At 64.6% G+C, this 57,671-nt stretch carries 45 protein-coding genes and 1 tRNA gene (2 of these 46 cut by a window edge); 27 read left to right on the top strand and 19 right to left on the bottom strand.

The window, feature by feature from the left end:
* On the bottom strand, window positions 1–1,563 hold the 5' portion of the coding sequence (locus DDZ17_RS11965; protein ID WP_116367115.1) for an alpha/beta fold hydrolase. It extends 153 nt beyond the left edge of the window; only the first 1,563 of its 1,716 coding nucleotides appear in the window; its start codon is at window positions 1,561–1,563; its stop codon lies beyond the left edge, outside the window.
* Between the two features lie 96 nt (window positions 1,564–1,659).
* Between DDZ17_RS11965 and DDZ17_RS11960 the strand changes: the two genes are divergently transcribed.
* The 5 genes from DDZ17_RS11960 (at window position 1,660) to DDZ17_RS11940 (ending at window position 4,472) form a co-directional block, all read left to right on the top strand.
* Window positions 1,660–2,169, top strand: coding sequence for a thermonuclease family protein (locus tag DDZ17_RS11960; protein ID WP_116367113.1), 510 nt, complete (start codon window positions 1,660–1,662; stop codon window positions 2,167–2,169).
* 26 nt (window positions 2,170–2,195) lie between these two features.
* Window positions 2,196–2,507: a DUF4156 domain-containing protein gene (locus tag DDZ17_RS11955; protein ID WP_157976604.1), complete on the top strand. Its 312-nt coding sequence runs from the start codon at window positions 2,196–2,198 to the stop codon at window positions 2,505–2,507.
* Between the two features lie 107 nt (window positions 2,508–2,614).
* Window positions 2,615–3,061 carry an NfeD family protein gene (locus DDZ17_RS11950; protein WP_157976603.1) on the top strand — a complete coding sequence of 149 codons (447 nt, stop codon included), beginning with the start codon at window positions 2,615–2,617 and terminating at the stop codon, window positions 3,059–3,061.
* Between the two features lie 9 nt (window positions 3,062–3,070).
* Entirely contained in the window at window positions 3,071–4,105 is a 1,035-nt protein-coding gene (locus tag DDZ17_RS11945) for an SPFH domain-containing protein (protein ID WP_116367107.1), read from the top strand.
* Entirely contained in the window at window positions 4,098–4,472 is a 375-nt protein-coding gene (locus tag DDZ17_RS11940; protein ID WP_157976602.1) for a HigA family addiction module antitoxin, read from the top strand. Before DDZ17_RS11945 ends, DDZ17_RS11940 begins: the two co-directional genes overlap by 8 nt.
* Before the next feature lie 38 nt (window positions 4,473–4,510).
* On the opposite strand, the gene DDZ17_RS22425 is transcribed toward DDZ17_RS11940, so the two are convergent.
* Window positions 4,511–4,723: a hypothetical protein gene (locus DDZ17_RS22425; protein WP_157976601.1), complete on the bottom strand. Its 213-nt coding sequence runs from the start codon at window positions 4,721–4,723 to the stop codon at window positions 4,511–4,513.
* A 101-nt stretch (window positions 4,724–4,824) separates the two neighbouring features.
* Between DDZ17_RS22425 and DDZ17_RS11935 the strand changes: the two genes are divergently transcribed.
* The 9 genes from DDZ17_RS11935 to DDZ17_RS11895 all read left to right on the top strand — a co-directional run bounded on the left by DDZ17_RS11935 (window position 4,825) and on the right by DDZ17_RS11895 (window position 18,573).
* The gene (locus tag DDZ17_RS11935; RefSeq protein ID WP_116367103.1) at window positions 4,825–6,552 is read left to right on the top strand and encodes an alpha/beta hydrolase-fold protein; all 1,728 of its coding nucleotides are present in this window, start codon (window positions 4,825–4,827) and stop codon (window positions 6,550–6,552) included.
* A gap of 71 nt (window positions 6,553–6,623) precedes the next feature.
* Window positions 6,624–9,632, top strand: a complete 3,009-nt coding sequence (locus tag DDZ17_RS11930) for a TonB-dependent receptor domain-containing protein (protein WP_116367101.1) — start codon at window positions 6,624–6,626, stop codon at window positions 9,630–9,632.
* An 83-nt stretch (window positions 9,633–9,715) separates the two neighbouring features.
* Window positions 9,716–11,152: a M20/M25/M40 family metallo-hydrolase gene (locus DDZ17_RS11925; RefSeq protein WP_116367099.1), complete on the top strand. Its 1,437-nt coding sequence runs from the start codon at window positions 9,716–9,718 to the stop codon at window positions 11,150–11,152.
* Window positions 11,153–11,156: 4 nt separating this feature from the next.
* The gene (locus tag DDZ17_RS11920; protein WP_116367097.1) at window positions 11,157–12,464 is read left to right on the top strand and encodes a M24 family metallopeptidase; all 1,308 of its coding nucleotides are present in this window, start codon (window positions 11,157–11,159) and stop codon (window positions 12,462–12,464) included.
* A gap of 40 nt (window positions 12,465–12,504) precedes the next feature.
* Window positions 12,505–13,890, top strand: a complete 1,386-nt coding sequence (locus DDZ17_RS11915; RefSeq protein ID WP_116367095.1) for a M24 family metallopeptidase — start codon at window positions 12,505–12,507, stop codon at window positions 13,888–13,890.
* A 23-nt stretch (window positions 13,891–13,913) separates the two neighbouring features.
* Window positions 13,914–15,296 (top strand): M24 family metallopeptidase, encoded by a 1,383-nt coding sequence (locus DDZ17_RS11910; protein ID WP_206613533.1) that lies wholly within the window; start codon window positions 13,914–13,916, stop codon window positions 15,294–15,296.
* Window positions 15,297–15,337: 41 nt separating this feature from the next.
* Window positions 15,338–16,672: a M24 family metallopeptidase gene (locus tag DDZ17_RS11905; protein WP_116367093.1), complete on the top strand. Its 1,335-nt coding sequence runs from the start codon at window positions 15,338–15,340 to the stop codon at window positions 16,670–16,672.
* 85 nt (window positions 16,673–16,757) lie between these two features.
* A complete protein-coding gene (locus DDZ17_RS11900; RefSeq protein WP_116367091.1) occupies window positions 16,758–17,249 on the top strand; it encodes a MarR family winged helix-turn-helix transcriptional regulator in 492 nt (163 codons plus the stop codon).
* Window positions 17,250–17,253: 4 nt separating this feature from the next.
* Window positions 17,254–18,573 carry a M20/M25/M40 family metallo-hydrolase gene (locus DDZ17_RS11895; RefSeq protein ID WP_116367089.1) on the top strand — a complete coding sequence of 440 codons (1,320 nt, stop codon included), beginning with the start codon at window positions 17,254–17,256 and terminating at the stop codon, window positions 18,571–18,573.
* A 110-nt stretch (window positions 18,574–18,683) separates the two neighbouring features.
* Here the strand turns inward: DDZ17_RS11895 and DDZ17_RS11890 are convergent, their stop codons facing one another.
* The 4 genes from DDZ17_RS11890 to DDZ17_RS11875 all read right to left on the bottom strand — a co-directional run bounded on the left by DDZ17_RS11890 (window position 18,684) and on the right by DDZ17_RS11875 (window position 23,489).
* Window positions 18,684–20,861, bottom strand: a complete 2,178-nt coding sequence (locus DDZ17_RS11890; protein ID WP_241505864.1) for a vWA domain-containing protein — start codon at window positions 20,859–20,861, stop codon at window positions 18,684–18,686.
* Window positions 20,858–21,403 (bottom strand): RNA polymerase sigma factor, encoded by a 546-nt coding sequence (locus tag DDZ17_RS11885; RefSeq protein ID WP_116367087.1) that lies wholly within the window; start codon window positions 21,401–21,403, stop codon window positions 20,858–20,860. The genes DDZ17_RS11890 and DDZ17_RS11885 overlap by 4 nt, the downstream gene beginning before the upstream one ends.
* 82 nt (window positions 21,404–21,485) lie before the next feature.
* Window positions 21,486–22,352, bottom strand: coding sequence for a hypothetical protein (locus DDZ17_RS11880; RefSeq protein ID WP_116367085.1), 867 nt, complete (start codon window positions 22,350–22,352; stop codon window positions 21,486–21,488).
* An 87-nt stretch (window positions 22,353–22,439) separates the two neighbouring features.
* Window positions 22,440–23,489, bottom strand: coding sequence for a cysteine synthase A (locus DDZ17_RS11875; protein WP_116367083.1), 1,050 nt, complete (start codon window positions 23,487–23,489; stop codon window positions 22,440–22,442).
* Between the two features lie 445 nt (window positions 23,490–23,934).
* Between DDZ17_RS11875 and DDZ17_RS11870 the strand changes: the two genes are divergently transcribed.
* On the top strand, window positions 23,935–26,187 hold the full coding sequence (locus DDZ17_RS11870) for a TonB-dependent receptor (RefSeq protein ID WP_170150206.1): 2,253 nt from the start codon (window positions 23,935–23,937) through the stop codon (window positions 26,185–26,187).
* Window positions 26,188–26,413: 226 nt separating this feature from the next.
* The gene (locus DDZ17_RS11865) at window positions 26,414–27,586 is read left to right on the top strand and encodes a dipeptidase (RefSeq protein ID WP_241505863.1); all 1,173 of its coding nucleotides are present in this window, start codon (window positions 26,414–26,416) and stop codon (window positions 27,584–27,586) included.
* A 117-nt stretch (window positions 27,587–27,703) separates the two neighbouring features.
* On the opposite strand, the gene DDZ17_RS11860 is transcribed toward DDZ17_RS11865, so the two are convergent.
* Entirely contained in the window at window positions 27,704–30,037 is a 2,334-nt protein-coding gene (locus tag DDZ17_RS11860) for a DUF6351 family protein (RefSeq protein ID WP_116367079.1), read from the bottom strand.
* Between the two features lie 295 nt (window positions 30,038–30,332).
* On the opposite strand from DDZ17_RS11860, the gene DDZ17_RS11855 reads away from it, so the two are divergent.
* Window positions 30,333–32,498, top strand: a complete 2,166-nt coding sequence (locus tag DDZ17_RS11855; protein ID WP_116367077.1) for a PQQ-dependent dehydrogenase, methanol/ethanol family — start codon at window positions 30,333–30,335, stop codon at window positions 32,496–32,498.
* Window positions 32,499–32,513: 15 nt separating this feature from the next.
* Here the strand turns inward: DDZ17_RS11855 and DDZ17_RS11850 are convergent, their stop codons facing one another.
* The gene (locus DDZ17_RS11850; protein ID WP_206613532.1) at window positions 32,514–34,316 is read right to left on the bottom strand and encodes a DUF885 domain-containing protein; all 1,803 of its coding nucleotides are present in this window, start codon (window positions 34,314–34,316) and stop codon (window positions 32,514–32,516) included.
* Window positions 34,317–34,533: 217 nt separating this feature from the next.
* Between DDZ17_RS11850 and DDZ17_RS11845 the strand changes: the two genes are divergently transcribed.
* Window positions 34,534–37,035 (top strand): TonB-dependent receptor, encoded by a 2,502-nt coding sequence (locus DDZ17_RS11845; RefSeq protein WP_170150205.1) that lies wholly within the window; start codon window positions 34,534–34,536, stop codon window positions 37,033–37,035.
* 127 nt (window positions 37,036–37,162) lie between these two features.
* Window positions 37,163–38,668, top strand: a complete 1,506-nt coding sequence (locus DDZ17_RS11840) for a CehA/McbA family metallohydrolase (protein WP_116367071.1) — start codon at window positions 37,163–37,165, stop codon at window positions 38,666–38,668.
* Here DDZ17_RS11840 and DDZ17_RS11835 read toward each other — a convergent pair.
* On the bottom strand, window positions 38,665–39,285 hold the full coding sequence (locus tag DDZ17_RS11835) for a DUF4136 domain-containing protein (RefSeq protein WP_116367068.1): 621 nt from the start codon (window positions 39,283–39,285) through the stop codon (window positions 38,665–38,667). The genes DDZ17_RS11840 and DDZ17_RS11835 overlap by 4 nt on opposite strands.
* A 212-nt stretch (window positions 39,286–39,497) precedes the next feature.
* Here DDZ17_RS11835 and DDZ17_RS11830 point away from each other — a divergent pair, with 212 nt between their 5' ends.
* The 4 genes from DDZ17_RS11830 (at window position 39,498) to DDZ17_RS11815 (ending at window position 45,318) form a co-directional block, all read left to right on the top strand.
* Window positions 39,498–40,364 carry a DMT family transporter gene (locus tag DDZ17_RS11830; protein ID WP_116367066.1) on the top strand — a complete coding sequence of 289 codons (867 nt, stop codon included), beginning with the start codon at window positions 39,498–39,500 and terminating at the stop codon, window positions 40,362–40,364.
* Between the two features lie 152 nt (window positions 40,365–40,516).
* Window positions 40,517–41,752 carry an NADH:flavin oxidoreductase gene (locus DDZ17_RS11825; protein WP_116367064.1) on the top strand — a complete coding sequence of 412 codons (1,236 nt, stop codon included), beginning with the start codon at window positions 40,517–40,519 and terminating at the stop codon, window positions 41,750–41,752.
* 34 nt (window positions 41,753–41,786) lie between these two features.
* Window positions 41,787–42,644 (top strand): TIGR03619 family F420-dependent LLM class oxidoreductase, encoded by an 858-nt coding sequence (locus DDZ17_RS11820; protein ID WP_116367062.1) that lies wholly within the window; start codon window positions 41,787–41,789, stop codon window positions 42,642–42,644.
* A gap of 172 nt (window positions 42,645–42,816) precedes the next feature.
* Entirely contained in the window at window positions 42,817–45,318 is a 2,502-nt protein-coding gene (locus tag DDZ17_RS11815) for a sensor domain-containing protein (protein ID WP_116367060.1), read from the top strand.
* A 34-nt stretch (window positions 45,319–45,352) separates the two neighbouring features.
* Here the strand turns inward: DDZ17_RS11815 and DDZ17_RS11810 are convergent, their stop codons facing one another.
* The 7 genes from DDZ17_RS11810 to DDZ17_RS11780 all read right to left on the bottom strand — a co-directional run bounded on the left by DDZ17_RS11810 (window position 45,353) and on the right by DDZ17_RS11780 (window position 50,969).
* Window positions 45,353–46,186: a TauD/TfdA dioxygenase family protein gene (locus DDZ17_RS11810; protein WP_116367057.1), complete on the bottom strand. Its 834-nt coding sequence runs from the start codon at window positions 46,184–46,186 to the stop codon at window positions 45,353–45,355.
* 40 nt (window positions 46,187–46,226) lie between these two features.
* Window positions 46,227–46,781 carry a GNAT family N-acetyltransferase gene (locus DDZ17_RS11805; RefSeq protein ID WP_206613531.1) on the bottom strand — a complete coding sequence of 185 codons (555 nt, stop codon included), beginning with the start codon at window positions 46,779–46,781 and terminating at the stop codon, window positions 46,227–46,229.
* A gap of 113 nt (window positions 46,782–46,894) precedes the next feature.
* Window positions 46,895–48,148 carry a cytochrome b/b6 domain-containing protein gene (locus DDZ17_RS11800; protein WP_116367053.1) on the bottom strand — a complete coding sequence of 418 codons (1,254 nt, stop codon included), beginning with the start codon at window positions 48,146–48,148 and terminating at the stop codon, window positions 46,895–46,897.
* Window positions 48,149–48,167: 19 nt separating this feature from the next.
* Window positions 48,168–48,758: a YceI family protein gene (locus DDZ17_RS11795; RefSeq protein ID WP_116367051.1), complete on the bottom strand. Its 591-nt coding sequence runs from the start codon at window positions 48,756–48,758 to the stop codon at window positions 48,168–48,170.
* A 241-nt stretch (window positions 48,759–48,999) separates the two neighbouring features.
* A tRNA-Arg gene (locus DDZ17_RS11790) sits at window positions 49,000–49,076 on the bottom strand.
* Window positions 49,077–49,337: 261 nt separating this feature from the next.
* Entirely contained in the window at window positions 49,338–50,345 is a 1,008-nt protein-coding gene (locus tag DDZ17_RS11785) for a zinc-dependent alcohol dehydrogenase family protein (RefSeq protein WP_116367048.1), read from the bottom strand.
* 75 nt (window positions 50,346–50,420) lie between these two features.
* Window positions 50,421–50,969: a DUF2058 domain-containing protein gene (locus DDZ17_RS11780; protein ID WP_116367046.1), complete on the bottom strand. Its 549-nt coding sequence runs from the start codon at window positions 50,967–50,969 to the stop codon at window positions 50,421–50,423.
* A gap of 281 nt (window positions 50,970–51,250) precedes the next feature.
* On the opposite strand from DDZ17_RS11780, the gene DDZ17_RS11775 reads away from it, so the two are divergent.
* Window positions 51,251–51,796 (top strand): glycine zipper 2TM domain-containing protein, encoded by a 546-nt coding sequence (locus DDZ17_RS11775; protein WP_116367044.1) that lies wholly within the window; start codon window positions 51,251–51,253, stop codon window positions 51,794–51,796.
* 137 nt (window positions 51,797–51,933) lie between these two features.
* Here the strand turns inward: DDZ17_RS11775 and DDZ17_RS11770 are convergent, their stop codons facing one another.
* From DDZ17_RS11770 to DDZ17_RS11760, 3 genes are all read right to left on the bottom strand, one after another.
* A complete protein-coding gene (locus DDZ17_RS11770; protein ID WP_170150204.1) occupies window positions 51,934–52,557 on the bottom strand; it encodes a DUF4136 domain-containing protein in 624 nt (207 codons plus the stop codon).
* 144 nt (window positions 52,558–52,701) lie between these two features.
* Entirely contained in the window at window positions 52,702–53,730 is a 1,029-nt protein-coding gene (locus DDZ17_RS11765; protein ID WP_116367042.1) for a DUF3080 family protein, read from the bottom strand.
* Between the two features lie 110 nt (window positions 53,731–53,840).
* Window positions 53,841–54,464, bottom strand: coding sequence for a glutathione S-transferase family protein (locus DDZ17_RS11760; RefSeq protein WP_116367040.1), 624 nt, complete (start codon window positions 54,462–54,464; stop codon window positions 53,841–53,843).
* A gap of 134 nt (window positions 54,465–54,598) precedes the next feature.
* Between DDZ17_RS11760 and DDZ17_RS11755 the strand changes: the two genes are divergently transcribed.
* The 3 genes from DDZ17_RS11755 to DDZ17_RS11745 all read left to right on the top strand — a co-directional run.
* A complete protein-coding gene (locus DDZ17_RS11755; protein WP_116367038.1) occupies window positions 54,599–55,021 on the top strand; it encodes a c-type cytochrome in 423 nt (140 codons plus the stop codon).
* 233 nt (window positions 55,022–55,254) lie between these two features.
* Window positions 55,255–56,427, top strand: a complete 1,173-nt coding sequence (locus DDZ17_RS11750) for an efflux RND transporter periplasmic adaptor subunit (RefSeq protein WP_157976600.1) — start codon at window positions 55,255–55,257, stop codon at window positions 56,425–56,427.
* A 3-nt stretch (window positions 56,428–56,430) separates the two neighbouring features.
* Window positions 56,431–57,671, top strand: partial view of an efflux RND transporter permease subunit gene (locus tag DDZ17_RS11745; protein ID WP_116367034.1) — the 5' end (the start) only. The gene runs 1,897 nt beyond the window's last position; the window shows 1,241 of its 3,138 coding nt (coding positions 1–1,241); the start codon lies at window positions 56,431–56,433; the stop codon falls past the right edge of the window.

Here is a 57,671-nt window from a genome sequence, read left to right as displayed (position 1 = left end):
CATGCCTTCGATGACGCTGCCAAAGGGGGCAAAGCCGCTGCTGTCGAGGCGGCTGTTGTCCGCGGTGTTGATGTAAACCTGGGTGCTGCGGGTGTCCGGCCCGGTCATGGCGAAGGCCACGGTGCCACGCTGGTTGCTGGTGTTTACCGGGTCGTCGGTGAGGTGGCGGTTTTTCCAAATGGCCTGTATGGCCGGTGTGCCGTGCACGCCGAACTGGGCGATAAAGCCCGGCACCACGCGATTGATGTGCACGCCATCGTAGTAGCCGTTGCGCACCAGCTGGTAGAAGCGATCGGCGCCCTTCGGCGCCAGCGCCCGTTCCACCTGGATGCGAAACAGGCCCTCGGTAGTTTCGAAGCGGGCGACAAACTGCGCCGGGGCCTGCTGCTGCCAGGCGGGTGCGTCGGGGGCGCTCAGGTGTGGACTGATCTGCTTGGCGTGGTTGTTGCGCGCGCCCTGTTCTTCGCCAACGGCGGTCTGTGTCAGAAAGCGTGCCAGATAGGGCCCCCAGATACTGGGCAGGGAGTGGGTGCCGTGGCCGCGGGTGAGGGGGGTGATGTCGAGGGTGACGGCCTCGCCACGGGGAACCTCGGCAATGTGCGCTTCCAGCAGGCCCAGTTCCGGCGGGTTTACCTGATCGTCGGCGGAGTTTATGGCCAGCAGCGGCGCGCTGATCTTGCCGAGGTGGGGCGCCGGGTTGTAAAAGCGCGAGGCGTCGAAGGCGTAGGTCAGGTTGTTGGCGTCCATGCTGGCGCTGTAGCGCTCCACCAGTGCCTCCAGCTTGGCTTCGGCGGCCTCCCGGGTGGGGGCCTCTCGCTGGTACTGCAGGGGGCTTGAGACCATAAAGATAAGCGGGTACATGGCCTCGCGCAGGCCGGCGGGCTGCTCCTGGTAAAAGCCGCCGTTGTAGTGAGGGTCGTTCTTCACCGCGTCGATAATCATCTTGCGCTGCATGCGGTTGCGCCCGGCAATCTCCACCGGCAGGCTCGCTAGGGGCAGCAGTGCGTCCATGAAGTCGGGGTAGGTGTAGCCCCACACCCAGCTCAGCATGCCGCCCATCGAGGTGCCGGTGACCAGGCGCAGGTGGTTCACACCAAGGTGCTCGGTGAGCAGCCGGTACTGGGCGCGCACCATGTCATCGTAGGTGTAGTTGGGAAAGTCCGCCGCCTGGCCGTCGCTGGGCCGGCTGGACTGGCCGTGGCCGATGGCGTCGGTGAGGATGATGTAATAGCGCGAGGCGTCCAGCAGTTCGCCCTCGCCAAACAGAACGCCGGCGTAGCGCTCGCTCAAAAAGCCGGCGCCGCTGCCGGTGGTGCCGTGCATGATCAGCACCGCGTTGGTAACCCGGCCCTTGCCATCGCGACGGGGCTGGCCGAGGGTGGTGTAGTGCTGGCGCAGGTCGCCCACCTTGCCATCGTCGTAGCGAAAGTCGCGCAGGGTGAGGTCGCCTTGCTGGGGTGTTGGCCACGCTGCCGGCGCGGCCTGGGCGAGGGCGGCCCACAGCCACAGGGCGCAGCAGGCGGTGACAGACAGGGCAAGGCGGGGCGGGCGCAAGATCGGCATGGGGGCTCCTGTGCAGGGCGGCTGGAATACCGGATACTGACGCAATCGGGCGGCCCTGTCATGGTGGGCCGCCAGCATCAGGGAGGATGAACCGGCATGCACCGCCTACGCTACCTGCTGCCAGGCGCGATCGCGCTGCTCGCTGCCTGTGCCACCAGCCCCGAGGCGCCGGCACCCGCGCCACCTGCCAATTTGCAGGTTGGCGTAAGCCGGGTGGTGGAAGGCGACACCCTGGTGGTGGTGGACAGCGACAACCAGCGCCACCTTGTCCGCCTGCGCGGGGTGGACGCACCGCAGCCGAGCCAGCCCTTTGGCGAGGGCGCCCGCCGCTGCCTCGAGGAGTTGGTGGGTGGGCGCAGCGTGCGCTTGAGCGCAGATATGCGCAGCCGGGAACAGACCCTGGTCAGCGAGGTCTATCTGGCATCCCGGCCAGTCAGTCAACTGCTCATCCAGCGCGGCTGCGCCTGGTGGGACACCCGCAGCGCCCCCTACGACCTGGAGCTCGGCCGCCTGGAAAGTGCCGCTCGCCGGGCCCGCCGCGGCCTGTGGGTGGACACAAACCCCGTGCCGCCGTGGGAATGGCAGGCGGGGTCTGGCCGTCCATAAGCACCGTTATTATCAGGAGTTCTATCATGCGTTTCATTCTTGCCGCCGCTCTGCTTTTGCCCCTGGCGGCCTGCACCTGGGTCGACCTCAGTAAAGAGGGCAAAACCGTCACCGTGGTATCCAAGGTGCCAACGTCCTGCAAGCGCCTGGGCAGCACCACCTCGGCCACCCGGTCCTCGGTGGCGAGCATCGATCGCAACTCCGAAAAAGTCGCGGCTGAACTCAGCACCCTCGCCCGCAACGCCGCCGCGCGCATGGGCGCGGATACCATTAGCGCCGAGAGCGGCATTAACGCCAAGGGCGAACAGGTGTTTGGGGTGTACCGCTGCGGGCTTTAAGTTGGACGGCTGTGAGTGGCGCTGCGGGCGAGCAACCGCTCCCGTTGACATCGCGTGGATTTCATCTATCCTAGTTTGCATATTACGCATGTAAGGATGATATGCGCATGACAATACTCGGTCTTAGCCCCTGGCACATCTGGATCATTGCCGCCGTGCTGTTGTTTACGGCGGAAATCTTTGTGCCGGGCTTTGTGCTGGCGGGCCTGGGTTTTGGCGCGCTGTGTGCCGCGCTGGGGCATTACCTGGGTGGCGAGCTGGGCTGGGCGCTGGCGGCCTACGCGCTGGGGGCGCTGGTGTTTTTTGTCGGCATTCGGCCGCTGGCCCTGCGCACGTTCATGAAGTCGGACGATACCCCGCGCTTTGGTGTTCACGGCATGGTGGGCAAGCAGGTAACGGTGATGGACAGTCCCGATGTGGGCGGCGCGTATTACACGGTGTTTCGCGATTCGCGCTGGGCGCTGGAAAGCGAAGACGATTTGATGGAGGGCGACGCCGCCGAGGTGGTGGGCGTTCGCACTTCTACGTTGATTGTGAAGCGGTTGCCACGCTAAGGAGGGCACATGACAGTTGCAGCAATGGTAATACTCGGGTTTATCGCCCTCTTTGTGATCACCCTGCTGGTGAAGGGCATTCGCATTGTGCCGGAGCAGTCGGTGATGATGATCGAGCGCCTCGGGCGTTACCACAAGACGCTGGAGCCGGGGCTGAACATCATCATCCCGGTGGTGGACCAGCCCCGCCAGATTCCCTGGCGCCGCACGGTGAAGGCGGATGGCCACAAGTTCTTCGAGGTGACCACCATTACCAACCTCGACCTGCGCGAGCAGGTGTACGACTTTCCCTCCCAGTCGGTGATTACCCGCGACAACGTGGGCATTCAGGTGGATGCGGTGGTGTATTTCCAGATCACGGTGGCGCGGGATGCGGTCTATGAAATTGAGAACCTGCCCATCGCGCTGGAAACCCTCACCCAGACCACCCTGCGTAACGTGATTGGCGAGATGGACCTGGACGACACCCTCACTTCGCGGGAGAAGATCAACGCCAGCCTGGTGGAAACCATCGGCTCCGCCGCCCAGTCCTGGGGGATCAAGGTGAACCGGGTGGAGGTGCAGGACATCATTCCGCCGGCGGATGTGCTCTCAGCCATGGAACAGCAGATGAAGGCCGAGCGTGAACGCCGCGCCCGGGTGACCGAGGCCGAGGGCTTCAAGCGTGCGGAGGTGCTGCGGGCCGAAGGCGAACGGGATGCGCGCATCGCCACCGCCGAGGGCGAGCAGCGGGCCTTTGTGCTGGAGGCCGAGGGTGAGGCCAGCGCCATCGAGCGCCTGGCGCTGGCGGAGCAGCGCAAGTTGCAACTGGTGAAGGATGTGATGGCGGCGGATTTTGCCGACTACCTGATCGGCATTCGCTACATGGAAACCCTGGACCAAATGGCGAAGAACGACAACGTAGTGTGGATGCCCCACAGCGCCACCGATCTCGCCTCCTTCATCGGTGGTTACCGGCACTTGCTAGATAATGCCGGGTCGGCCAGTGCGCCGGCGGCGGGCGCCACAGGCGCCACCGATGGAAAAGCGCGCGGCCGTGAGTAAGAGCGCTAGCCATCCCGGTGCCCTGGTGGATGCACTGGTGCTGCAGCCGGGGGCGTGCTCCCAGTCGCAGCTGGCCAGGATGCTGGGCTTCAACCAGCCCCAGCCGGTGAACGAGCTGGTCAAGGGTAAGCGCAACATCACGCCGAAAATGGCCCTGCTGCTGGAGCGCGTGACCGACGGCGCGCTGCCTGCAGAATTCTGGTTGCTGGCGCAGATGCGCTGGGATGTGGCCCAGGCGCGGGAGGGGCTGTCGCCGTCGCGTCTGAACTTGGTGCAGCCACTGGATGCCGCCGACGAGCTGGGCGCCGATGATCCGGCCATTGTCGGCCTGCTGCAAATGGCCGAGGAGTTCAGGGCGTCCCGCTAGGCAGCCTTGGGGGCGGGTAGCGTCAGCGCCGTTCCCTGTCACTCTTCCCTCTCTTGCTCATCTCTACTGCCCTGCGGCGCATGCCGCGCTTGCAGTGCTGCGACCAGCAAGGGAATAAAGCGCCACTGCCCCTGCTCACCGCAATCACCGCCCCGCAATCCTGTTTCCGCTTTTTTACTGACCCGCCGACCTGACCATCCGCCGCAGCGGTTTACCTGTTCAACCGGCGGGGTGTCCTGTGACATTTTCATGACCAAATACTTGACCATAAATATGTGAAAATGGTTACATCTGCCGCGACGCTGAATAATCCAGTGGTCTCAAAGGCCACAACAACAGGCAGGAGACGTCGATGGGGATAAGAGCATGGGCAGGCCGCGGCCTGCTGTTGGCCGGTGTTTGCGCCACCAGCCTGGGGGCTCAGGCAGACAGCTTTGAGCTGACGCTGGGCAAGCAGGCGCCGCAGGCGGCCTACGATGGCCGGCTGATTCTGATTCTGGCCGCGCAGGGCGACAAAGAGCCCCGCGATCAGGTGAGCGCCGATTTTGATGCCGCCCAGATTCTGGGCATTAATGTCGATGGCATGGCGCCCGGCGCCAGTGCGCGCATTGGCGATGATGTGCTCGGCTTTCCGGCGCTGAATCTGTCGGAGGTGCCCAAGGGCGATTACTACGTGCAGGCCGTGCTGCACAAATACGACACCTACACCCTCGCCAACGGCAAAACGGTCAAGCTGCCTGCCGCCCGCGGCGCCGGCCAGAACTGGCGCAAGGAACCGGGCAACCTCTACAGCGAGCCGCGCAAGGTGAGCTTTGACCCCGCCGGCAAGGCCACCATCCCGGTGGTTCTGGATCAGGTGAACCCGGCCATTGAAGAGCCGAAAGACACCGAGTTTGTGCGCCATATCAAGATCCGCAGCGAGAAGCTGTCTGAGTTCTGGGGCACCGATGTCTTCCTGCGCGCCCACGTGCTGGTGCCCAAGGATTTCGACAAGCACCCGGAGGCGCGCTATCCGCTGGCCATCTTCCACGGCCACTTCCCCGCGGACTTCGGTGGCTTCAGCACCGACAAGCCAGACCCCAACGCAGAGTGCGTGTACAGCAAGCGCTTTGACCTGGATTGCTACAACCGCATCGAAGCGCAAGAGGCCTACGACTTCTACCAGTACTGGGTTTCCGACGATGCGCCGCGCATGCTGATCGTGGAGATCGACCACAGCAACCCGTACTACGACGACAGCTACGCGGTGAACTCCGCCAACCTCGGCCCCTATGGCGACGCCATTACCTTTGAACTGGTGCCGGCCATCGAGAAGGCCTTCCGCGGCCTGGGCGAAGGCTGGGCGCGCTTTGTGTACGGCGGCTCCACCGGTGGCTGGGAAGCGCTGGGCGTGCAGGTGAAGTACCCCGATGAGTACAACGGCGCCTTTGCCGCCTGCCCGGACCCGATCGACTTCCGCCAGTTCATGACCGTGAACCTGTACGAAGACGATAACGCCTATTACCGCGAAGGCCCCTTCGCGCGCATTCCGCGGCCGTCGCACCGCAACTACCTGGGCCACATATCCCGCTACATGGAAATGGAAAACCGCTGGGAACTGGTGCTGGGCGACAACACCCGCTCCGGCCAGCAGTGGGATGTCTGGCAGGCGGTGTTCTCGCCCAATGGCGATGATGGCTACCCCAAACCCATCTGGGACAAGCGCACCGGCGAGATCGACCGCGAAGTGGCCGAGTACTGGCGCCAGAACTACGACCTGCGCTACATCATGGAGCGCGACTGGGCCACCCTGGGGCCCAAGTTGCAGGGCAAGATCCACATCTACACCGGCGACATGGACAACTACTACCTGAACAACGCCGTGTACCTGACCGAAGAATTCCTGCAGCGGGCCGACCCGCCCTATGAAGGCGTGGTGGACTACGGCGATCGCGCCGAGCACTGCTGGAATGGCGACCACGACAACCCGAATGCCGTATCCCGACTCCGGTACAACACGTTCTATGTGCCGCGCATCCTGGAACGTATTGAAGCAGCCGCCCCGCAAGGCGCTGATTTGACAAGCTGGCGATATCAATAAGCACACGCCTTGGTAGCAACAGTAGCAGGAGGCTGCGCGCCTCCCATTATTACCTATAGGGGGTAATTCCAATGAACAAGCAAGGTAAGTTCGCCGCACTGGCGACGACATCCATCTACGCCGCCCTCGCCGGGCCGGCGGTGGCGCAGAACAGCGCCGCGCCCGCCATCGAAGAGGTGGTGGTCACCGGTTCGCGCATTCGCTCGCCCAACGCCGAGAGCGTCAGCCCCATCACCACCGTGGGCGCCGAGGAATTCCAGGCCCGCGGCGTGATGCGCGCGGAAGATCTGGTCAACGCCCTGCCGCAGGTGTTCGCGGCCCAGGGTTCCAGCGCGTCCAACGAGGCCACCGGCACCGCCCAGGTTGACCTGCGCGGCCTGTCGCCAGAGCGCACCCTGGTGCTGGTGAACGGCCGCCGCCTGCCCTACGGTTCGCCCAAGTCGGTGCCTTCCGACCTCAACCAGATCCCCACCGACCTGATCCAGAACGTGGAAGTGCTCACCGGCGGCGCCTCGGCGGTGTACGGCTCCGACGCCATCGCGGGAGTGGTGAACTTCAAGCTGATCGACGACTTTGAAGGCATCAAGTTCACCGTCAACCAGAGCACGGCCCAGCACGGCAACGACAACTCCACCATGGAGCGCCTGCTGGACGAGAACGGCTTTGCCAAGCCCGACTCCACCGTGTGGGACGGCCACAGCCAGGATTACTCTCTGGTGATGGGTACCAACGTGGACGATGGCCGCGGCAACATCACCGTATACGCCACCTACCGCGAAGTGGACGCCATCCTGCAGAGCGATCGCGACTACTCCTCCTGCGCCCTGGCCACCGCTGGCGAGCGCGGCGAGCAGTATGCCTGCGGCGGCTCCGGCTACAGCTACCCGGCCAACATGTCCAACACCCTGGGCCTGAACGGCGTGCCCACCGCCTTTGGCGTTAACAACGGCGAGTTTGTCGAGGGCAACACCGTATTTAACTACGCGCCCTTCAACTACTACCAGCGCCCCGACAAGCGCTACACCTTCGGCGCCCTGGCCAACTATAAAATCAACGACCATGTAAACCCGTACATGGAAATGAGCTTCATGGACGACCGCTCCACCGCCCAAATCGCCCCCGGCACCGTGCAGGGCGGCATCTACGGTGACCTCGGCGGCCTGAACTGCGACAACGCCCTGCTCAGCGACCAGCAGAAGGACTTCCTCTGCGGCGCCGCCGGCCTGTCCAGCGGCAGCATCTACGACGACGCCGGCAATTATGTAGGCCCCGAAGACGTGGCCGAGGGCATCCTGGTACGCCGCCGCAACCTGGAAGGTGGCCCGCGCCAGGACGAGCTGCGCCACGAAAGCTTCCGCGTGGTGCTTGGCACCGACGGCAAGCTGGCCGGCGCCTTCAACTACGACCTGTTCGCCTCCTACGCGAACGTGTCCTACACCAGCCGCTTCACGGGCGATGCCAACCGCTTCCGCCTGGCCAATGCCCTGAACGCGGTGATCGACCAGCGCCCGGGCTCGTCCACCTTCGGCCAGCCGGTCTGCTCCATCAATGCCGACGCCAGCGCCCTGAACGACGACGCGGGCTGTCTGCCGCTGGATTACTTCGGCGCTGATTTCGCCTCGCCCGAAGCCACCGCCTACGTGCTGGAAAACAAGGGCATTACCGGCGACACCTCCATGAAGAACCTGGTGTTCTCCGTCAACGGTGACCTCGGCGAGTACGGCATCAAATCGCCCTGGGCGGATTACGGCGTTGGCGTGGCCGGCGGTTACGAGTACCGGGAAAACACCCTGGACTACCGCCCCGACGAAATCTACGCCACCGCGGTTACCCCCGAGCTGCCCATCAGCGGCGATGTTTCGGTGAACGAAGTGTTTGCCGAGGTAAACGTGCCGCTGATCGACGGTGTCACCATGATCGACATGCTGTCGCTGGAAGGCGCCTACCGCTATTCCGACTACAGTTCCGGCTTCACCACCGACACCTTCAAGCTGGGCTTGAACTGGGCGCCGGTGTCCGACCTGCGCCTGCGCGGCAGCTTCCAGCGGGCAGTGCGTGCGCCGAACGTGATCGAGCTGTTCTCCTCGCAGCAGAAGTTTGAAGTTGACCTCACCCAGCTGCCCAACGGCTCCTTCGACCCCTGTTCCGGCGCCAACCCCTGGGCATCCCTGGAGCAGTGCATGCGCACCGGCGTCACCGCGGCCCAGTACGGCAACATCCAGGACAACCCGGCCGGCCAGTTCAACACGCTGGTGGGTGGCAACCAGGACCTGAACCCGGAGACGGCCAACACCTACTCCTTCGGCCTGGTGTACAGCCCCGAGATGATCCCGGGCCTGACCGTGTCGGTGGACTACTTCGACATTGAAGTGGAAGACCTGGTGGGCAGCGTCAACCCCAACCTGGCGATGAACAACTGCCTGGAAACCGGCGACAGCTACTTCTGCGGCCTGATCAATCGCGGCCAGGGCGGCTCCCTGTTCCTGTTTGACGACGGCTACTTCGAGCGCTTCAACATCAACACCGGCTCGCTGGAAACCAAGGGCTTTGACCTGACCGTGGACTACGGCTTCGACGTTGGCAACCTGGGCGATGTGTCGGTGAACTTTGTCGGTACCTTGCTGGACGAATTCACCTCCACCCCGCTGCCCAACTCCACCGGTGATGAAATCTACGACTGCACCGGCCTGTACGGCGGTCTCTGCGGTCGCCCGCGCCCCGAATGGCGTCACAAAATGCGCGCCAACTGGGTAACCCCGTGGGATCTGTCCGTGGCGCTGACCTGGCGTTACATCTCCTCCGTGGATATCGCCCAGACCAGCTCGCAACCGGCCCTGTCCGGCAGCTTCGCCGCGGTCAACAAGACCCTGGATGAGCGCAACTACCTGGACCTGTCCGCAGGCTACATGGTCAACGACAACATCACCCTGCGCGCCGGCATCAACAATCTGCTGGACCGTGATCCGCCGCTGACCACCACCGCCGCCATTGAAGACGGCGGCAACGGCAACACCTACCCGCAGTTCTACGACGCGGTGGGTCGCACCATCTTCATGAGTCTGACTTTCGAGCTCTTCTAACCCCTGTACGAGAGCCGTGTGGGGTGGCTGTCCAATGTTGTGTTGGAGCCACCCCTTTTTTTCATTCATCAAGAGGACGAACCATGCCGATTCCGTGCAAAAACCTGCTGGGCGGCGCTGTGCTGGCCGCCACCCTGGCCGGGACGATGTTCGCCACGCCCACCCAGGCCGCAGTGTCAGACCAAGACCGCGATGAAGCCCGCGAGCTGCTGGAGCAGCTGATCGGCTATCGCACCGCCAAGGGGCAGGGGCAAGTGCCGGCGATGATCGACGTGCTTGTTGCGCAACTGCGCGCAGGCGGCTTTGCCGCCGAGGATATAGTACGCGTGCCGCTGGAGATTGAGGGCGAGCAAACCAGCGGGCTGATCGTGCGCTACCCGGCCGCCGGCATTCCCGCCGGGCCGCCGGTGGCCTTTCTGGCCCACATGGATGTGGTGGATGCCATTGCCGGCAACTGGAACACCGACCCCTTCAGCGCCACCGAGAAAGACGGCTACCTGTACGGCCGTGGCGCCCAGGACAACAAGTTCGGCGTGGCGCTGCTGGTCTCCACCTTCATCGACCTGAAACAGTCGGGCTTTGCGCCCACGCGCGATCTGGTGCTGGCCTTCTCGGGCGACGAAGAAACCGGCATGCTGACCACCCGGGAAATTCTCAAGCACCCCTACGTGCGCGACGCCGAATACGCCCTGAATTCCGATGCCGGCGGCGGCAGCATTGCCAAAGACGGCACGCCGCTGGCCTTCTCCATGCAGGCGGCGGAGAAAACCTTCGCCACCTTCCGCCTGCACGCGCGCAACCCGGGCGGCCACAGCAGTGTGCCGCGGCCCGACAACGCCATCTATGAGCTGGCCCACGCCCTGGTGGCGCTGCAGGGGCTGCAGTTTCCGGTGCAGTTCAACCCCATCACCCGCTCCATGGCCGAGGACGTGATCGCGCGCGAAGGCGGCGAGGTGGGCGCGGCCCTCACCACCCTGCTGGAAGACCCGGCCAACGCCCAGGCCATTGCCGTGATGCAGCGCCACCCGCAGTACGCCAACATGCTGTGGACCACCTGCGTGGCCACCATGCTGGAGGCCGGCCACGCCGAGAACGCACTGCCCCAGGATGCCATTGCCACCGTCAACTGCCGCATTCTGCCGGACACCGGTGGCGTAGAGCATGTGCAACAGGTGCTGGCCGACACCATCGATAACGACGCCATCGGCATGACCCTCGGCCGCGAGGCGGTGGAGAGCCCGGCCTCGCCCATTCGTGAAGACGTGACCGCCATTCTGCAGGCCGGTGTTGCGCTGAACTACCCGGGCATCACCCTGCAGCCAAGCATGTCATCTGGCGGCACCGAAGGGCGCGAATACCGCCGCGCGGGCATCCCTGTGTACGGCGCCGGCAGCCTGGCCCTGGTGCGCCCGGACGACAGCCGCGCCCACGGTATCAACGAGCGTATTCCGCTGGCATCCTTCTATCGCGAGATGGATTACTGGAACTACATAATGCGCCGGGTCGGCGGGGAGGAATGACACCATGACACTATCGCGCAGGCAGTTTGTATCGGCCGGGGCCGCACTGGCGGCTGCCGGCGCGGCGGCGCCACTGCAGGCAGGCACGGCGGCCCCGGCACCCGGCGCCACCTTGCCGCCGGCACTGGCCAGCCTTAGCTCCATCACCACCGGCGCCCAGCCCATTGGCGCCGCCGAGCGCCGCGCGCGCCGCGACAAGCTGGGCGCGCTGATGCGCCACAGCGGGGTGGATGCCGTGCTCATCGAGCCGGGCTCCAGCCTGGTGTACTTCACCGGGATCGAGTGGTGGATCAGCGAGCGGATTACCGCCGCGCTGATCATGGCCGATGGCGGCCTGGCCTTTATCACTCCGGCCTTTGAGGAAGACCGCCTGCGCGAACTGCTGGATGCACAGGCAGGCGCGCATGCGAAAACCCCCGCCAACGTGCTGACCTGGGAGGAAGACGAAGACCCCTTCGTTCTGCTGGGTGACTGGCTCAAGCAGCCTTCGCGCAAAATCAAAACCATCGCCCTGGACGAGGCGGTGCGGCACTTCATTGCCCATCGCCTGCAACAGGCGGCGCCGGATATCCGCCACACCACCGCGGTGGGGCTGGTCAACGGCTGTCGCACCGTCAAGTCGGCGGCCGAGCTGGCGCTGATGCAGCTGGCCGCCGATGTCACCGTGGCCGCCTACCGCGCGGTGTACCCGCTGGTACAGGCGGGCATGGACAACGCCGCCATCGCGGCGCTGATGTTCCAGGCCCAGAGCCGGCTGGGGGGCGACTCGCCCGCCGGCGGCGCCCAGGTGGGCAAGGGCAGCGCGCTGCCCCATGGGTCCAAAGAGCCGGAATACGTGGCCGAAGGCCAGGTGGTGCTGATGGACTTTGGCTGCAGCGTGGGGGGCTATCGCTCGGATATTTCCCGCACCTTTGTGTTTGGCGAGCCCAATGCCGAGCAGCGCAAACTGTGGCAGCAGGTGCGCCGCGGGCAGGACATCGCCTTTGCCACCGCCAAACCCGGCACCCCTGCCAGGGAAGTGGATATCGCGGTCCGCTCGTACTACGAGACCCTGGGCTACGGCCCCGACTACCGGCTGCCGGGCCTGTCGCACCGCACCGGCCATGGCATTGGCCTGGATATCCACGAGCCCATCAACTTCGTGCGCAACGAGGACACGCCCCTGGTTGCCGGCATGTGCCTGTCGAACGAGCCGGGTATTTACATCCCCGGCAAGTACGGCGTGCGCCTGGAAGACTGCCTGTATATCACCGACGAGGGTCCGCGCTGGTTCTCCACACCGCCCGAGCGCATCGATGAGCCCATGGGCTGAGCGTGAACGGCAATCGCGACCTGACCCTGGAGACACCGCAATGAAACAGCACATTCGCCTGGCCGCCGGTGCGGCCATTGCCGCCGCGGCCCTGGGCCTGGCAACACTGGGCCTGGCACCACTGGCCAGTGCCGCCGCGCCAGCGCAGGGCGAGGCCGAGCTGCGCCCTGCGCTGCCGGACATACTGCCGCTGCGCGAGCAGGCGACCCTGCGCGACGAGCTGCTGCGCGAGCGCCTGGACACCCTGCTGCCGCAGCTCATGCGCCAGCACGGCGTGGACATGTGGATCGTGCTGGCCCGGGAATACAACGAAGACCCGGTGATTACCACGATGCTGGATGCGCGCAACCTGCGCGCCCGCCGCCGCACGATGCTGGTGTTCTTCGACCCGGGCGAAGGCAAACCGCTGGAAAAACTGGTGGTCAACAAGCACGGCATGAACGGCCTGTACGAGCCGGCCTGGGACATGGCGGCCCAGCCAGACCAGTGGGCCCGCCTGGGTGAGATTGTCGCCGAACGCAACCCCGCGCGCATTGCCATTAACACCTCCCACCTGTCGGCCTTCGCCGATGGCCTTACCCACACCCAGTACAGCGCGCTGATGGCGGCCCTGCCGGCGGGCATGGACAGCCGCGTGGTGTCGGCCTACCCGCTGGCCATCGGCTGGCTGGAAACGCGCACCGCCACCGAGGCGGCGCTGTATGGCGACATTGTGCGCATTGCCCACGCCATTATCGGCGAGGGTTTCAGCACCGATGTCATCCAGCCCGGCGTTACCACCAACGAAGACCTGGTGTGGTGGTACCGGCAACGGGTCAACAACCTGGGCCTTGCGTCCTGGTTTCACCCCTCGGTGGAAATCACCCGGCGCGGGGTCCAGGGGGTGATCCGCGAAGCGGCGGCGCCCATCCAGCGCGGCGACATGCTGCGGGTGGATTTTGGCATTGTCTATCTGGGCTACAGTACCGACACCCAGCACGTGGCCTACGTGCTACAACCCGGCGAGCGCGACGCGCCGGCCGGGCTGAAGGCCGGCCTGCTGGCCAACAACCGCGTGCAGGACGCCCTGACCGACGCCTTCAAGGTGGGGCGCAGCGGCAACGAAACCCTGCGCATTGCCCGGGAGAACGCCATCGCCCAGGGCCTTGCGCCCACCATCTACACCCACCCCATTGGCTACCACGGCCACGGCGCGGGGGCCTCCATCGGCCTCAGCGAAAACCAGCACCATGTGCCCACCGGCGAATACCCGGTGCAGCCCAACACCGCCTGGTCCATTGAACTGAAGGCGCAGCACGCGGTGCCGGAGTGGGATGGCCAGCTGGTGGACTTCAAGACCGAGGAGGATGCCTTCTTCGACGGCAAGACCGTGCGCTATGTGGACGGCCGGCAAACCCGCTTTCACCTGATTGGTGGTGCCCAATGAGGGCCGCGCGCTGGACGCGAACCATGGGCGCTGCTGCCATCGCGGGCCTGCTGGTGGCACCGGTGGCACAGGCCGACACCGCCGCCATGCCGGTGCAGGTGGCCGAGCCCCTGATGCCGGGTATTCTGCCCCTGCGCCAGCGCGCCCAGGCGCAGGACCGCTGGGTAAAAGCCCGCCTGGACCGCATTGTGCCCGCGCTGATGCGCGAGGCCGGCGTGGATATGTGGCTGGTGATTGCCCGGGAATACAACGAAGACCCGGTGCTGGAATCCATGCTGCCGGCGACCTGGGTGTCTGCCCGGCGGCGCATGGTGCTGGTGTTCCATGATCGCGGCGGCGACATTGATGGCGGCTCAGACGGTAAAACGGGCGTGGAGCGCCTGGCGGTGGCGCGCTATCCGGTGGGTGACCTGTTCCCCTCCGCCTGGGACCCCGACACCCAGCCAGACCAGTGGCAGCGCCTTGCTGAACTGGTGGCCGAGCGCGATCCGGCGCGTATTGCGGTCAACATCTCCGCCACCTTTCCCCTGGCCGATGGCCTCAGCGTCAGCCAGTACCGCGAACTGCAACAGAGCCTGGGCGAGACCTACAGCCAGCGCCTGACCAGCGACGACCGCCTGGCGGTGGGGTGGCTGGAAAGCCGCATCCCCGAGGAAATGGCCGCCTACGGCACCATCATGCGCATTGCCCACCGGGTGGTGGAGCGCGGCCTGTCCGAGGAAGTGATTACCCCCGGCGTAACCACCACCGACGATGTGGTCTGGTGGTACCGCGAAACCCTGGCCGGCCTCAAGCTGGATTACTGGTGTCAGCCCAGCGTGTCGGTGCAGCGCGCCGGCATGGGCACCTTCGACATCGAAAAAATGGTGCTGGAAAACGGCAACGTCATCCTGCCCGGGGATTTGCTGCATGTGGACTTCTGCATGGACTACATGGGCCTGAAAACCGACACCCAGATGATGGCCTACGTGTTGCGCCCCGGCGAGCAACGCGCGCCGCAGGGCCTGCGCCAGGGGCTGGCGGCGGCCAACCGGGTGCAGGATGCCCTCACCGAGAGCTTTGCCGTGGGCAAAACCGGCAACGAGATTCTGGCCGAGTCCCGCAAACGCGCCATCAGGCAAGGGCTTGCGCCCACCATCTACACCCACCCCATTGGCGTGCACGGCCACGGCGCCGGCCCGGCCATTGGCTCCTGGGAACAGCAGGACGGCAACCCCGGCACTGGCGACTACCCGATGCGCGCCCACACCGCCTATTCCATCGAACTCAACGCCATAGAGGCTGTGCCGGAATGGAACGGCCAGCAGGGCCGCTTCATGCTGGAAGTGGACGGCTACTTTGATGGCGAGCAGTTTGAGTACATCGACGGCCGCCAGACGGAGCTGCTGCTGATTCCGCGGCGCTGACAACCCACACATTTAACGTTCAAACCCAACCAGGTAAAACCATGCAACGACTAGTTACACTGATTGCCGCGCTGCTGCTCAGCGGCGCGGCCGCGGCGGCGGACGTCGCCAACATTGCCAACATGCGTGAGCGCAGCGACATTATCGATCGCATCCTGCACCAGCGTTTTGAGCAGGTGCTGCCCGCGCTGATGCGCCGGGAAGGCGTGGATATGTGGGTCATCATGTCGCGGGAATACAACGAAGACCCGGTGATCAAAACCATGCTGCCCTCCACCTGGGTCTCGGCGCGGCGCCACACCATGCTGGTGATTTACGACCCGGGCCAGGGCAAGCCCCTGGAGCGGCTGGCCGTGGCCCGCTACGCAGTGGGCGACCTGTTTGAAAAAGCCTGGGACAAAGAGGCCCAGCCAGACCAGTGGCAGGCGCTGGTGGATGTGATTGCCAAGCGCAATCCGGCCAAGATTGCCATCAACGCCTCTGAGCACTTTGCCCTGGCCGACGGCATGAGCAGCACCGAATACCGCAAATTCATGGCGGCGCTGCCGCAACCGCTGCGCGAGCGCGTGGTGCCCGCCCAGAACCTGGCGATTGCCTGGCTGGAAACCCGCAGCGAACTGGAAATGCAGTACTACCCCCAGCTGGTGGAGATCGGCCACCGGCTGATTGCCACCGCGTTTTCCAACGAGGTGGTCACCCCCGGCAAAACCACCACCGACGACGTGGTGTGGTGGCTGCGCGATCAGAGCGTGGCGCTGGGCGTGGGCAACTGGTTCCACCCCACGGTGTCCATCCAGCGCGCCGACGGCGAGCAGTTCGACCAGATCAAGGCCTTCAGCAAGCGCCCGGGCGAGAACGTGATCCAGAGCGGCGACCTGATCCACGTCGACTTCGGCATCACCTACCTGCGCCTGAACACCGACCAGCAACAGCATGCCTACGTGCTCAAGAGCGGCGAAACCGGAGCGCCGGCCAGCCTGGTAAAAGCACTGGCAAACGGCAACCGCCTGCAGGACATTCTCACCGCCGAGTTCAAGACCGGACGCAGTGGCAACGAGATCCTCAAGCGGGCTCGCCAGCAGGCCATTGAAGAGGGCATCAAGCCCGCCATCTACACTCACCCGCTGGGCTTCCACGGCCATGCCGCCGGGCCCACCATCGGCATGTGGGACGCGCAGGAGGGCCTGCCGGTGAAGGGCGATTACCCCCTGTACCCCAACACGGCCTACTCCATCGAACTGAACGCGGCCACCTACATTCCCGAGTGGGACAAGGAAATCCGCATCATGCTGGAAGAAGACGCCTTCTTTGACGGCAAGACGGTGAACTACCTCGACGGGCGGCAACAGCGCTTCCACCTGATCCACTCAGACTGAGCCTGTCGATGGCCTGCCACTACGGTATGATGCGGTGCACATACCGTAGTGGCGGCAGACAGTCCAACACGCATCTGGTTAGAGCATGACAAAAGACAAACTTCCGGAGATTCCACCGGAGCTGGAGTTTCTTACCGCGCAGCATGACCTGTTCAGCGCGCCCTTCTACCTGATGGCCCACGCGGACTTCTACTACCACGAAGACCTCGACCGCGCAGCGGCTCGCCTGGGCCTGGATCGCACCGCCTACCGCATCCTGACCACCCTGCACCGGCAGAGCCCCATCAATATCAAGGAGCTGTCGCGCAATGCGCTGATCAAACGTTCCACCACCACCCGCGCCCTGGCCCGCCTGCGCGAGGCGGGCTACGTGAGCCAGCAGGTGGACGCGGCGGATTCGCGCCTGGTCAACGTGGCGCTGACCGAGCAGGGCAAGGTGGTTGCCCAGCGCATCATCGAGCTGGGCGACCGCCAGTTGCAGCGCGCCGTGCAGGGCATCAGCGAGGAGCGGCTGCGGGAGCTGACCCACACCCTGCGCGAGATCGTCATCAACCTCAACAAACTGCCCATCGAGTAGCCCTGTGAAGCGCCTGTTGCCGCATTGCCCCGGCCTGTGTGCCGCCGCCCGCGCCCTGACCCTGGGCGCGCTCTGCCTGCTGGGCCCTGGCCCCGCCAGCGCCGCGCAGGAAGCCGGCGCGGCACAGCCCGCCGAAGTGACGGTGGCAACCGTCACTGCCACCGCGCAGCAGGCGCAGGTGCGCCGGGGGCTCAACTGGCTGGACGCCCACCGCGACCACAGTGCCCGGCAACTGGCGGACATTGGGGCCATCATCGCGCCATCGGGCCAGGAGCAGGAGCGCGCCCACTTTGTGGCCGGCGCCATGCGCGCAGCGGGGCTGGTGGATGTGCGGGTATCCCCGGTGAACAATGTGGTGGGGCGCATTGCGGGCACCTCGGGCAAGGCGTTGGTGTTTGTGTCCACCCTGGATGACCTGGCCACCGTGGCGCAGCACCAGCGCGCCGCTGCTCACCCGCCACGGGTGAGTGGTGAGCGGGTGGTTGGCCCCGGCAGCAATACCTCACTCACCACCGCCGCGCTGCTGGCAGCGGCGGGCGCTTGGCAGCACAGCGGCCTGAAGCCCCGGCACGACATTGTGTTTGCCGCCGTGGCCGGCGAGGAAACCGGCCTGCTGGGCATGCGCGAGCTGTACCGGGACTATCGCGAGCGCGCTATCGGTTTTGTTGATGTGCTGGGCGAGGGCGAGGTAATCGAGTACGGCGGCATCGGCATTCACTGGTGGCGCGTAACGGCCCGGGGCGAGGGCGGCCACACCTTGGAGGGCGGCACGCCCAATATCAACCAGGCCATTGGCCGCGCCGTGGACCGCCTGCTGCAACTGCCCCTGCCGGCGCCGGTGGATGGGGCAGCGGTGGCCTGGCTGAACGTGGCGGTGCTGGACAGCGGTGCGGTGTTCAACCACCGGCCGGAGACGGGGTGGTTTTCGCTGGATGTTCGCGCCCTTGAGGCGGGCCACCTGGCCATGCTCGAAGACGACGTGCGGCGCACCCTGGCGGCGATAGAAGCCGAGCTGCCGGTGAGTTTTGCGCTGGAGGCGGTGAGCACCCTGCCCCCGGGGCAGATTGCCGGGGCGCGGGAATCGCAGCTGGTGAGAAGTGCCGAGGCGGTGTCGCACTACCTGGGCAGCAGTCCGCGCATCGACAACCGCGGCTCGTCCAACATGAACATTGCGGTGGCCGGTGGCACCCCGGCCATCCAGATCGGGTCCGAGCGGGGCGGCCGGCGCGGCTACCCGCAGGAGTGGGCCGACATTCCCACCCTGCAGCGCACCAGCCGGCATGTGTTTTTGCTCTCGGTGATACTGGGCGGCGCGGCGCCCTGAGCGCGGCGGCCGCCCCGGTGTTTATCGCGGGCGTTGGGTGATCGCCTTGCATCCCCTATCCCCTATCCCCTTACACCGCCTTACACCGCCTTACATCGCGTTACACCGTCTTACATCGCCTGGGCCACTTCCGCCTTGCGGATCAGCTGCACCAGCTCCGCCCGGTAGCCGTAGGGGTCGTCGCCGCGATTGGCCTGGGCCAGCGCCAGCGCATCCGCGTAGTGCCAGCTGCCGGTGTACTTGCCGCCGCGCAGCAGCTCGCCGAAGCCAGCCACTGCGGTGGCAAAGCGGGCCTCCTGCAACTGCGTGGCATCGGCGGGCGGGGCATTCACGGCAATCGCCTGGCTGATCAGCTGCGAGCGCTGTTCTCCGGGCAGCTTGTAGCGCAGCTTCAGGAAGCCGTACTCGCCAGCCGTGCTGGCGCTGGCCGGCGCCAGCGCCCGGTCGCCATAGCGTGAGGGTTCAAAAACCCCGCTGTCGCTGCCCGCCGGGGTGATCTCGTAGATGGCGGTCACGCTGTGGCCGGCGCCAATGTCGCCGGCGTCCACCGCGTCGTTGTTGAAGTCTTCCTCCGCCAGCTGGCGGGTTTCATAGCCGATCAGGCGGTATTCGCTGACGGTGTCCGGGTTGAATTCCACCTGGATTTTTACATCGCTGGCAATGGGAAAGAGGGTGGAGGTGGCCTCGTGCACCAGCACCTTCTGCGCCTCGCCCAGGGTGTCGATGTAGGCCGCCACGCCGTTGCCGTTCTGGGCCAGCTCCTGCATCAGGGCATCGTGGTAGTTGCCCTGGCCAAAGCCCAGCACCGACAGGTATACACCGCTCTCGCGCTTGCGCTCCACAAAGCCCTTGAGTGCCTCGGGGCTCTGCAGGCCCACGTTGAAGTCGCCGTCGGTGGCCAGCACGATGCGGTTCACTCCGCCTTCGATAAACTGTGATTCCGCCAGCTGGTAGGCAAGCTGGATGCCCTCGGCTCCGGCGGTGGAGCCGCCGGCCTGCAGGCGGTTCAGGGCGTTGAGAATGGTCTGCTTGTCCTTTACCGGCGTGGGCTCCAGCACGGTGCCGGCAGCGCCGGCATACACCACGATGGACACCGTGTCCTCGCTCTGCAGCCGCGACAGCAGCAGGGCCATGGACTGCTTCACCAGCGGCAGCTTGTCGGGGCTGTTCATGGAGCCGGACACATCCAGCAGAAAGACCAGGTTGGAGCGCGGCTGCGCGCCCTGCAGCGCATAGCCCTGGATGCCGATGTGCACCAGCTTGTTGCCCTGCTTCCAGGGGGCGTCCAGCACCGACACGGTGGTGCCAAAGGGCGCGCTGCGGCCCTCGGGCTGCGGGTAGTCGTAGGGGAAGTAGTTGATCAGCTCCTCCACCCGCACGGCGTCCTTCTGTGGCAGCACGCCCTGGTTCAGCATGCGCCGAACAAAGCTGTACGCGGCGGTATCCACATCAATGGAGAAGGTGGACACCGGCGCTTCGCTCACCCGCTTGACGGGGTTGGCCTGTGCGGGGCTGAAGCGGTCGCGGCCGTTGTCCTGGTAGCCGGGGGGCACAATGCCTTCAATGGGCGCCGCGGCGGCGGCCATGGCCGGCGCGGCGCGCCGCTGCTCGATATTGCCGGACTGGGCCTGGGCCGCCAGGCGTTTGGCTGCCGGGCGGGGGGCCTCGTTTTCGGCGATCATCCCGCTGATCTGGGCCTCGCCGGCGGCATCGGTGGCCGGGGCGCGGCGCAAAAATGGCCGGGACGATTCGGCCGAGGCTACTTCTTCCAGTGCCGGTTGCCCGGCGGCGTGGTCGTCCAGCGTGGCGGTGTTGTGCGCTGCTTTTCCTGTTGCTTTCCCGGTTGCTTCCTCGGCGGGGGAGGGTAGAGGCCCCATGCCGCCCTGCCAGGGTACCTGGGTGGTGATGAATACCGCCAGCACCAGCATGGCGGCACTGGCCAGGCCGCTGTACACCCAGCGTTTTGCCGGTGACGGTGCGGACGCGGTTTTTGATGATGGCTTTGATGAATGCCCAGATGAGGACTCAGATGAAGGCCCAGCTGATTGCGATGAGCTTTGCGCGCTAAACAGTGACATGATCTTGCTCCCGTGGGGTGGTGGTTCGGGAGTAAGACGCTCGTCGGCGGTGCTTCCTTGGGCGCCGGCGGTGGTTTTTTGATCGGCCTGCACCTCGTCAAAGGCGGCCAGGGCGGCGGCCACGGCGGCGGCCACGGCCTGCTGCTGCGCGCGGGGCTCGGGGGGGGCGTCGCAGTCGACAAAATGCTGCCTGAGTTCGTCGTCGTTCATACCTCAACTCCCGGCTGCTGTTCCGGCTGCAGCCGTTTGCGGATTTCATGCAGGCGCCAGGACACGGTGGACTCCTTCACCTCCAGCACCGCCGCGGCCTCGGCGTGGCTGAAGCCCTCGCCCAGCACCAGTACCAGGGCCTCGTAGTAGCCCTCGCCCATGGCCTGCACCTGGCCCAGCACCTGGCGCAGGTAGAGGGCGCTGTCGGGGCCGCCTTCGGTGAGGATGTCGGTGGCGGCGTCTGCGTGCCCCCGCTCGCCCGCACCCGCGCCCGATTGGCGGGCGCGCTGCCAGTCCAGGGCGCAGTTCACCACCAGTCGATACAGCCAGGTGGTGAAGGCGGCCTGAAAGCGGAACTGCCCAAGGGCGCGGGCCAGTTTGATGCAGGCCTGCTGGGTGATGTCCTCGGCGTCGGCGCGCTGGCCACTGTATTTCAGGGCAAAGCGGAACATCAGGGCGTAGTGATCCTCCACCAGGCGCGCAAAGGCGTCCCGGTCGCCGCGCTGGGCGCGCCTGATCCTGTCCTGAAGGTCGCTGTTCATGGCCGGCCTGTGGCTGTTTGGGACTTAGACGGCGCGCTGGGCCATTTCCTTGGCCCGGCCCCCTGATTTTTTACCCGGCGGCTTATTGCCTGGCCTCAACCGGCAGGAAAACGCCGGTGTGGCGGGTCAGTACTTCTTCGGTGTCGGCTTCCACGTCCAGTATTTTATGCGGCCACCAGGTGAGGTTGGCGCCCACGTAGCCGTTCAACGCCACGGGAATGGCAAAGGTGCGGGTTTCGGTGGTGTTGTTGCGGATATAGCTGCCCTCGCCCATTTCGTCCTCGTACAGGTAGGAACGGGTGGCCCGGCGGTCCTTGCCGTAGTCGGCGGGGTTGGACTTGACCGCCACCCGCTCGCCATCGCGGTTCTCGGCGGTGAGGGTGGTGACGCGGCGCAGGTCCTTGTCGATCTCCACCCGGGCGAAGTGCATGCCCTGGCTGCGGTTTTCCAGCAGCGACAGGGTCAGCTCGGGGGCCTTGTTCTCGGCAATGTTGCGCGGGCAGCGGCCGGGATCAAAGGCGAAGGTGGCGGTGGTCACCCGGTAGTCGTCGCCGCTGTCCTTGCCCTTGCCGTCGTCGGTTTGCAGCGCCTTCAGCTCGCCCACGCTGCTGCGGCAGTACTTGCCCAGCAGGTCGAAGGCCGGGGCGCCCGGGCTGCGGTGGAAGGTGAGTTGCAGGGTGTGATCCACCGTGGCCACCCGCAGGTAGATGTCCTTGAGGGGGTCGCCGTGGGTGTCGCAGTCACGGCAGGGGTTGATGTTCAGGTCGTCCAGCGGGCTGGGGCTGAGGGCGGTGTCGAAGGCGCCCTGGTAATAGCCGCCCAGGGCGGCCAGGGCCTTCTCGTCGCGCGCACTCAACTCGGCGGCCTGCGCCTGCGCGGCGCAGCCCGCCAGCAGGGCCAGCAGGCGTAAAGGCAGGGGTATAGACAGGCGTAAGCGAAGCATGATCATTCGGTTGTGGTGGCTCCTGCAGGTTAGGACAAGTGAAACCGCCGGCTGTTCACCGCGCGGGTGCCTGCTGGCGCTTTGGCCGGTTGCTTAACTGGCCATCCAGGCCGGGAAGGGCAGTTTGTGGCGCATCAGAAATTCCGGGTTGAACAGCTTGCTGTGGTAGCGGCTGCCGGCGTCGCAGAGCACGGTGACAATGGTGTGGCCGGGGCCCAGTTCCCGCGCCATGGCCACGGCGCCGGCAATGTTGACGCCGGATGAGCCGCCCACGGAAATGCCCTCGTGCTTGAGCAGGTTGAAGGCGAAGGGCAGGGCGGTGTCGTCGTCGATCTGGCAGCTGAAGTCCACGCTAAGCCCGTCCAGGTTGCCCGGCACAAAGGACACGCCAATGCCCTCGGCGATGGACTGCGCTGTTGTTGACGGCCCTGGCTCTGACTGCGCCGTCGCTGACTGCCCTTGGCCGGCCTGCGGGGGGGCATTGAAATGGCTGTACAGGGCCGAGCCGGCCGGATCCGCCAGGCCGATTTTCACCGCCGGCTTGTGCGCCCGCAGGGCATCGGCCACCCCGGCCAGGGTGCCGCCGGTGCCCACCGCGCAAATAAAGCCGTCGATATTGCCGCTGGTCTGCTGCCAGATCTCCTGGCCGGTGGTGTCCCGGTGTATGCGCCGGTTGGCGGGGTTGTCGAACTGCTGCGCCCAGGTGGCGCCGTTGGGCTCGGAGTGGGCGCGCCCCTGGGCCACCTGGCGGGCGGTGTGGATGTAGTGCTGGCTGCTGCTGTAGGGCGCGTTGGGCACCAGAATCAGGTCTGCCCCCAGCATTTCCAACTGGCTGATTTTCTCAAGGCTCGCGGTCTGTGGCATGACGATGACAGACTGGTACCCCAGGGCGTTGGCCACCAGGGTGAGGCCAATGCCGGTATTGCCGGCGGTGCCTTCCACAATCACCCCGCCCGGGCGCAATTCGCCGGAGGCCTCGGCCGCGCGGATGATGCCAAGGGCGGTACGGTCCTTCACCGAGCCGCCGGGGTTCATGAACTCGGCCTTGCCGTAAATCTGGCAGCCAGTGAGTTCCGAGGCCTCCCGCAGGTACAGCAGGGGCGTGTTGCCAATGAGGTCGGTAATGCCGGTCCGGTTCGTCATGGGCTACCTCGCTTTGCGCCGCCGTGTGCCCCGATGATGGCACTGTTTGCGCGGCTTGCCCAGCCAGCCTGCATTCAGTGTGGGTTGTAGGAGGTCGGTTCTGACGTGGTATTACCCGGCCACCCGGTGCACGCTGCTCTGCCCCGCCTTCCTTGCCTTCAGGGCAGAACCACCATGTCGGCACGGGGCAGGGAGGGCCTTGGAAACATGAATTTTATTTCAGTGCGGCTATAGCCTGCTTGTTGGGATCACCTTCTCTACACCTAAGTTTGCTAATAAATGTGGGGATATAGGCGATGAACTTCCACAAGTACGTTAATTGACTATGCAGGCCTCTCTACGGCGGCTGTGTTGCCGGCCGCCGATGCGGCCAGTTTTCGGCCCGGCTGGATGCAAGGCCTTTGGCAGCGTTTCCTTAAACAATAACCAGAGAAGGTACGCCATTATGAACAGACTGTTATATCTGCAATTCCGCCCACTTGCCCTGGCTCTGTCGCTGATCGGTGCCGGCAGCGCACTGCCAGCATCTGCACAACTGATGCTGGAAGAAGTGGTGGTTACCGCACAGAAACGCGTTGAAAGCCTGCAGGATGTGCCGATATCGGTAGCCGCGATGTCGGGTGAGAAAATTAACGATGCCGGTATCCAGAACGTACAGGAACTGTCGTTTTCCATGCCCAATGTCAGTATTGGCGAAGCGCCGTTTGACAATAACCTGTTTATTCGAGGCATTGGCTCCGGGGTGAACGCCGGCTTTGAGAAGTCGGTTGGCATGTATGTGGATGATCTGTATATCGGCAAGGGGCAGCTTTCCCGGGCGCCCTTTCTGGACGTTGCACGGGTAGAGGTGCTCAAGGGGCCACAGGGTATTCTATTCGGCAAAAACACGATTGCCGGCGCGGTCAACATCAGCACCACGGCGCCCACTGATGAATTTGAAGGCTATATCGAGGGCTACTGGGACCCGGAACATGGCGATCGCGAGGTAACCGGTGTGATCTCCGGCCCGCTGACCGATAATCTCCAGGCCCGCCTGGCCTTGAGCGGACGCAAGCTCGACGGCTTTTTCGAGAACTACTTCACCGGCGAAGACTTGCGCGAGCGGGAGCAGCAGATCGCGCGGTTACGCCTGGCCTGGCAACCCACCGACAAACTGGACATCAACTTCAAGGTCGAAACCAGCACATTCGACGATGACGGTCGCCAGAAGGTGGTGGCCTTTGCCGGTGAGGGCTCCGCCTTCCACGACCTGGTCGGCGATGAAAAGCCAACCAGCGGGTCACAACCGGAAGCTCCCGACTTCAACAACACCGACGCCAACGTCGCAACGCTGAAGCTGGATTATGCCCTCGGTGACAGCACCCTGACCGCCATTACCACCTACGGTGATTATGAAACCGAGATCGGGGATGACCTTATGGCAACCGGTGGAACCAGCGCGGTGGGTGATGGTCGCTACTTCTGGGCCAACATCGACGAGGACTACGAACAGTACGCCCAGGAATTCCGGCTGGTGTCGCCCGGCGGCGAAACCATCGACTATATTCTCGGAGCCTACTTTGAAAAGTCCAACTTCTACCGCCTGACCAAGGGTGACTGGCCTTTCCCCAACAGCACGCTGGACGGCCTGACGCAGACCTGGAAAAGTTACGATCTGGACACGGATTCCCGCGCCTTCTTCGCCCAGGGTACCTGGAATGTCAACGACGTGTTCAGGCTGACTTTCGGTGGGCGCTATACCGAGGACGAAAAGGAGTTTGGTTCAACTCTGGTGGCGGATACCGCGCTTCCCTCAACCGTCCTCGGGCCGCGGGATGACCGTGGCATGAAGCGCCAAGATGAAAAATCCACCTGGACTTTTAACGCCCAATGGGATTTTTCCATGGATGCCATGGCCTATCTGACCCTGTCCACAGGTTTCAAGTCAGGCGGTTTTGACGATGCCCTGAACCGCGCCTTCCTCCCCAACGAAGATCACTACGAGGTACTGGCCTTTGATCCGGAAACCGTGAAGTCCGCGGAAATCGGCGCCAAGACCACACTGCTCGACGGCGCTGCCGAGTTGAATATTGCTGCCTTCCATAGCAAGTACGAGGACCTGCAAACCAGCGCTTTTGACGGTGTGGTCGGCTTTACTGTGACCAACGCCGGCAGTTCGGTGACCAAGGGCGTCGAGGTTGATGGCCGCTGGCGGGTTGCCGAGGGCCTTACGCTCAGTGGCAGCCTGTCCTGGCTGAAGGCGGAGTACGATGATTTCGAGAACGGCGCCTGTTCCCAGTGGCATGCCAACAATACCAACGACTGTGTGGGTGCGGTGCGCGACCTCTCCGGGGAGCCGCTTCCCTTCGCGCCGGATTACTCGGCGGCGCTGGGCCTGGAATATGTCCTGCCGTTGGGCGAAAGCCTGGAGTTGCGCACCAATCTTGATGTCATGTATACCGATGAATTTGCCACGGTGCAGGATATCGACCCCATCACCATCATGGACAGCTATACCAAGGCCAACCTGCGCATCGGGGTGGGGCCCTTCGACGGTACCTGGGAACTGGCCATTGTGGCCAAGAACATTACCGATGAGCAGACGCTGGGCTGGTCCAATGATGTGACCCTCGGTAACCTGCCGGGACGGGTGAACACTTATTCCGGTTTGATCGATCCACCGCGGACCGTGGGTGTGCAGGTCCGTTATCGCTTCTGATATGGCCTTTTCTGTCAACAGGCACAAAACTGTTTGTCGTTGAGCCACATCCAGGGCAGAGGGGGCCGTGAAGGGCGAAAACTCCCTATAACACTGCAAAACCGCGGGTGGGGCGGAGAAAGGTTATCATGGACAAGCCGTACGAAGGCCATGGAATGGGCCAGTTGGTACTTGATCTTGGCATGGAGCCTGTTGTGCCCCTGAAGCACCCTGACAGGAGACCGATGTGAAACGACCCCTGCTGACAATTGGCCTGCCGGTGCTGGTGGTGGGCGCCGTGCTGTTCTTCACCCTGATGCCGGGCTATCTGGAGCGCTCGATGAACGTGGTGCTGGATCATGAGCCCTACGCCATCTCGGCCGAGGCCAGGGCCCTGCACAAGACCCTGGTGATTGGCGACTGGCACGCCGATAGCACCCTGTGGAAGCGCGACCTGGCCGAGCACAGCGAGCGTGGCCAGGTGGATGTGCCGCGCCTTCAGGCGGGCAATGTGGCCCTGCAGATGTTCACCTCTGTCACCAAGTCGCCGGCCGGGCAAAACTACGAGGAAAACGCCACCGACGCCGCCGACAACATCACCCGCCTGGCCCTGGTGCAGGCCTGGCCACCCGCCACCTGGGGCAGTTTGGCCGAGCGCGCCCTGTTCCAGGGGCAGAAACTGCACGCGCTGGCGCAGCGCGTGCCGGAGGCATTCCAGCTGGTTTTGAACCGCGCCGACCTGGCACGCCTGATGCAGCGCCGCCAGCGCGGCGAGCCGGTGGTGGGGGGGCTGCTTGGCACCGAGGGCTCCCATGCCTTAGATGGCGAACTGGACAACATCCAGCGCCTGTACGATGCGGGCTTTCGTATGATGGGCCTGCAGCACTTTTTCGATAACAAGCTGGGCGGTTCCCTGCACGGGCAGAGCGGCGCCGGCCTCACCCCCTTCGGCGTGCAGGCGGTGGACACCATGCAACGCCTGGGCATTATGGTGGACGTGGCTCACTCATCCCCGCAGGTGGTGGAGGACGTGCTGGCGCGCTCCCAGGCGCCGTTGGTGGTGAGCCACACCGGCTTCCACGGCCACTGCCCCGGCCCGCGCAATATTTCCGATGCGCTCATGCAGCGCATTGCCGCGGCCGGGGGCATTATCGGCGTGGGCTACTGGGACGGGGCCATGTGCGACATTTCACCGCGCAATATCGTGGCGGCAATGCGCTATGGCATCGACTTGGTGGGGGTGGATCACATTGCCCTGGGCTCCGACTTTGACGGCAGCGTGACCACCGCCTTCGACACTGCCGAGCTGGCAGTGCTGACCGAGGAAATGCTGCGCGCCGGCTTCAGCGAAGCGGAAATCCGCAAGGTGATGGGCGAGAATATGCTGCGTTTTCTGCGCCAGAACCTGCCGCCTGCCTAGCTGGCGCTGCCTTTGCGCAACGAAAAACGCCGGCACAAGCCGGCGTTTTGCGTTCGGGCCCTGCGACTGGCATGGCTGGGTTGTGAGGGCTATTGCATTACGCTCATTCCACCATGTTCATTCCATCAAGCCGGGCTGGCTGTAGTCGCACACCCCGTCGGGGAAAATTTTCAGCAGCCGCTGGCGTTGCTCGGTGGTGGGAATCCAGCTGCCGTACACGCCGTTGTCGAAGGCTTCTTCAACGGACTGCAACTGGCACTTGAACACGTCACCGGTGACCGGCGCCCCGGCCACAATGCGTGAGGTGCTGTACACCGGGAAGCGCTGGGTGCAGGCCCCGGGCGCCTCGTCATCCAGAATGCCGTTCCACACGTCGTCGCCGCTGGCAATCAGGTTGCCGTTGCTGTTGAAGCAGCTGTCCACGGCGCTGGCCGGGCGGTTCTCTCCCACACTGGCCTCGGGGTTGTCGCGGATGTTGGCCATCCACTCATCCAGCACCGCAAAGGCGGCCATGGTGTTGTCCACGTTGTCGCCGTCGGGATTGCGGTCCACAAACCAGATCACCTGGTTGGAAGCATCGCCATCAAAGTTCAGCAGGCGCTGGCGGGCGGCAAAGGACTGGTGGCTGTTGTGCATGTCCAGTTCCTCCTCCAGGTAGTGCCGCAGGTCGATCAGCGGAATGTCCACCGCGCCGTGATTGACCATGCCGGCGTCGAAGGCGGCGGCAATGGCGCCCGGGTCGGCCGCCTTGCGCGGGGCTGGCTCGCTGCCGGTGGCGGTGGCGGCGTTGCGCCAGCTCCAGGGGTCGATCTGGTCGGGGTACAGCGGCTGGTTGTCGTCCAGGGCAAAGCACAGGTCGAGGATGAAGGGGCAGCCTTCCTGCACCATCTCCGGTTCGTTCTTCCAGCTGCCCACGGCCCAGTTCAGGTCCAGGAATTCGGTGGCGCTGATATTGCCATCCACAAAGGCCTGCAGGCCGTACTGCACGCCCACGTTATCCCAGGTGGTGGCGGCAAAGCCGTCCTCGGCGCGGCCGTAGATGTTGATCAGGTCGGCAAAGTGGGTCCACTCCACTTCGGCCTGTTGCTCCGGGGTGATGCCGGGCGCTTCGCCGAAGTGCGGGTTGAGGGCCAGTGGCGACAGGCCGCGCCAGGCAGCGGTGCACTCGGTGGAGCCCGGTGGCAGCCAGGGGGTGAGGCCAAAGTCGATCACATCATTGGGCACTGCGGCGCTGGCGTTCAGGCCGATCAGCCAGGTGCGGTTTTCCCAGTTGGCCCACTTGGAGCTGGGGTCTGCCTGGACCTGCAGGTCCATCCAGCGCTCCAGCAATTCGCAGTCGCCGATGTGGATGGTCTGGGTCACCATGTCGGGGTAGGAGTACTGGGGCACGCCGGCATCGATCAGGCCCGGGTGGTTCTGGGCGTACACATACTGCTGGATACCGCCGCCGGAGCCGCCCACGCCCACGGTGTAGTCCGGCACGCCGTAGCCGGCCACAAAGCGCGACTTCACCATCAGCGCCGTTTCGCCGCCCAGTTCCAGGTTGTAGTGGGTGCCGGTTTTGGTGCCGGTGGAATAGGCCACGGCGTAACCCGCTCCCAGGCCATCCACGTAGAGTGCGCGGCTGCGGCTGGGGTCGCCCTGGTAGTGGCCGATGGCCACGCCGCCCTGGAAGTAGTAGATCAGGCGCTGGTTCCAGGCGCCGAGGTCCGGTTCTGCATCAGCCGCGGCCGGTGCCGGCGACAGCATGGCCAGGGAGTACAAAAAGCGGTTCAGGCTGCCGCGTTCCCAGCGCACGATAAAGTCAACTTCGCTGCCATCGAGGGTAGTTGTGGTAGCCATGTCCTCGGGGCGTGCCTGGCCGGGGCTGTAGTCGGCCCACTCGCCGCCGTTGGTGCGGTACTTATAGCTCACCACCGTGTCCACGCTGCACTGCTCGTCGAGCACCGGGCCCAGCTCCAGGTTGGCAAGGTCATCCTCCACCGCGCAGAAGAAGGGGTCCTGCTGTGGGCCGGAAAATATCGGGCCGGTGGCGGGGTGGTTGGTGAGGGTGACACTGGCCGGCTCAATACTGGCGATACTGCTGGTTGCGGTGAGGGTGTTCTCACCCTCGGCCAGGCCGTCCACTCGGCCCTCCAGGCGCCGCTCGCCGGCGCTGCTGAAGGCGGCGGTGACATCGCGCCCCTCCACCTCCACGCTGACTTCATCAGCAGACACCCCCTCCGGCACATCGATGCCGATGCGGGCCTCGCCGTTACTGACCTGGGCCGGGTCGCCAGAGAGCACCGCCAGCACCAGGGCGCCGGTGGGGTCCGGGTCGGGGTCGCCCCCGCCGTTGTCGTTGCGGTCGGAACTGCTGCTGTCGCCGCAGCCGGTGAGGGCGGCCAGCAGAAGCAGCAGGGGCAGGGTGAGCAGGGTTGCGGGGCGTGAGCTTCCGTTGCGTTTGGGCATATCCTTCTCCTTATTGTCAGGCTCGTTTTCAGCTTAGCCGTGTGCCGGTGGCTGGCCAATTGTTTGGTCTAAAAAAACAAACCACGAATGGACAGGCTGGTACGAGTGTGCCACCTCTGCTGGGTCAATGGGAAAGTTTTGATGGGTGCCTGGGAGTTGGCATAGGTACCCCTGTGTGGTCGAGTAAGTTAATCTCGTACCGCAATACCCGTTGCCAGCACAGGATGTGCCGGCGCACAACAATAACGACAGGTGGCCCGCCAGCGGCTGCCGCAGACGCCAGCAGGGATTTCGCATGTTCAAAACGCCATCAGACCCTATTCCATCGATCCAATGCCGCTCATTGTCCAGCGTCACCGCCTGGCTGCTTGCCGGCGCCCTGGTGTTGACCGCCAGTTGCAGTTCTCCACCGTCGGGCAAGGGCGGCACCGGCCCGGGCGCTGTCGATGGTGCGCGCATCCGCGCCGCCGACAGCGAACCGCAGAACTGGATGAGCCACGGCCGCACCTACGACGAGCAGCGCTTCAGCCCGCTCAAGCAGGTCAACGCTGACAATGTGAACAATCTGGGGCTCGACTGGTATTTCGATTTGCCCGACAGGCGCGGCATTGAGGCGACCCCCATCGTGGTGGATGGCGTGATGTATGCCACCGGCGCCTGGAGCAAGGTATTCGCTCTGGATGCCACCAGCGGCAAACTGTTGTGGTCCTACGACCCGGCAGTGCCCAAGGCCTGGGCCGCCAACGCCTGCTGCGATGTGGTCAATCGTGGCGTTGCGGTGTGGCAGGGGCGGGTGTACTTCGGTAGCCTGGATGGCCGCCTGCTGGCACTGAACGCCGCCGACGGCTCACTGGTGTGGGAAGTGCAAACCACGCCAAAGGACAGGCCCTACACCATCACCGGCGCGCCGCGTATCGTCAAGGGCAAGGTGATGATCGGCAACGGTGGCGCGGAACTGGGAGTGCGCGGCTTTGTGTCGGCCTATGACGCAGAGACCGGCGAGCGCGCCTGGCGCTTTTACACCGTGCCCGGCAACCCGGCCGAGCCCCTGGAGAACGCGGCCCTGGCCCAGGCCCTGCCCACCTGGAAGGGCGGCGAGTGGTGGAAGATCGGCGGCGGGGGCACCGTGTGGGATTCCATGGCCTACGACCCGGAGCTGGACCTGCTCTACATCGGCGTGGGCAATGGCTCCCCCTGGAACCGGGCCATCCGCAGCCCGGGTGGTGGCGACAATCTCTACCTGTCGTCCATTGTGGCCCTGCGGCCGGATACCGGCGAGTACGTCTGGCACTACCAGACCACACCCGGAGAAAGCTGGGACTACACCGCCACCCAGCACATGATTCTCGCCGAGCTCGACATCAACGGCGCTACCCGCAAGGTCATCATGCAGGCGCCCAAGAATGGCTTCTTCTATGTGCTTGACCGCGCCACTGGCGAGCTGCTGTCCGCTGAGCCCTACACCCGCATCAGCTGGGCTACCGGCGTGGACATGGCCACCGGCCGCCCCATCGAAACGCCTGAGGCGCGCTATGAAAATGGCGAAGCAGCCATGGTCTGGCCGCATCCGCTGGGTGGCCATAACTGGCACCCGATGAGCTACAGCCCGAAGACCGGACTGGTGTACGTGCCGGCCCAGGAAATCCCGCTCGTTTACTCATCCGATACCGAGTTCCGTTACAACCCAAGGGGCTGGAATACCGGCGTGGAACTGGACAAGGCCGGCATGCCCGATGACGCAGAGCTGCGCGACCAGTTCCTGCCGCTGGTGAAGGGCCATATCAGCGCCTGGGACCCGGTGAAGGGTGAGGAGCGCTGGCGCATCCAGCACGACAATATCTGGAACGGCGGGCTGTTGAGCACTGCGGGCAACCTGATCTTCCAGGGCAATGCCGAGGCCGGCTTTGCCGCCTACCGCGCCGACACCGGCGAGGAACTGTGGCACACCGACGCCCAGACCGGCGTAGTGGCCGCGCCCATGACCTACGCCGTGAATGGCGAACAGTACATTGCCGTCGCGGCGGGCTGGGGTGGCGCCTTTGCCCTGGCCGGTGGCGACAGTGCTGCGCGCAGCAAAGGCACCGTTTCCAACCCGCGTATCCTGGTGTACAAACTCGGGGGCAAGGCGGCGCTGCCGGCGCCGGCAACACCAACCGCGGCGCGCGCTGTGGATGGCGGGTTCAGCTACGACCCGCAACAGGTTGATGAGGGTTACAGTCTCTACATGGCCAATTGCCACATGTGTCACGGCGACCGGGCAGTATCCGGCAGTTCCTCCGTGCCCGACTTGCGCTACATGAGCGCCGAGACGCGCGAGCAGTTCCTGCCCATCGTACTGGGCGGCCTGCGGCATAACCGGGGCATGATCGGCTTTGCCGAGACGCTGGATCGCGACCAGGCCATGGCGATTTACCACTACCTGGGCAAGCGCGCAGAGGATGTGGCGCAGGGGCGGGATTGATTCACCGTTGCGGGGCTAGCTGCGCTGCCCGGCAATCCACTCATCCACCACCGCCTCCAGAATGGCAATGGCCAGCGAGCCATTGCCCACAATCACATCGTGGAAGGCGCGCAGGTCGAAGTCTTCTCCCAGGGCCTTTTCGGCCTTGTTGCGCAGTGCCTGGATGCGCAGTTCACCCACCTTGTAGGCCAGGGCCTGGGCGGGCCAGGTGATGTAGCGATCCACCTCGGCCACCACTTCCGCCTCGCTGAGGGCGGTGTTGGCCAGCATGTAGTCGATGGCCTGCTGGCGGCTCCAGCCGAAGGCGTGCAGGCCGGTGTCCACCACCAGCCGGTTGGCGCGCCACATTTCGTAGGTCAGGCGGCCGAAGTCGCTGTAAGGGTCCTGGTAGAAGCCCATCTCCTTGCCCAGGCTTTCGCTGTACAGACCCCAGCCCTCGCCGTAGGCCGAGTGGTAGAGGGTGCGGCGAAAGGGCGGTAAATCCAGCTCCATGGCCAGGGCGGTCTGGTGGTGGTGGCCCGGCACGGCTTCGTGCAGGGTCAGGGCCTCCAGGTTGTACAGGGGCTGGTTCTGGAAGGCGTCGGCGTTGATGAAGTACACGCCCGGGGTGCGGCCATCGGCGGTGCCGCTGGCGTAGTAGGCGCCGCGTCCCTGGGACTGGCGCACGGTGTAGGGCATGCGCGGCAGGGTGGCGAAGTACAGCGGCATCAGCCCGTCCACTTTCTTGGCGATGAAGGAAACTTTCTCCAGCAGGTCCTGGTTGCTCTGGGCATAGAACCGCGGGTCGCCGCGCAGGGAGTCCAGGAAGTCCTTGAAGCTGCCCTGGAATGCCAGCTGGTCGATAATGGCCTGCATCTCGGCGCGGATGCGTTTGGTTTCTTCTAGCCCCAGGTCGTGAATCTCGCGGGGGCTCAGGTCGGTGGTGGTGAAGTAGCGGATCAGGTAGCGGTAGTAATCCTCGCCACCGGGCACGCTGGTGATGCCCTCGCGCTTGCGGCAGGCCGGCAGGTATTCGTTGCGGACGAAGCTGGCAAAGGCGGCGTAGGCCGGCAGCACATCTTCGGCAATGGCTTCTTTTGCCTCGCTGGCCAGGCGCTTGCGCTCGCCCTCTGGAATGTTGCCGGGGAAGCGGGTGAAGGGCTCGTAGAAGGCGGACTGGGTAGGGTCGTCCACCAGGTAGCGGGTAATGGTGTCGCCGTAGTGCTGGAAGGACACGCAGGGCTGGGTGAAGCCGCTGGCAATGCCTTCGCGCAGGGCCGCCATCTGTTCCTTGTTGTAGCGCGGGTAGTCGTGAAAGCTCACGATGAGTTTTTCGTAGTCCGCCACGGTGGTAAAGGCCATGTTGGCCGGCGCGTCGGCAAAATACATGTGATAGCCGAACAGGGCGGTAATGGGGAACAGGTGATCGTACTGCTGGTAGCTCTCCTGCTCGGTTTTGCGCTCGTAGGCAAACAGCTGGTAGCTGATGCGCTCCTGGCCGCTCAGCGCGGAACCGTCAATCTGCGCCAGCCGGGCCAGCATGTCATCGTTAAAGGCCTGCCGCCGGGCGCGGGCCTTGGCGCTCATTTCCGGCAGGGTGCCGTCGGGCCGAAAGGCGTCCGGGTCGGTGCGGAAGAAAATTTTCTCCTCGTTGGCGCGGGCCCAGTGGTCGGCCAGTAGCTGTTTGAAGTCGGCGCTGGCATCGGCCAGGGCCGGCAGCGGCGCCGTGGCTAAAGCCAGGGTGGCAAGGGCCAGTGTCGAAAAGGCCCGTATCCAAAAGGCGAGAGTCGAAAACGAAAGTGCGGCACGCTGGCGTGCCCGGGCGGTAATGGCAAACAAAGCGGGATAACCTGTGTTGCTGGCGGTAGATGCCCTGCAAGCATACACACCTGTGGGGTGCATTGGCAGTAATCCGCCGGGGTGCGCTGGCAGTGGTTCATCCGAGTGTCAGCGCTCCGTCACGTTCCTGTAATGCGAATTGCGTAGATTGCCCTCGCGCAGCCATAGGGTGCTGCGCGGCCATTATTCAATAGCGCATTTGCTAAGGGGAATTTCCGTGAACGACGCCATCCTGCGACGCCATCCACTTGCCATCGCCATCGGTGCGACCCTCTGGAGCAGCGCCCTGCTGTCGAACACCGCCGGGGCCCAGGACGGCGCGACATCCGCGCGACTGGAAGAGGTGATTGTTACCGGGCGCGCTGGTGCCGGCCAATTGAACCGGGCAGAAGCCAGCTTTGCGGTGTCCTCCCTGTCGGCGGATGACCTCAGCAAAAACAACCCGCTGAGCGTGGCGGATGTATTCAAGGCAGTGCCCGGCTTCTGGGTGGAGTCCTCTGGCGGTGAGGGCAGCAACAACATCCGCACCCGCGGCATTCCCCGCGACGGCTATTCCTCCATCTCCCTGCAGGAGAATGGCCTGGCCGTGCAGCACGACGGGGGCCTGGGCTACTTAAATGCCGACCAGAGCTTTCGCCTGGATGAAACCATCGCCAGGGTAGAAGTGGTGCGCGGGGGGCCTTCGGCCATTTTTGCCTCTAACGCGCCGGGCGGTGTCGCCAACTTCATTACCCGCCGCTCTTACGATGCGCCCGAGGCCGTGCTGAAGTACGAGGCCGGCGACTACAGCCACAACCGCATCGACGGTTATTACGGGCTGCCGGTGGGCGAAGACATGTTTGTGGGAATGGGTGGCTTTTACCGCAAGAACGACGGCATTCGCGACCCGGGCTACACCTCCAACGACGGCGGCCAGATTCGCCTGAGCTTTGGCAAGCAGTGGGACAGCGGCGAGTTGTTCCTGGATGTGAAGCACATCAACGACAAGGTGGCCTTCCTGCTGCCGATTCCACTGACCTTTGATGGCGACGGCGGGGTGGCCGGCGTGCCGGGCTTTGACCCCAACTACGGCACCCTGGCCGGGCCGGAAGTGGAGCACAACACCTACCGCAACCTGGGCGATGGGTACGACTTTGACCTGGCCGATGGCACCCACACCGAGCTGACCCAGTTCACCGCCAACCTGGACTTTGCCCTAGGCAGCTGGAACGTACACAACAGCTTCCGCTATCGCCAGAGCGACATCCTGCGCAACGGCCTGTTCCCCACCGGCAACATCGAGAGCGCCACCGATCGCCTGGACAGCTATCGCCAGGCGCTGGCCGGGCAGTTGCCGGCAGGCTCCGACCTGGAGATCCGCTTTGCCAACCATCCGGGCGAGGCCTTTGATGTGGCCAACAACGCCGGCAATGGCCTGGTGCTGAACGGCAACCTGCTGTCGGTGGAAGTGCCGCTGGATGAGGTGATCAACGACTTCCGCCTGAGCCGCGCCTTTGAGTTTGGCACGCAAACCCACGATGTATCGCTGGGGGTGTACTACGCCGATTACGACTATGAGTTTGTGCGCTACATGGCCACCGCCATGTTCGAAGTGCACGACCAGGCCCACCTGCTGGATATGGTGGCGGTGAACAACGGCCAGGATGTGCTGAACGTGACCGAGGGCGGCATCCTGCGCTACGGCTCCCTGTACGACAACGTGGAAGGCACCGGCGAAACCCTGGCTTTTTACGCGTCCGATGAATGGCAGATTACCGACGCCCTGCGGGTGGATGCCGGCCTGCGTTACGAAATGATCGACCTGGGCGGTTCGGTGGAAGGCAAAACCGTGGTGGATCTGCAGCAGAGTGCGTCGCTGGCGGACGACCAGTTCATCACCGGCAACGGCGTGTTCACCCCCATCGACGAAGACTACGACGAACTGGCCTGGACCATTGGCGTCAACTACCAGTTCAGCGACAGCTTCGGCGCCTTTGCGCGCTACACCGATTCCTTCCGCACGCCCAACGCGTCGGACTACAACGGCGACCCGAGCCGCACCGACCTCAAGGTTGAGCCCATCAGCATGGCCGAAACCGGTATCAAGTTCGCCTCGGATCAGGTGGAAATCTACGCCACTGCCTTTTACACCGAGTTCGACAACATCCGCTTTACCGATTACGTGTTCGACAACACCACCAACGAATACACCAACCGCACCGCCTACGGCGATACCCAGACGGTGGGCCTGGAACTGGAAACCTACAGCTACTTCAACGACTACGTGGACATGAGCCTGGTGGTCACCTGGCAAGATGCCGAGTACAACACCTTCGCCTTCACCGAGCTGCAGAACGGCGAGCCGGTCACCGTCGACTTTGGCGGCAACCAGTTGATCCGCGTGCCGGAGTTGTCGATTCGCGCGGTGCCGGGCGTCAACCTCATCCAGGGCCGCCTGCGGGCCGAACTGGAACTGGAGTACTTTGACGACCGCTACGCGGACGTGGCCAACAGCGTGGTGCTGCCGGATTACCTGACCGTGGGCGCGGTGCTGCGCTACCAGGTCACCGACAACCTGTCGCTGCAGGTGAACGGCAAAAACCTCACCAACGAAATTGGCCTAACCGAGGGCAACCCCCGCTCCGGCCAGTTCATCAGCGGCGACGCCGGCAGCGAGTTCTACCTGGCCCGCCCCATCCTTGGCCGCTCCTATACCGCGTCCATCTACTACGCCTTCTGATAGAGGGCGTTTACCGCCGCCGGGCCGTGATGGGCCCGGCGGCTGCCATTGGCAGCGCAAAAAGGAAGCTGAAGTGACCCCCAAACTGTTTTGCCACAGGCGCCCTGCGCCGCCAGGGTTGGCGCGCATGCGCCTGCGTGTGTTGCGCTGGCTTGGCCTTTTGCTGTGCGTTGGCCTTGCGCCGGCGCTGCAGGCGCAAGAGCAGGAGAAGGAGCAGGAGCAGCAGCTGACCCTCGACGGCGCCATCGATGAGCGCCACCACAACCGCTACATCGAACTGCCCTTTGAGGTGCCGGCGGGCACCCGCCGCATCAATGTGACCTTCGACTACCCGCGCGGGCAGGGCGTTACCATCGACCTTGGCATGCTCAGCCCCTCCGGGCTGCGTGGCTGGAGCGGCGGCAACAAGGCGCGCTTTACCCTGGGGGAAGTGGATGCCACGCCCTCCTACCTGCCGGGCGTCATCGAACCGGGGCAGTGGCGCCTGCTGCTGGGGGTGCCCAATGCAGAGCCCGGCGCCCGGGTAACCTACCAGGCGCGCATCGAGCTGCTGCAGGGCGCGGCGGCCAACACCCAGGCATTTGCCGATGCGCCGCTGAAGGCGCAGGCGGGCTGGTATCGCGGTGACCTGCACATGCATACCGGCCACAGCGACGGCAGCTGCATGAACAACGCGCCGGCCAAAGTGGCCTGCCCCCTGTGGATGACCACCCAGTCGGCACGCGAAAGGGGCCTAGATTTTATTGCCATCAGCGAACACAACACCCGCTCGCACTTCCAGGCCCAGCGCGAGCTGCAGCCCCTGCTGGATGACCTGCTGCTGTTGCCGGCCCAGGAAATTACCACCTTCTACGGCCACGCCAACCTGTTTGGCAGCACCGGCTTTCTGGATTTTCGGCTGACCGAGGCCGATGCAGCGCCACTGCTGGAACAGCTCGCCGCCAATGGCGGCCTGCTGTCCATCAACCACCCCGGGCTGCCTTCCAACCGCGACTGCATGGGCTGCGGCTGGACAGCAGCCACGGATTACAGTGCCGTCTCGGCCATGGAGGTCATCAACGGTGGCACCCTGCGCGCCACCCAGGGCTGGGTGCACAGCCCGGTCTCCGGCATTCCCCACTGGCTGGCACAACTGGCGGCTGGGCATCGCCTGACCGCCATTGCCGGCAGCGACAATCACAACCCGCAGGATGCGCCCGAAAGCCCCGGTGCCGTGGGGGCGCCCACTACCGTTATCTACGCAGACAGCCTCTCGCAGCAGGGCATTCTGGAAGGTTTGCGCAGCGGCCGGGTGTTTATCGATGTGCGGGGCGATCACCCCGAGGCGGTGCTGCAACTGCAAGCCGCCACCGCCAGTGGGCAAGCGCAGATGGGGCAGGTGCTCAAGGCGCCCGCCGGCGATGAGGTGACGCTGAGCGTGTCGGTGAGCGGTGTGGCGGATGCCGCCGTGAAGGCCTGGTACCGCGACCAGCGCCTGACGCCAGGCGCCCGCCAGCGTCGCCAGGGCGACACGCTGGAGGCGCAGTACACCTTAGAGAGTGACGGTCAGCCCGGCTGGCTGCGGGTGGAGGTCACCTCGGCGGAGGGCCAGCCGCTGCTGATCTCCAACCCGGTGTATCTGAATTTGCCCTAATTGGGGCTGCCGGCAGGCGCCGGCGGGAACTGGCTCAGCAGTTCCTTGGCCACCTCCGCGGCAATGCGGTTCTTGTCTTTCTGGTCGAGGGCGTTTTTCAGGCGCCCCTCGGCAATGCCGCGCCACACAATCTTCTGGCTGTGGCTGTCGATGATATCCAGCACCACCGTGCCTTCCTGGTAGTGCTTTACGTTGGGGCCGCTGCTGTAGCCAATGCTGACTCCGGCGCCATAGGTGCCCACTCCAACCCCGCCGTGCACACCTTGTGGGTAGCCGCTGAAGCTGTCGATGCGCATCTGGTCCTGCTTGGAAATGTGATAGTTCACCCAGAAATCCGCCTGCGCGGCGTTGCTTTCGCGAAAGCCCTTGCCGTGCAGTTCGCGGTCCACATAGGTGCGCACCCGATGATCCGAGCTGTTGTACTGACGGTAGTCGGCCTCGCGCGAGGGGTGGGCGTCGTCGTACCAGCGGTAGCTGTGCAGGCTGCTGAAGTCGAAGCTGTCGCTGTGGTCAATGTCGTAGCTCGGCTGGCTGGCGCAGGCCGCCAGGGTGAGCAGGGCGGTTGCTGCCAGGCTGCGGCGCAGCTGGGTATACAGGGTCGCAAAGGTCTGCGGCATGGAATCACCAGGTCAGGAAGGGGGCCAGCCCGGCGCAGCCTAGGAGCAAAGGCCGGGGCAAAGGCCGAGTGTACAGGCTCGGCAGGGCGGTGCAATCCGCCCTCGCTGTCAGTGCCAGCGCCCGGCGCGGTAGAATGGTGCCCTTTGCCAGGCCCACAGGAGGCCGCTGTGTTGACAGGGTGTGATTTGCCCCGGGCGATGGGGGCGAGCCGGTGACCCATCCGCGCCTGATACTGATTGCGATACTGGCCGTGTGCACCATGTCGGCAGCGCCAGTGCTGGTGAGCGCCACCCACGCCAACGAGGTGACCATTGCCTTTGCCCGCCTGGGGGTGGCGGTGCTGGTGTTCAGCCCGCTGGTCATCTGGCACGGGCGCCTGTGGCGCCTGGGCTTTGGCCAGTGGTGCCGGCTGGCGCTGATCGGGCTGGTGTTTGCGGTGCATTGGCTCAGTTACTTCATCAGCATCAAGCTGGCCGGCTCATCGGTGGCCGCGCTCACCATTACCACCTACGGCGTGCAGTACCTGTTCCTGGCCTGGCTGTTCAATGGCGAGCGGGTGGGCCCGGTGGAATGCGTGGCCGTGGCCTGCTGCTTTGCCGGCTGTGTGGTGGTGTCGCCCAGCCTGTCGCTGGAAGACACCACCAGCCGCGGCATTGCGGTGGGCCTGTTCAGCGCCCTGTTGTACGCCGCCCTGCCGCTGCTGCACCAGCGCGCCAGCAGCGTGCGCACCCTCGATCGCACCTGGGGCCAGTTCTTCTTTGCCCTGCTGTTCTTTATTCCCCTGTGGCCGCGGGCCGATTGGGCGCTGGGGCAGAGCGATTACTACCAGCTGGCGGTGCTCGGCCTGATGTGTACGGTGGTGTCCCATGGCCTGTGGGTCAAAAGCAGCACCGAACTGCCGGCCATCTATTCCAGCGTGATCTACTACCTCTACCTGCCCCTGGCCATGCTGGGCAGCGTGCTGTTCCTGGGCGAAGCGCTCACCCCGCAAAAACTGCTGGGGGCGGCGCTGGTGGTGGGGTCCAGCCTGTTCCTGTCGCTGTATCGCTTCCGCCGCCGGGAGCAAGCGGCCGGCTGAGGGGCGAGCCGCCATTTGCGGTTTTGTCGCCTGCATTGTTGAACCGTGGCGCCTCCGCCGCCGCGCTCAGCGGCCAAGAGGGTGCAGGCGGTGGTGCCCGCATTGTTATGATCGGCTCCACTGCCTCTGCCAGACCATCATAAAGGCCCGCCATGACGACAGCCCGCTCCCCCTTCGACCCGGTTACCATTGGCCCCGTGAGCCTGCGCAACCGCTTTGTGAAATCCGGTGCCAACGAAGCCATGTGCATCGACGGCAAACCCACCAAGGCCCTGGTAAAACACCACCGCGACCTGGCGGCGGGGGGCGTGGGCATGACCACGGTGGCCTACATGGCGGTGGCGCCAGAGGGGCGCACCCTGCCCAACCAGATCTGGCTGCGCGAAGAGGCCCTGGCGGATTTGCAAGTGCTGACCGACGCGGTGCACAGCGAAGGCGCGGCCATCTCCGCCCAGCTCACCCACGGCGGCTCGTTCGTCACCGGCATGAAGGTAAAAGGGCGCACCATCAGCTCGGTATCCGGCTTTAACCCCGCCGGAGCCCTGAAGGGCAACTTCTTCAGCCGCGCCATGAACGAGGATGACATGGCGCGGGTGACCGACGAGTTTGTGCGCGCCGCGCAGCTGTGCCGCCAGGCGGGCTTTGACGCGGTAGAACTGCACATGGGCCACGGCTACCTGCTGAACCAGTTCATCTCTCCCCTCAGCAATACCCGCGACGACGACTACGGCGGCAGCCCACAAAACCGGGTGCGCTTTCCGGCCCGGGTGCTGGCGGCGGTCAAGCAGGCGGTGGGGAGCGACCTGGCAGTGATCGCTAAACTCAGCGTGGCCGATGGCGTGCGCCGGGGCACGCAGGTGGAAGACACCGTTATCACCGCCCAGGCGCTGGAGGCGGCCGGTGCCGACATGCTGGTGCTGTCGGGCGGGCGCAATGTGGAATCCACCTGGTACATGTTCGGCAGCAACATGCATCGGGAAGAGATCAGCAAAGTCCTCAAACAACAGGGCGAATGGATCACCTCGCTGATGATGAAGGCGGCCGCCTCCAGCGAGCCGAAGGTGACCTTCCGCGAGCTTTACTTCCTGGAAAACTCCCGCCGCATCCGCGAGGCGGTGAGCCTGCCCCTGGCCTACGTGGGGGGCAGCAAGTCTCTGGCCAATGCCGAGCAACTCGTGAGCGAGGGCTTTGACTGCATCGTCATGGCCCGCGCCCTCATTCACGACCCGGCCCTGGTCAACAAATTCAAAAGCGGCGAGGTGAGCCAATCCGGCTGCGACAACTGCAACGGCTGCGTGGCCTACATCTATCACCCGGCGGGCACCTGGTGCGTGAAAAACCCGCCCAACGACCCGGCCCTGAACCAGGTGCCGGCGGCGCAGGGTTGATGTTGGCAGACGCAGGTTACATGGAGGACAGCGCATGAAAGTCTGGTTGATTGCACCCTGGACCCGGGTGCAGGACATGGTTGAACTGGCCCGCCACGCGGAGGCCCTGGGCTTTGAAGGCATCATGGGGGCCGACCACGCCTTTGTGCCGCAGTCCATGGCGCCGGGCTACCTGTATTCCGACGATGGCCGCCCGCCCATCGACGGCGACATGCCCTACCCGGATGTGTGGACCACCATCGCCGCCATGGCCTGCGCCACCCGGCGGCTCAAATTCTCCACCGCCGTGTACGTGCTGCCGCTGCGCAACCCCATTGAGGTGGCCAAGGCGCTCGCCAACCTGGCTCATATCAGTAACGACCGCGTCATCCTCGGCGCCGGCGCGGGCTGGATGAAAGAAGAGTTCGACGTGTATGGAGTGGACTTCCAGCAGCGCGGCAAGCTGCTGGATGAGTCCATCGAGGTGATGCGCAAACTGTGGCGGGGTGGTTACGTGGCCCACGACGGCCCGCTCTATCCCTTTGCACCCCTGCAGATTACGCCGGCGCTGGAGCGCCCGGTGCCGGTGTACATCGGCGGCGCCAGCAAGGCGGCCCTGAAGCGCGCCGCGCGTTTGGGCCAGGGCTGGATTGGCGCGGGCAACGACATCGACGAAGTGCCGGCGATCCTTGAGCAGCTGGCGGCCTACCGGGCCGACTACGGCCGCGAGGCTGAGCCCTTCGAGACCGTGATCGCCGTCAACCAGCCCCAGCAGATCGACAAAATGAAGCGCCTGCAAGCACAGGGCATGACCTCCGCCGTGTTCGGTGTTACCGACCACACCCTGCCGCTGGCGGACAAACTCAAGGCAATGGATGCCTTTGCAACGGGCCTGATGCCGCAACTGGCCTGATGCCGGCCTGCTTTCCCGATTAGCCAGGCCGGTGAGTCTTGCAGGTTGCCACCGCTTGCCTGACTGTGCTGTGATGGGCGCGCACGTTTATACAGGGCAACTGTGACGGACGTGGGTGACGAACTCCGGTGAAGAGCTCGGGCCCCGCCGCACAGGGATCGGGTAATCTGCCATGGCGCACAGGGCACCATCATCATCCGCGTTTTCCAATCTGCGGGAAGACCCGCTGGTCTCCGTTATTATTGAAAGCCTTCCCGGCATGTTCTACGTGTTTGACGTGAACGGCCGGATGCTACTGTGGAACCAGCGGCTCTGCGAACTGACCGGCTATTCACCTGGCGACATAGAACACCTGCACCCCCTCGACCTGTTTGAAGACAGGGCCTACATGGCCGGGCGCATCCGCGAGGTGTTCGAACGCGGCAGCAACGAACTGGAAGGCAGCCTGGTGCGCAGGAATGGCGAAACCGTGCTGGTGCGCTTCTCTTCAAAGCTGGTGGACATCAACGGCCAGCAGTGCGTGGCCGGCCTGGGGGTGGATGTGTCTGACCGCCAGCGCATTGAAGAAATCCTCCACGACAGCGAAGCGCGCTATCGCAGCTTTATCGAGAACACCACCGAGGGCGTGTACTCCTTCGAGGTGGAGCGGCCAGTGCCGGTGGAGACGCCGGTGAGCGAACAGATCCAGCAGGTTTACAACGGCCGCATTGTGGCCTGCAACGACGCCATGGCGCAGATGTACGGCTACACGCACGCCGCCGACCTGGTGGGGGTGAAGATCAGGGATCTGCACGCCGGCGAAGACCGCCCGCAGAACCGGGCCTTCCTGCAGGCGTGGATAGAAAACGGCTACCACATCGTGAATGCCGAATCGCTGGAGGTTGGCCGCGACGGCAAGCCGCTGTGGTTTGCCAATAACTGCGTGGGCATCGTCGAAAACGGTTGCCTGGTGCGTGGCTGGGGCGCGCAGATTGACATCAGCGAGCGTAAATCCGCCGAGCAGCGCCTGCGCCTGTCGGCGAGCGTGTTCGAGAACATCGCCGATGGCATCTTCATCACCAATGCCGATTACACCATTGTCGATGTGAACCAGGCATTTGTGGACATTACCGGCTACGGCAAGGCCGAGGTGATCGGCAAGGACACGCGGCTTTTACAATCCGGCCGGCATGACGATGCCTTCTTTCTGGAATTGCAGCACACCCTGGGCGAGCGCGGCTCCTGGCGTGGCGAGGTCTGGTACCGGCGCAAGGATGGCGAAATCTTCCCGGTGCTGTTGACCGTGAGCGCGGTGGAAAACGACGACGCCGTGCTGACCCACTACGTATGCGCGGCCACCGACATCAGCCAGATCAAACAGTCACAGGAACGGTTGGACTACCTGGCCCACCATGACCCTCTCACCGGCCTTGCCAACCGCGCCCTGCTGGTGGAGCGGCTGGAATGGTCGATGCAGCATGCCCGGCGCAACCAGCACGCCTTTGCCCTAGTGTTCATTGACCTGGACCACTTCAAGCACGTCAACGACAGCATGGGGCACCCGGCGGGGGACGAGCTGCTGCAGGCTGTCGCGCGGCGGCTGGTGAACGCGCTGCGCGAAGAAGACACGGTGGCCCGCCTGGGTGGCGATGAGTTTGTGCTGATTCTTGAACAAATCCCCGACGCCAACGTGGCCGCGCGATTGGTGGAAAAACTGCTGAAGGCCCTGGCCGAACCCTTTCGCATCGAGGGGCGCGACATTCACGTGCTGGCCAGCATGGGCATCTGCCTGTATCCCGGCGATGGCGACGACACCCAGACCCTGCTGCGCAATGCCGACGCCGCCCTGTTCCGGGCCAAGGAGCGCGGGCGCAACACTTTCGAATTTTACACCGAAGAACTCACCCGCAACGCCCTGGCCCGCGTGCTGTTGGAGAGCAACCTGCGGCGCGCCCTGGCCGAGAACCAACTGGCACTGCACTACCAGCCCCAGATAGATCTGGACACCGGCGCCGTGGTGGGCATTGAAGCCCTGGTGCGCTGGCACCACCCCGAGCAGGGCCTGATGCTGCCGGGCAGCTTTATCCCCCTGGCCGAGGAAACCGGGCTCATCCATGACATTGGCGAATGGGTGCTGCGGCAAGCCTGCCGCCAGGCGCAGCTGTGGCGGACGGCGGGCCTGACCTTTGGCCGGGTGGGGGTGAACGTATCCCGCGCCCAGTTGCAGCGCGGGCGCCTGTTCGAAGAAATCCAGCAGGTGCTGGCTGACACCGGCTTGGCGGCCCACCACCTGGAGCTGGAAGTGACCGAGAGCTTCATCATGGCCCAGGAGCGCCTGGCCATCCGCCAGCTGGACCGCCTGTTTGGCAGCGGGGTGTCCATTGCCATCGACGACTTTGGCACCGGTTATTCCTCCCTCAGCTACCTCAAGCGTCTGCCGGTGCATCGGCTTAAAATCGACAAAACCTTTATTCAGGACATTCCCGGGGACGAGAACGACGTGGCGATCACCGCCGCCGTTATCTCCATGGCGCACAAACTGGGGCTGAACGTACTGGCCGAGGGAGTGGAGTCCGCCGAGCAGGCGGCCTTCCTGCGCGAGAGCGGCTGCCGGGAGGCGCAGGGCTTTCTGTATGCGCGCCCGCTGGATGCCGCTGCGGCCACCGCCTTCCTGCGCGCCAGGCGTGCTGGCTAACAGGGCCAGCCAGCAGCCGGGGTTGGCACTGCCCCTAGGCAACAACCGTGCGGTGCAGCAGGCGTTCGTAGCCCTCGTAACCGCCGTTGGCCTTGTGCAGCACCGAGCGGTTGTCCCACATCACCAGCATATTGGCCTGCCATACGTGGTGGTACTGGAAGGTCTCCCGGGTTTGCCACTGGTACAGCTCCAGCAGCAGCGCCTCAGCCTCGGCATCCGCCATGCCTTCAATACCGATAATGTAGCCAAAACAGCCGAAGATGGCGGGCTCGCCGGTTTCCGGGTGGGGGCGAATCAGCGGGTGGGCCTGCACCTCGTAGGCTGAATCCGAGGCCACAATGCGAAAGCCGCGCTCCTGGCCTTTGTCGGCTTCGCCATACAGGCCATCTGGTGCGTAGGCGCGCTGGGCCGAGTGCAGGGCGCGCTTGCCTTCGACTCGCTTACGCAGGCCATCTGGCATGTGTGCAAGCGCCAGGTGCTGGTTGATGAAGTCCGTGTTGCCGCCGTGGGGCGGGATGGTAATGCCGTACAGAATGGTCGCCGCCGGCGGCGTGGCGCCAAAGCTCCAGTCGGTGTGCCAGGCCTCGGCGAAAATGGGCGTGCGCTCATCCGCCCGCCGGCGAATCTCAATCACCTGGGTGCCTTCCATCGGCGGAATGTAAGGGTCGCCTGCAAAGTCGCCAAACTGCAGGCTGAAGCGCTCCAATTGCGCATCGCTGAGCTGCTGATCTGGAAAGGCCAGCACATGGTGTTGCAGCCAGTGCTGGCGCAGCTCGTTGACCTGCGCTTGCGCCAGTGGCTGGCTGAGGTCGATGCCCGTTACCGTGGCGCCGCAGGCACCGTTGCTGGGAGTAATGGTCAGTGGCATGGTTATTGTCCTTTTATTGGCGGCCAGCTGGCAGTTCTACTTAATCGCGCGCCCCGCGTAAAGCCGCGCCGGCCTGCCAGGTGGCGCGATCCTGCCCCCAGGCCCGCACCGGGTGCGCCGCCAGCGAGCCGGGCATGCGCGTCTCCTCCCCGGGGCGGGACCCAAGCCGCTCCGCCAGCGCCTGCGAGCGCACATTGGCATCGGCAATCAGGTGATCCACCCGCGTCCAGCCCAGCACATCAAAGGCGTAGTCCATGCTGGCCACCGCCGCCTCAAACCCGTAGCCCTTGCCCTCCGCCGAGCGCAGCAGGCCCCAGCCCACCTCACGCACCGGCCAGTGCAGGGGCGTCCACGGCCCAATGCGGCCAATCCACTGGTTGGACGACTTCTCTATCACCGAGAACATGGCCGCCGGCAGCATGTGCCAGGCGCCAAGCAAAGTGCAAAACGAGCGCCAGGCATCCGCCTCGCTCTGCACACCACCCAGGTGCTCCATGGTTATCGGGTCGGCGGCAAACTCAGCAAAACGCGGGAAGTCCTCTGGCCTGGGCGGGCGCAGCAGCAGGCGAGGGGTTTCCAGTTGAATAGGGGGCATGGAGGGCATGAGGTTGGCCTTTACAAAGGGTTGCAGAGCGTTGCAGGGTTTATAGCACAGTGCGCGGGGTGTGACGGGTGGCCGCACTGGCTGGCGGCGGCCTGAGCCGCGTATCAGGGTGCGCGAAGCTGCAGGTCGACCTGAACAATCACCTCAAAGCCGACGGTGCTGTCGTTGGCCCACATACCGCTGCCCACGTTGAACTGGCGCCGGTCCAGCACAGCCTGGCCGCTGAGCCTGGCATTATCGCCGTCCTCCCGCCACGTAAACTGCAGCGCTACGGCCCGCTCAACGCCCTTGAGGTTCAGCGTGCCGTGGGCAACAAATGATCCGTCGCCGCCGGCACTGAATCGGGCGGCGGTATAGCGCGCATTGGGGTACTCATCGACATGGAACCAGTCCGCACCCGGCAGTGACATGTCCCGCTCATCGCTACCGGTAGTGACCCCGGCCAGTGGTATCGCCGCATCAAACCGGCTGCCCGGCAGGTTCTGCGGGTCAAACCGGATGTCTGCCTTAAAGCTGGGGAAGTGCCCCTGAAAGGCGACATTGTCGTAGGTGGCGGTAAAGCCCAAGTGGCTCTCGGTGGCCACCATCGGCCATTGCGGTGCTTTCGACAACGGCAACGACAACGACCGCGCAGCGCTCACCGCTTCTGGCGCTTCTTTCGCTTCAGCGGCCTGAATGGCATCGCCACCGGCCATCGCCGAGGAGGGCGCCTCGCCAGCGGGGCTTTGCTGGCCCGGCAGCCGCCAGGCGTACACGCCAACGCCCAGTGCCCCGGCCAGAGCAATTGCGAGTGCGCCCCTGCCGTAACCGCTGGTCGGCGCCATGCGTTGCAGAAAGTCCCGGCTGCGAAGGTGGTGCCCGATGGCCATTGCCACATGCCCCATCAGTAGCACAATCAGTAGCCAGGCCAGAGTGCCGTGAACGCTTTCAAACGCATGCTGCAAATCACGATCCGGCCCGGTGAGTGAAGGCACCGCGAACATGCCAAACCAGCGGAACGGAAAATCAGCGGTGGAATTCAGCACCCAGCCGCTGAGGGGAATCAGCAGCATCAGCACATACAGCGCAAAATGCCCGGCGCCGGCCAGCCGGACATTGAGAGACGAAAGTCCTGCCGGCTGCGGCGGCGCCGTGGCCCGCAGCCGCCACACCACACGGGCCAGCAGCAGCGCCAGCACCGTAATGCCGAGCGACTTGTGCCAGATATAAACCCTGAGCTTGGTCGGCGAGAGCGGCATTTCCCCGGCGACCAGTGCAAGCACAATGGCCGCCAGAATCAGCGCCGCAAACAGCCAGTGCAGCAGCTTGCCCGCTGCACTCCATTGGCTGGGCCCAAGGGGTGGTTCAGCGCTGGCCATGCGTGATGGCGCGCAGCATCTACTGCTTAACGCCCTCAACCTCAATCATGATATCGATATCCGCACCCACCACCGGAGCGTAGGTCGTCATGCCCCACGCCGTGCGATCAATCGTGGCGCTGACACTAAAGCCCGCCTTGGCCGTACCCATCTGGTCGCCCACCTTATTCACCACCGTCTTCAGCGTGACCGGGTGCGTCTGGCCGAGCAACGTCAAATCACCGGTGATTTCCAGCGTGTTCTCCCCGGTCTTGGTGACAGCGGTGCTCTTGAACGTCATGTCGGGGTACTTGGCGACGTTGAACCACTTTTCATCGCGCAGGTGCTCGTTCCACTCAGCGTCGTGCATCTCCAGGCTGTCGACCGGAATCGTCACAGTGACACTGGAGGTCTCCGGCGCATCCGGGTTGTAGCTGAAGCTGCCATCAAAATCAGTGAAAAAGCCGGTAGACGTGGAAAAGCCGAGATGGCTGACGCGGAACAGAATCTGCGTGTGCGCCTTGTCGAACGCATAATCCGCGGCACTGGCCATGGTTGGAGCCAGCAACGTAGACAGGCCCAACAGGCCACCCAGGGCAACGGCTTTGTACGTTGAAACGTGCTTGGACATCGTAGTCTCCTGATTGAATGCGCGGTCTGGCCGGGGCGTGGTATCGGCTCCGCTGGCTCATCCTAGCTGGCTATTGTGACAGTCGCAAAGGTGTGGATTGGGTGTGGTGGCGTTTTCGGCGCTGTTGATCCACACCTGCTGGCGATGGGGAAGTCGCTGAACGAGAACTGATCGCGGGGGAGTTATTTGGTGGGGCTTGGGGCTTGCCGAGCGTTCGGTTGCTGGCTGCCATCGAACGAGATGGCCCGCCCGAGAGGATTCGAACCTCTGACCTTTGCCTCCGGAGGGCAACGCTCTATCCAGCTGAGCTACGGGCGGTCTGAACAAGTTTTCCGTGTTTTCACACGTCCCAGCACTATTGCAAGCCGCCAGTGGATAGAGCGTTGCCAACGCTCCCCCTTCGGGGGCCAGCCCGAAATCGTAGATTTCGGTCGTTCCGCCTGAAACTGCTGCGCAGTTTCGAAGCGGCCCCACCCAGCTGAGCTAGGGGTGGATGCTTGCACCCCGGGGTGGGGCGGAAGGACGCGAATCATACCGAACCGCGCCCATTGAGTCTATCGCCGCGCCTGTCAGCTGGGTTTAGCCGATGTCCACACAGATTTTGCCGAAGTGGCGCTGGCTTTCCTGGTGGCGGAAGGCGTCGGCCAGTTCTTCGAGGGGGTAGTGGCTGTCGATGACGGGCTTGAGGCCGTTGGCCTCGACGGCCTGGATCATGGCGCTCTGGTGCTGTTGGCTGCCCACGGTGATGCCGTGGATGCGGGCGTTTTTCTGGAACAGTTCGGCGGTGGGCACTTCGCCGCTGATGCCGGTGAGTACGCCGATCATGCTGATGCAGCCGTCGAAGGCGACGGCGCGCACGCTCTGTGCCACGGTGCCTGAGCCGCCCACTTCCACGACGAGGTCGGCGCCGTGGCCGCCGGTCAGTTCCAGCACTTTGTTGCCCCAGCCGGGAGTGGTTTTGTAGTTGATGAGGGCTTGCGCGCCCAGTTCGCCCAGCCGTGCGAGCTTGTCGTCGGATGAGGAGGTGGCGATGACGCGGCAGCCGATCATGCGCGCCAGTTGCAGGGCGAAGAGGGAGACGCCGCCGCTGCCCTGCACCAGCACCCAGTCGCCGGGCTTGAGGTGGGTTTCTTCCATCACTGCGCGCCAGGCGGTCAGGCCGGCGCAGCCGAGGGTGGCGGCCTCGGCAAAGTTGAGGTTGGTGGGCATGCGGCTGAAGGCGCCGGCGGGCATGGTGACGGTCTGGCTGGCAAAGCCGTCTGCGTTGTCGCCGGGCACGCCGCCGAGTCGTGCCCGGGTGGGGCCGCCGTCCGGCCAATGGGGGAAGAAGTAGCTCAGCACGCCGTCGCCCACGGCAAATTCGCTCACGCCATCGCCTACGGCGGTCACGGTGCCGGCCCCGTCAGACAGGGGAATGCGGCCATCGGCGCTGGGGATCATGCCGGTCACAACGGCGTAATCGTGGAAGTTGAGGGAGCTGGCCTTGACCGCTACCTGGATTTCACCCGGGCCGGGAGCGCGGGGTTCGATGTCGCCGGGGATGAGCTTGTCGAGGCCGCCGGGGGCCTGGAGTCGTACTGCGCGCATGCTGCTTCCTTATTGCTGTGATGGCACGAAGCAGCAGTTCTACCAGTTGCGGCCGGGCATGGCCAGTGCGCGGGACTACCACATCAGATCGTCAGGAATCTCGTAGTCCTTGTACCACTCTTCCTCTTCTGCGGTGAGCTGGGCGGCGTCGGTTTGGTGGCAGCGGATCACGCGGCTTTCGTCCCGTTCGGCGATTTTGTCGGCCACAACGCCCGGGATGAGCTGGTACTGGTCGCCCTGTTTGGCAATGGCCAGGCGGCCGGCGGCCAGCTGTTTTTGCTGGATGGCGGTGACGTAGAGCTTTTTCACCTGCTTGCCGTCGGTGAAGTGGAAGCTGATGTCGCCGCCGGCGCGGTCCACCAGGTTGGTGTCGATCAACTGGCGGATCTGGGCGTTGATGGCCTTGCGCTGGGCTTTTTCGTTGAGCTGCTGGTTCAGCTCGCGGTCGCGCTGGGCCTTTTCGGCCTTGGCCTGGCGGGCGGCGGTTTTGATTTCGTCTTCCTGTGCCTGGCCGCTGCGCCGGGCAACCCGGTTGGCTTTGCGCTTTTCTTTGTCGAGTTGCTTGGCCCGCTTGGCGTCGGCCAGGCCCGCCTGCAGTAGCTGGTCTTTGAGTGATCCGGACATAGTGGGGTCTTTGCGGTTCGGGGCTGTGGATTGTAGCGCCGCCGCCGGCACAGGCCCAGTGCGTGGGGCACGGCCGGGGGTAAGGCCGAGCGTATAGCCGGGAGCATAGCCCATCCAGTTATAAGAAAAGATTGTAAAGATAAGTAAATAGTATTTGTTTGAGGAATATCATGGCGGGCAGAGGCGTCTAAGACATAACAGAGCCGCAAGGCTTCTGCGAAACAGCTGCACTCCGGTGGTTCAGGGGCAGCTGGGTGCAATGGACGATGGAGGTAGACAGAATGAATAAGTCATTGTTAACCGGTGCAATTTTGGGCGTAACGATTGCCACTGCAGGTGGTGTGGCGGCCAGTTTTGGCCTGCTCCCAGGGGGCGGTGGCGCCAGCGAGGCGGAGGTGCTGGAGGTGACCGAGGTGCGTGAAACCGTGGATAACCCCCGCGAGGTCTGCAAGGACGTGGCGGTGACCCGCCAGCGCCCGGTGAAGGACCAGCATCAGGTGCTGGGTACGGTGGCCGGTGCGGTCATTGGCGGTGTGCTGGGTAACCAGGTAGGCGGCGGCAGCGGCAAGAAGATCGCCACCGTGGCCGGCGCCGCGGCTGGCGGCTATGCCGGCAACAAGACCCAGGAGCAGATGCAGGCCGGCGATACCTATGTCGCCACGGAAACCCGCTGTGAAACGGTGGTGGATTCCCGCGAGGTGATCAGTGGCTACGACGTTACCTATGAACTGGACGGCGAAACCGACACCGTGCGCATGGCCTATCATCCGGGCGACAGCATTCCGGTGGAAGACGGCAAGCTGGTGATCAACAAAGAGAAGGGGTAAAAGCACGGCCGCCCCGGATGCGGGGCGGCCAGTAACGAGCAAGGTCTGTAGTTTGGGGCCATCTTCCCCGGCCCCGTCCTGCCCGCGGCGAGTCTCCTCCCGCGGGCTTTTTTGTGCGCGTTTTTTTGCGGCCGGTGTTACTGGCCGGCGGTCACTTTGCCGGGCGGGAAGGAGCCCAGGATGTTCACGGCGGCGGCGTTCACCACGTTCTGGTCGCGCAGTTGCTCTTTGTCTTTGATGCGGGACTGGATGGTGCTGCGCCACACGGATTTCTTCAGGGCCGGGTCGATCATGTCCAGGATGAAGGTGCCGTCGGTGTAGTTGCGGGTGACTACCTCGGTGCCGCCTGGCATGCAGGCCCAGCAGTTGTACATGGCGTAGCGGTTGTAGCCGTAGTAGGGGCCGTACATGCCGGGGTCGTTGTAGGTTTGCACATCGGTCTTGAACTGGGTGACCAGGTGCCAGCTCACCAGCATGTCGGCCTGGCTGGCATCTTCAATCACCTCAAAGCCTTTTTGCTTGAGGGCGAAGGTCAGGGCGTCGTCCACGCGGTCGACCTGGATGTCGCTCAGCTGCATTTTGTTGTCGCCGCTCACCTGGCCAGAGCCCGCGTAGAAGGCGATGGTTTTTACCGCATCGAAGTTGTAGCCGGGTTTGTAATCCACGTCGGGCTTGGGCGGGCTGCTGGCGCAGGCGGCCATCAGCAGGCCGGCGGCGATAACAGCCAGCGCGCGGCTGGATCGATAAACGGTGTGCAACATCGTGTTTCTCCTGGGCTGTGTGGTGAGTCGGCCGTCGGCGGCCGCAACTGCCAAGCGACGCGGGCTGGCGCGCCGTGTTAGCTGGGCATGAGTATAGCCGCTTTGCGCGGCCACTGTACCGGGGCGCGGGCGCGCATTGGTGCTTTATTGCTGGCAGGGGGCCAGCAGTTGCTGCACCGCTTGAACATGCCGGCGCGGGGCGCTGTGCCAGGTGTCGATGCGCGCATCACGCGCCTGGCGCCACTGCTGGTAAGCCGGTGGTTGGGCGCCCGCCAGCTGCGCTTCCAGTGCGCGCAGGGGCGCCAGCAGGGCGTACTGGCGCTGGTTGAGCGCGGCGGACCAGCGCTGGATATCGCCGGCAAAGTAGGTGGCCACCACATTGGGCAGAATGTCGGCGGCGGTGGGGCGAATGGGGCCGCGGCACAGGGGGCCCTGCGCGGCCTTGTCGGCGAGCATGGCGTCTGCCGTGGCAAGCCAGCTGGATTGCATCGCCAGGGCCGCCAGCAGGGCGCCACCGTCGCCCTTGTTCACTTTACTCAGCAACAGCTCAAATTCGGTGTTGTCGGCGCGGTAGTCGCCGCCGAGCCAGCGCACGCTGAGGGCGTTGATGGCCTCCAGTGCGGTGATGACAGCGCTGGAGGTATTGCCGGGATAGTCCGCCAACTCGCCGGGGCGGCGCCAGAAGTTGCGGTACTCGGGCCCGCCCAGGGTGGCAAGGAAGATGCGCCCCGGCAGCTGGCGCTGTTTCTGGGCGTGTGCGCTTTGCAGAATGGCCGCCAGTTCGGCATTGTCCTTGCCGCGCTGGGCCGCAATGCAGGCCGGGGCCAGGCGCAGGTACTCCAGGTCCAGCAGCAGGCGCTGGGAGGCGCTGGCCATGCGCCCCAGGCTGCTGTTGCGCTTGCCGATGGTGATTTGCACCTCGCAGCCGGACAGGGCGAGAAAGTCCAGGGCATCCAGCTGGCTGCCGGCAAATTCGATGCGCAGCGCGGCGCGATCCGGTTGGCGCGGCGGGGTGGCGCGCTGTGTGGACGGCTGTGCTACGTCCAGCGTGCGCGCCAGGCGCAGCAGGTAATCGTCGAACAGGCCCGCCGGCCCGGGACGGGCGCAGGCCCCCAGCAGCAGGGCGAGTGAGCCTGCCGCAAGGAGTCTGGCGGCGTGATGTAGGGCGTGCATGCTGCTTATCTTAAGGCCGTGGCCCTGCGGGCAAGGGCTACAGCGCGCAAAGCACGCAGCGTTTGGGTAGGCCGCCGCGCCTTGTGCCTGGACGCCGCTGCGCGCGGTGCTTACTGCCCCAGGGCGTCTTTCACGCGGGGCAGCCAGGCGTGGATGTTGGCGCAGTCCTCGGGCACGCTTTCTTTCACCCAGCCGGCGAATTCGGTGCACACCAGCAGGTCGATATCCGCCAGGGTCACACTGTCGCCCACCAGGAAGGGTTTGCCCTCCAGCGCGGCATTCACAGCGCGGAAGGACGGCCCCAAACGCAGGCGGCCGCGCTCGGCCAGTGCGGGAATCTGGGCAATTTCCAGCGGCCCGGGCAGGGCGCGGCCGGCAAAGTTGGGGTTGGCGTTGCGCAGGATTTCGGCCACCGCCATCAGGCAGGTGTTGAAGATGCGGTGGTCCCAACTGATCACCTCGGCGCGCTCGATGGGGCTCTGGCCCAGCAGGGGCTTTTCGGGGTACAGCGCTTCCAGGTACACGCAGGCGCCAATCACCTCGGTCAGCAGGTGGCCGTCGTCGGTCACCAGCGCCGGCACGGTGCGCGCCGGGTTCACGGCACCAAAGGCTTCGCTCATCTGTTGCAGCTGCATCAAATCGACCTGTTCTGTCTCGACCTCAATGCCTTTGTAGTCGATGAACAGCTGCAGGCGCTTGGGGTTGGGGGCGGGGTCGTAGGTGTAGAGCTTCATGGCGGCCTCTTGTTGTTGGTGGCGGGAAGTGGGCAACTATCCTAGGCGCAATTGCCGGCACTGGCCAGCGGCGAGTTTTACCCTGTCCTATATCTGGCTATAATGCGCGCCACACAGAATAAAGGATCGGTAGAATGTTCCGCACGCTTACCCTATTTGCTGCCCTGCTTGTTGCCGCTGCGGCCTCCGCCGTTGAGCTCTCCGAGAGCCAGCGCGCCGCTATTGAAGAACGCATTGCCCCGATGGGCGAGGTCTGCCTGCAGGGCGACAGCAGCTGCGGCGGCCCCGCGGTTGCCGCCAGCAGCGGCCCGCGCTCTGGCAAGGAGGTGTTCGACGCCGCCTGCATGGCCTGCCACACCACCGGCGCTGGCGGCGCCCCGGTGCTGGGTGATGTCGACGCCTGGGCACCGCGCATTGCCAAGGGCATGGATACCCTGCATAAGCACGGCCTGGAGGGCATTCCCGGCACCGGCATGATGGCCAAGGGCGGTTGCGTGAACTGTTCCGACGACGAAGTGATTGCCGCGGTGGACTACATGGTGGAAGGCAGCCAGTAGGCCAGCGCCGGTACCCGCCAAAGCCGCGGCTGCCCTGGGGCACCGCGGCTTTTTTGTATCCGCCTTTTTTAGGCGCCCGTTGTCGTGCTGCCGGCAAAGGCGGTCATTTCCGGCTTTTACGCCGTGGGCACAGCCAGTGGCCCAGGGCAAGTGTCAATTTTGTAACGCAACTCCTGTGCCAGGGGCTGGTCTAGCAGTAGACTGAAATTCTGAACCCCCGCCCGGAGAGTGTTTTGAACTACCGAATTCTCTTGCTGCCCGCCCTGTTGCTGGGCTTGGCCGCCTGCACCGAAGAAAGCGCACCGCCGCCCACCGTGGAAGTGGTGGTGGACACGGTGGTATCCGAACCCTTCCAGCCCCGCTCTGCCTATGTGGGCCGCCTACAGGCCCGCGACGATGTCACCATCCAGGCCAAGGTCACCGGCTATCTGGTGAGCCGCGACTTCCGCGAGGGCGAACTGGTGAGCGCCGGGGATGTGCTGTTCACCATCGACGACTCCGAATACAAGGCCGCCCTGGCCCGCGCCAAGGCAGACCTGGCCTCGGCCCGGGCCGGCCAGGCCAATGCCGAGCGCAATTTCAAGCGCGGCCAGGAGTTGCTGCCCAAGGGCGCCATTTCCCAGGCTGAGATGGACGATCTCACCGCCAAGAAGCTGGATGCCGAGGCGCGTATTGAATCCGCCAAGGCCCAGGTGACCAGTGCCGAAGTCAACCTGAGCTTTACTGTGATCAAGGCCCCCATCACCGGGCGCATCGGGCGCAGCCGGGTGAGCCCGGGGGATCTGGTGGGCCCCACCAGTGGCGACCTCACGACCCTGGTCAGCATCGACCCCATTGAGGCCCTGTTCCAGGTGAGCGAGGCGACCTATGTGTCCACCGTGTCCGAACACATTGGCGAGCTGGACCCGGCGGCCCTGCAGAGTGTGGAGGTCACCCTGGAGCTGACCAACGGCGTGGCCTACCCGGAGGTTGGCCACATCGACTACTTTGCCAACCGCATCGACGCGGCCACTGGCACCATGGAGGCCCGCGCCAGCATCCCCAACCCCAAATCCATTCTGGTGCCCGGCCAGTACGTGCGGGTGATCCTGCAGGACACCAACCTGATGCAGGGCCTGTTCATGCCCCAGGCGGCGGTGCAGGCCGACCAGCAGGGCAGTTTTGTGCTGGTGGTGAATGAAAGCGGCGTGGTGGAGCGTCGCAACGTGGAGCTGGGGGATCGCCTGGACCAGTCGGTGCTGGTGCGCGAAGGCGTGCAGGCCGGCGAGCAGGTGATTGTGCGCGGTCTGCAGCAGGTGCGCGCGGGCATGGCGGTGAACGTGAAGGCTGTGCCGGGCGAGCAGCGCAGCGGGCCGGCCCAGCCGCCGGCCAAGGGCGATGCGCCCGCCACACCGGGCGGGCACTGAGCCATGTTCAGTGCGTTTTTTATTCGCCGGCCCAAATTTGCGCTGGTTATCGCCATTGTCATGACCCTGGTGGGCGGCATTGCCATCTTCGCCCTGCCGGTCAATGAATATCCCGCCATCTCGCCGCCCAACATTGTGGTCAGCGCCAACTATGCGGGGGCCTCGGCCGAGGTGGTGGAGGCTACGGTGGGTACCCCCATCGAGAATGCGGTGAACGGGGTGGAGGACATGATCTACATGTCTTCCAAAAGCTCCAACGACGGCAGCTACAGCCTCACCGTGACCTTCAAGGTGGGCACCGACGCTGACATGGCCCTGGTGCGGGTGCAGAACCGGGTCAAGCTGGCGGAGCCGGCCCTGCCCGCCGAGGTAACCGCCAGTGGCCTCAATGTGGACGAGCGCTCGCCGGATATTCTCAAGATTGTTAGCTTCAGCTCGCCGGATGACTCGCTGGATTACAAGTTCATCTCCAACTACGTGAAGATCAACGTGCAGCCAGCGCTGGCGCGGCTGGATGGCATCTCCAACGCCAACATCCTGGGCGAGGCGGATTACTCCATGCGCCTGTGGCTGGACCCGGACAAAATGACCGCGCTGGAGCTGTCGGTGAGCGACATTGCGAGCGCCCTGCGCGAGCAGAACGTGCAGGTGGCGGCGGGCAAGATAGGCGCGCCGCCCTTCGACGGCCCCCTGCAAACCGAGTACACCCTGCAGACCAAGGGCCGCTTGCAGGAGGTGGAAGAGTTCGAAAGCGTGGTGCTGCGCGCCCGCGAGGACGGCTCCGCCATCTACCTGCGGGATGTGGCGCGGGTGGAACTGGGCCAGTCCGGCTACAACTTCTTCGGTGAAACCGACGGCCACCCGGCGGTGAACGTGGCGGTGTACCAGATGGCCGACGCCAACGCCCTGGCGGCAGGGGAGGCGGTGGACCAACTGGTGGCGGCGCTGGCGCGGGACTTCCCCGACGGGCTTAGCTACCAGATTGGCTACGACCCCACTCGCTACGTATCCCAGGCGGTGTCGCAGGTGGTGGAATCGCTGTTTGCCGCGGTGCTGCTGGTGGTGGCGGTGACCTACCTGTTCCTCGGCAGCTGGCGCACCACCCTGATACCCACGGTGGCCATTCCGGTGTCGCTGGTGGCCTCCTTCGCAGTGCTGCTGGCCATGGGCATGTCCATCAACACGGTGACCCTGTTCGGCCTGATTCTGGCCATTGGCATTGTGGTGGATGACGCCATTCTGGT

Source organism: Parahaliea mediterranea, from assembly GCF_003402235.1.
Taxonomy (GTDB): Bacteria; Pseudomonadota; Gammaproteobacteria; order Pseudomonadales; family Halieaceae; genus Parahaliea; species Parahaliea mediterranea.
This window is presented reverse-complemented; position numbering and strand designations above follow the sequence as displayed.

Bases quoted from the DNA above. Each gene is read 5' to 3' on its own strand.
- DDZ17_RS22425 (WP_157976601.1), bottom strand. From the start codon at position 4,723: ATGAAAATGTCACAGGACACCCCGCCGGTTGAACAGGTAAACCGCTGC.
- DDZ17_RS11960 (WP_116367113.1), top strand. From the start codon at position 1,660: ATGCACCGCCTACGCTACCTGCTGCCAGGCGCGATCGCGCTGCTCGCT.
- DDZ17_RS11870 (WP_170150206.1), top strand. From the start codon at position 23,935: ATGAACAGACTGTTATATCTGCAATTCCGCCCACTTGCCCTGGCTCTG.
- DDZ17_RS11910 (WP_206613533.1), top strand. From the start codon at position 13,914: ATGGGCGCTGCTGCCATCGCGGGCCTGCTGGTGGCACCGGTGGCACAG.
- DDZ17_RS11760 (WP_116367040.1), bottom strand. From the start codon at position 54,464: ATGAAGCTCTACACCTACGACCCCGCCCCCAACCCCAAGCGCCTGCAG.
- DDZ17_RS11920 (WP_116367097.1), top strand. From the start codon at position 11,157: ATGACACTATCGCGCAGGCAGTTTGTATCGGCCGGGGCCGCACTGGCG.
- DDZ17_RS11780 (WP_116367046.1), bottom strand. From the start codon at position 50,969: ATGTCCGGATCACTCAAAGACCAGCTACTGCAGGCGGGCCTGGCCGAC.
- DDZ17_RS11875 (WP_116367083.1), bottom strand. From the start codon at position 23,489: ATGACGAACCGGACCGGCATTACCGACCTCATTGGCAACACGCCCCTG.
- DDZ17_RS11825 (WP_116367064.1), top strand. From the start codon at position 40,517: ATGACGACAGCCCGCTCCCCCTTCGACCCGGTTACCATTGGCCCCGTG.
- DDZ17_RS11795 (WP_116367051.1), bottom strand. From the start codon at position 48,758: ATGTCCAAGCACGTTTCAACGTACAAAGCCGTTGCCCTGGGTGGCCTG.
- DDZ17_RS11880 (WP_116367085.1), bottom strand. From the start codon at position 22,352: ATGATCATGCTTCGCTTACGCCTGTCTATACCCCTGCCTTTACGCCTG.
- DDZ17_RS11805 (WP_206613531.1), bottom strand. From the start codon at position 46,781: ATGCCCCCTATTCAACTGGAAACCCCTCGCCTGCTGCTGCGCCCGCCC.
- DDZ17_RS11755 (WP_116367038.1), top strand. From the start codon at position 54,599: ATGTTCCGCACGCTTACCCTATTTGCTGCCCTGCTTGTTGCCGCTGCG.
- DDZ17_RS11905 (WP_116367093.1), top strand. From the start codon at position 15,338: ATGCAACGACTAGTTACACTGATTGCCGCGCTGCTGCTCAGCGGCGCG.
- DDZ17_RS11800 (WP_116367053.1), bottom strand. From the start codon at position 48,148: ATGGCCAGCGCTGAACCACCCCTTGGGCCCAGCCAATGGAGTGCAGCG.
- DDZ17_RS11785 (WP_116367048.1), bottom strand. From the start codon at position 50,345: ATGCGCGCAGTACGACTCCAGGCCCCCGGCGGCCTCGACAAGCTCATC.
- DDZ17_RS11955 (WP_157976604.1), top strand. From the start codon at position 2,196: ATGCGTTTCATTCTTGCCGCCGCTCTGCTTTTGCCCCTGGCGGCCTGC.
- DDZ17_RS11890 (WP_241505864.1), bottom strand. From the start codon at position 20,861: ATGAACGACGACGAACTCAGGCAGCATTTTGTCGACTGCGACGCCCCC.
- DDZ17_RS11915 (WP_116367095.1), top strand. From the start codon at position 12,505: ATGAAACAGCACATTCGCCTGGCCGCCGGTGCGGCCATTGCCGCCGCG.
- DDZ17_RS11765 (WP_116367042.1), bottom strand. From the start codon at position 53,730: ATGCACGCCCTACATCACGCCGCCAGACTCCTTGCGGCAGGCTCACTC.
- DDZ17_RS11840 (WP_116367071.1), top strand. From the start codon at position 37,163: ATGCGCCTGCGTGTGTTGCGCTGGCTTGGCCTTTTGCTGTGCGTTGGC.
- DDZ17_RS11770 (WP_170150204.1), bottom strand. From the start codon at position 52,557: ATGTTGCACACCGTTTATCGATCCAGCCGCGCGCTGGCTGTTATCGCC.
- DDZ17_RS11855 (WP_116367077.1), top strand. From the start codon at position 30,333: ATGTTCAAAACGCCATCAGACCCTATTCCATCGATCCAATGCCGCTCA.
- DDZ17_RS11775 (WP_116367044.1), top strand. From the start codon at position 51,251: ATGAATAAGTCATTGTTAACCGGTGCAATTTTGGGCGTAACGATTGCC.
- DDZ17_RS11925 (WP_116367099.1), top strand. From the start codon at position 9,716: ATGCCGATTCCGTGCAAAAACCTGCTGGGCGGCGCTGTGCTGGCCGCC.
- DDZ17_RS11815 (WP_116367060.1), top strand. From the start codon at position 42,817: ATGGCGCACAGGGCACCATCATCATCCGCGTTTTCCAATCTGCGGGAA.
- DDZ17_RS11930 (WP_116367101.1), top strand. From the start codon at position 6,624: ATGAACAAGCAAGGTAAGTTCGCCGCACTGGCGACGACATCCATCTAC.
- DDZ17_RS11885 (WP_116367087.1), bottom strand. From the start codon at position 21,403: ATGAACAGCGACCTTCAGGACAGGATCAGGCGCGCCCAGCGCGGCGAC.
- DDZ17_RS11860 (WP_116367079.1), bottom strand. From the start codon at position 30,037: ATGCCCAAACGCAACGGAAGCTCACGCCCCGCAACCCTGCTCACCCTG.
- DDZ17_RS11945 (WP_116367107.1), top strand. From the start codon at position 3,071: ATGACAGTTGCAGCAATGGTAATACTCGGGTTTATCGCCCTCTTTGTG.
- DDZ17_RS11935 (WP_116367103.1), top strand. From the start codon at position 4,825: ATGGGGATAAGAGCATGGGCAGGCCGCGGCCTGCTGTTGGCCGGTGTT.
- DDZ17_RS11950 (WP_157976603.1), top strand. From the start codon at position 2,615: ATGACAATACTCGGTCTTAGCCCCTGGCACATCTGGATCATTGCCGCC.
- DDZ17_RS11835 (WP_116367068.1), bottom strand. From the start codon at position 39,285: ATGCCGCAGACCTTTGCGACCCTGTATACCCAGCTGCGCCGCAGCCTG.
- DDZ17_RS11820 (WP_116367062.1), top strand. From the start codon at position 41,787: ATGAAAGTCTGGTTGATTGCACCCTGGACCCGGGTGCAGGACATGGTT.
- DDZ17_RS11900 (WP_116367091.1), top strand. From the start codon at position 16,758: ATGACAAAAGACAAACTTCCGGAGATTCCACCGGAGCTGGAGTTTCTT.
- DDZ17_RS11810 (WP_116367057.1), bottom strand. From the start codon at position 46,186: ATGCCACTGACCATTACTCCCAGCAACGGTGCCTGCGGCGCCACGGTA.